The 57,671-nt window shown below is 56.3% G+C and carries 52 protein-coding genes (2 of these 52 cut by a window edge); 27 read left to right on the forward strand and 25 right to left on the reverse strand.

Annotated elements, in window-relative coordinates; genetic code table 11:
- From lnt to Q0778_RS10750, 3 genes are all read left to right on the forward strand, one after another.
- On the forward strand, positions 1–398 hold the 3' portion of the coding sequence (lnt, locus tag Q0778_RS10740; RefSeq protein WP_298335946.1) for an apolipoprotein N-acyltransferase. The gene continues 1,297 nt to the left of window position 1, outside the view; only the last 398 of its 1,695 coding nucleotides appear in the window; its start codon lies beyond the left edge, outside the window; it ends in the stop codon at positions 396–398.
- Positions 399–490: 92 nt separating this feature from the next.
- The gene (gene metK, locus Q0778_RS10745; RefSeq protein ID WP_298305837.1) at positions 491–1,738 is read left to right on the forward strand and encodes a methionine adenosyltransferase; all 1,248 of its coding nucleotides are present in this window, start codon (positions 491–493) and stop codon (positions 1,736–1,738) included.
- An 18-nt stretch (positions 1,739–1,756) separates the two neighbouring features.
- Positions 1,757–2,962: a DUF418 domain-containing protein gene (locus tag Q0778_RS10750; RefSeq protein WP_298305834.1), complete on the forward strand. Its 1,206-nt coding sequence runs from the start codon at positions 1,757–1,759 to the stop codon at positions 2,960–2,962.
- On the opposite strand, the gene Q0778_RS10755 is transcribed toward Q0778_RS10750, so the two are convergent.
- From Q0778_RS10755 to Q0778_RS10770, 4 genes are read right to left on the reverse strand one after another with little or no spacing between them, the layout of a single operon-like run.
- A complete protein-coding gene (locus Q0778_RS10755; RefSeq protein ID WP_298335948.1) occupies positions 2,959–4,110 on the reverse strand; it encodes a CoA transferase in 1,152 nt (383 codons plus the stop codon). The two genes, Q0778_RS10750 and Q0778_RS10755, sit on opposite strands and share 4 nt — an antisense overlap.
- A gap of 4 nt (positions 4,111–4,114) precedes the next feature.
- A complete protein-coding gene (locus Q0778_RS10760) occupies positions 4,115–4,780 on the reverse strand; it encodes a CoA transferase subunit B (RefSeq protein WP_298305828.1) in 666 nt (221 codons plus the stop codon).
- A 30-nt stretch (positions 4,781–4,810) separates the two neighbouring features.
- The gene (locus Q0778_RS10765; protein WP_298335950.1) at positions 4,811–5,587 is read right to left on the reverse strand and encodes a hypothetical protein; all 777 of its coding nucleotides are present in this window, start codon (positions 5,585–5,587) and stop codon (positions 4,811–4,813) included.
- The gene (locus Q0778_RS10770; RefSeq protein ID WP_298335952.1) at positions 5,588–6,310 is read right to left on the reverse strand and encodes a CoA transferase subunit A; all 723 of its coding nucleotides are present in this window, start codon (positions 6,308–6,310) and stop codon (positions 5,588–5,590) included. It abuts the gene before it with no gap.
- 567 nt (positions 6,311–6,877) lie between these two features.
- Between Q0778_RS10770 and Q0778_RS10775 the strand changes: the two genes are divergently transcribed.
- A complete protein-coding gene (locus Q0778_RS10775; protein WP_298305819.1) occupies positions 6,878–9,190 on the forward strand; it encodes a CDC48 family AAA ATPase in 2,313 nt (770 codons plus the stop codon).
- 5 nt (positions 9,191–9,195) lie between these two features.
- Here Q0778_RS10775 and Q0778_RS10780 read toward each other — a convergent pair whose 3' ends face one another.
- Together Q0778_RS10780 and polA are read right to left on the reverse strand one after the other, a co-directional pair.
- On the reverse strand, positions 9,196–9,426 hold the full coding sequence (locus Q0778_RS10780) for a hypothetical protein (RefSeq protein ID WP_298305814.1): 231 nt from the start codon (positions 9,424–9,426) through the stop codon (positions 9,196–9,198).
- Positions 9,426–12,263, reverse strand: coding sequence for a DNA polymerase I (gene polA, locus Q0778_RS10785; RefSeq protein WP_298336170.1), 2,838 nt, complete (start codon positions 12,261–12,263; stop codon positions 9,426–9,428). The genes Q0778_RS10780 and polA overlap by 1 nt, the downstream gene beginning before the upstream one ends.
- Before the next feature lie 269 nt (positions 12,264–12,532).
- On the opposite strand from polA, the gene Q0778_RS10790 reads away from it, so the two are divergent.
- A complete protein-coding gene (locus tag Q0778_RS10790) occupies positions 12,533–12,844 on the forward strand; it encodes a hypothetical protein (RefSeq protein ID WP_298305811.1) in 312 nt (103 codons plus the stop codon).
- A gap of 91 nt (positions 12,845–12,935) precedes the next feature.
- On the opposite strand, the gene Q0778_RS10795 is transcribed toward Q0778_RS10790, so the two are convergent.
- Positions 12,936–13,985 (reverse strand): serine hydrolase, encoded by a 1,050-nt coding sequence (locus Q0778_RS10795; RefSeq protein WP_298335954.1) that lies wholly within the window; start codon positions 13,983–13,985, stop codon positions 12,936–12,938.
- A gap of 283 nt (positions 13,986–14,268) precedes the next feature.
- Between Q0778_RS10795 and Q0778_RS10800 the strand changes: the two genes are divergently transcribed.
- Positions 14,269–16,638 carry a DUF305 domain-containing protein gene (locus Q0778_RS10800; RefSeq protein WP_366519541.1) on the forward strand — a complete coding sequence of 790 codons (2,370 nt, stop codon included), beginning with the start codon at positions 14,269–14,271 and terminating at the stop codon, positions 16,636–16,638.
- Positions 16,639–16,766: 128 nt separating this feature from the next.
- Here the strand turns inward: Q0778_RS10800 and Q0778_RS10805 are convergent, their stop codons facing one another.
- The 5 genes from Q0778_RS10805 to Q0778_RS10825 all read right to left on the reverse strand — a co-directional run bounded on the left by Q0778_RS10805 (position 16,767) and on the right by Q0778_RS10825 (position 23,712).
- Entirely contained in the window at positions 16,767–17,942 is a 1,176-nt protein-coding gene (locus Q0778_RS10805; protein WP_298335958.1) for an RNA ligase, read from the reverse strand.
- Between the two features lie 312 nt (positions 17,943–18,254).
- A complete protein-coding gene (locus Q0778_RS10810) occupies positions 18,255–20,093 on the reverse strand; it encodes a DUF885 family protein (RefSeq protein WP_298335960.1) in 1,839 nt (612 codons plus the stop codon).
- A gap of 109 nt (positions 20,094–20,202) precedes the next feature.
- Positions 20,203–21,261, reverse strand: a complete 1,059-nt coding sequence (locus Q0778_RS10815; protein ID WP_298305796.1) for a BLUF domain-containing protein — start codon at positions 21,259–21,261, stop codon at positions 20,203–20,205.
- Positions 21,262–21,718: 457 nt separating this feature from the next.
- Entirely contained in the window at positions 21,719–23,374 is a 1,656-nt protein-coding gene (groL, locus tag Q0778_RS10820; protein WP_298305791.1) for a chaperonin GroEL, read from the reverse strand.
- Between the two features lie 53 nt (positions 23,375–23,427).
- Positions 23,428–23,712, reverse strand: a complete 285-nt coding sequence (locus tag Q0778_RS10825; RefSeq protein ID WP_298305787.1) for a co-chaperone GroES — start codon at positions 23,710–23,712, stop codon at positions 23,428–23,430.
- Positions 23,713–23,953: 241 nt separating this feature from the next.
- Between Q0778_RS10825 and Q0778_RS10830 the strand changes: the two genes are divergently transcribed.
- Positions 23,954–24,787: a mechanosensitive ion channel domain-containing protein gene (locus Q0778_RS10830; protein ID WP_298305785.1), complete on the forward strand. Its 834-nt coding sequence runs from the start codon at positions 23,954–23,956 to the stop codon at positions 24,785–24,787.
- On the opposite strand, the gene Q0778_RS10835 is transcribed toward Q0778_RS10830, so the two are convergent.
- Entirely contained in the window at positions 24,784–26,205 is a 1,422-nt protein-coding gene (locus Q0778_RS10835) for an MATE family efflux transporter (protein ID WP_298335962.1), read from the reverse strand. The genes Q0778_RS10830 and Q0778_RS10835 overlap by 4 nt on opposite strands.
- A 214-nt stretch (positions 26,206–26,419) precedes the next feature.
- On the opposite strand from Q0778_RS10835, the gene Q0778_RS10840 reads away from it, so the two are divergent.
- Positions 26,420–27,679: a hypothetical protein gene (locus tag Q0778_RS10840; RefSeq protein WP_298335965.1), complete on the forward strand. Its 1,260-nt coding sequence runs from the start codon at positions 26,420–26,422 to the stop codon at positions 27,677–27,679.
- Positions 27,680–28,004: 325 nt separating this feature from the next.
- Here Q0778_RS10840 and rplL read toward each other — a convergent pair whose 3' ends face one another.
- The gene (gene rplL / locus Q0778_RS10845) at positions 28,005–28,379 is read right to left on the reverse strand and encodes a 50S ribosomal protein L7/L12 (RefSeq protein ID WP_298305776.1); all 375 of its coding nucleotides are present in this window, start codon (positions 28,377–28,379) and stop codon (positions 28,005–28,007) included.
- A 71-nt stretch (positions 28,380–28,450) separates the two neighbouring features.
- Positions 28,451–28,966 (reverse strand): 50S ribosomal protein L10, encoded by a 516-nt coding sequence (gene rplJ / locus Q0778_RS10850; RefSeq protein WP_298305772.1) that lies wholly within the window; start codon positions 28,964–28,966, stop codon positions 28,451–28,453.
- A 643-nt stretch (positions 28,967–29,609) separates the two neighbouring features.
- Here rplJ and Q0778_RS10855 point away from each other — a divergent pair.
- The 8 genes from Q0778_RS10855 (at position 29,610) to Q0778_RS10890 (ending at position 42,791) form a co-directional block, all read left to right on the forward strand.
- Entirely contained in the window at positions 29,610–30,005 is a 396-nt protein-coding gene (locus tag Q0778_RS10855; RefSeq protein WP_298335967.1) for a hypothetical protein, read from the forward strand.
- Between the two features lie 36 nt (positions 30,006–30,041).
- Positions 30,042–30,611: a hypothetical protein gene (locus Q0778_RS10860; RefSeq protein WP_298335969.1), complete on the forward strand. Its 570-nt coding sequence runs from the start codon at positions 30,042–30,044 to the stop codon at positions 30,609–30,611.
- A 363-nt stretch (positions 30,612–30,974) separates the two neighbouring features.
- Positions 30,975–35,165, forward strand: coding sequence for a DNA-directed RNA polymerase subunit beta (gene rpoB, locus Q0778_RS10865; protein ID WP_298336172.1), 4,191 nt, complete (start codon positions 30,975–30,977; stop codon positions 35,163–35,165).
- A 72-nt stretch (positions 35,166–35,237) separates the two neighbouring features.
- Positions 35,238–39,542 carry a DNA-directed RNA polymerase subunit beta' gene (gene rpoC, locus Q0778_RS10870; RefSeq protein WP_298305758.1) on the forward strand — a complete coding sequence of 1,435 codons (4,305 nt, stop codon included), beginning with the start codon at positions 35,238–35,240 and terminating at the stop codon, positions 39,540–39,542.
- A 124-nt stretch (positions 39,543–39,666) separates the two neighbouring features.
- Positions 39,667–40,392 carry a hypothetical protein gene (locus tag Q0778_RS10875; protein ID WP_298305755.1) on the forward strand — a complete coding sequence of 242 codons (726 nt, stop codon included), beginning with the start codon at positions 39,667–39,669 and terminating at the stop codon, positions 40,390–40,392.
- A gap of 85 nt (positions 40,393–40,477) precedes the next feature.
- Entirely contained in the window at positions 40,478–40,918 is a 441-nt protein-coding gene (locus tag Q0778_RS10880; protein WP_298305752.1) for a DNA-directed RNA polymerase subunit beta', read from the forward strand.
- Between the two features lie 42 nt (positions 40,919–40,960).
- Entirely contained in the window at positions 40,961–42,286 is a 1,326-nt protein-coding gene (gene gltX / locus Q0778_RS10885; protein WP_298335971.1) for a glutamate--tRNA ligase, read from the forward strand.
- Positions 42,287–42,323: 37 nt separating this feature from the next.
- The gene (locus Q0778_RS10890) at positions 42,324–42,791 is read left to right on the forward strand and encodes a hypothetical protein (RefSeq protein ID WP_298335973.1); all 468 of its coding nucleotides are present in this window, start codon (positions 42,324–42,326) and stop codon (positions 42,789–42,791) included.
- 36 nt (positions 42,792–42,827) lie between these two features.
- Here the strand turns inward: Q0778_RS10890 and Q0778_RS10895 are convergent, their stop codons facing one another.
- The 5 genes from Q0778_RS10895 to pyk form a co-directional block, all read right to left on the reverse strand.
- Positions 42,828–43,487: a sensor histidine kinase gene (locus Q0778_RS10895; RefSeq protein WP_298335975.1), complete on the reverse strand. Its 660-nt coding sequence runs from the start codon at positions 43,485–43,487 to the stop codon at positions 42,828–42,830.
- A complete protein-coding gene (locus Q0778_RS10900; RefSeq protein ID WP_298335977.1) occupies positions 43,472–43,804 on the reverse strand; it encodes a hypothetical protein in 333 nt (110 codons plus the stop codon). Before Q0778_RS10900 ends, Q0778_RS10895 begins: the two co-directional genes overlap by 16 nt.
- On the reverse strand, positions 43,788–44,603 hold the full coding sequence (locus Q0778_RS10905) for a tetratricopeptide repeat protein (RefSeq protein WP_298335979.1): 816 nt from the start codon (positions 44,601–44,603) through the stop codon (positions 43,788–43,790). Before Q0778_RS10905 ends, Q0778_RS10900 begins: the two co-directional genes overlap by 17 nt.
- Positions 44,600–44,980: a hypothetical protein gene (locus Q0778_RS10910; RefSeq protein ID WP_298335981.1), complete on the reverse strand. Its 381-nt coding sequence runs from the start codon at positions 44,978–44,980 to the stop codon at positions 44,600–44,602. Before Q0778_RS10910 ends, Q0778_RS10905 begins: the two co-directional genes overlap by 4 nt.
- A gap of 63 nt (positions 44,981–45,043) precedes the next feature.
- The gene (gene pyk, locus Q0778_RS10915) at positions 45,044–46,546 is read right to left on the reverse strand and encodes a pyruvate kinase (protein WP_298305736.1); all 1,503 of its coding nucleotides are present in this window, start codon (positions 46,544–46,546) and stop codon (positions 45,044–45,046) included.
- 78 nt (positions 46,547–46,624) lie between these two features.
- Between pyk and Q0778_RS10920 the strand changes: the two genes are divergently transcribed.
- A complete protein-coding gene (locus tag Q0778_RS10920; protein ID WP_298305731.1) occupies positions 46,625–46,942 on the forward strand; it encodes a DUF1244 domain-containing protein in 318 nt (105 codons plus the stop codon).
- Here the strand turns inward: Q0778_RS10920 and Q0778_RS10925 are convergent.
- Entirely contained in the window at positions 46,939–48,111 is a 1,173-nt protein-coding gene (locus tag Q0778_RS10925) for an adenylate/guanylate cyclase domain-containing protein (RefSeq protein WP_298305726.1), read from the reverse strand. The genes Q0778_RS10920 and Q0778_RS10925 overlap by 4 nt on opposite strands.
- Before the next feature lie 254 nt (positions 48,112–48,365).
- Here Q0778_RS10925 and Q0778_RS10930 point away from each other — a divergent pair, with 254 nt between their 5' ends.
- Complete coding sequence (locus Q0778_RS10930; protein WP_298305724.1) at positions 48,366–48,602, forward strand: DUF2312 domain-containing protein; 237 nt, start codon at positions 48,366–48,368, stop codon at positions 48,600–48,602.
- Here the strand turns inward: Q0778_RS10930 and Q0778_RS10935 are convergent.
- Entirely contained in the window at positions 48,599–49,048 is a 450-nt protein-coding gene (locus Q0778_RS10935) for a hypothetical protein (protein WP_298335983.1), read from the reverse strand. The two genes, Q0778_RS10930 and Q0778_RS10935, sit on opposite strands and share 4 nt — an antisense overlap.
- A 266-nt stretch (positions 49,049–49,314) precedes the next feature.
- Between Q0778_RS10935 and Q0778_RS10940 the strand changes: the two genes are divergently transcribed.
- Positions 49,315–49,662, forward strand: a complete 348-nt coding sequence (locus Q0778_RS10940) for a heavy metal-binding domain-containing protein (protein ID WP_298335986.1) — start codon at positions 49,315–49,317, stop codon at positions 49,660–49,662.
- Here the strand turns inward: Q0778_RS10940 and Q0778_RS16365 are convergent.
- Positions 49,659–49,898, reverse strand: a complete 240-nt coding sequence (locus Q0778_RS16365) for an HNH endonuclease (protein WP_366519542.1) — start codon at positions 49,896–49,898, stop codon at positions 49,659–49,661. The two genes, Q0778_RS10940 and Q0778_RS16365, sit on opposite strands and share 4 nt — an antisense overlap.
- Before the next feature lie 55 nt (positions 49,899–49,953).
- Entirely contained in the window at positions 49,954–50,766 is an 813-nt protein-coding gene (locus Q0778_RS10945; protein ID WP_298335988.1) for a CPBP family intramembrane glutamic endopeptidase, read from the reverse strand.
- Positions 50,767–50,835: 69 nt separating this feature from the next.
- On the opposite strand from Q0778_RS10945, the gene Q0778_RS10950 reads away from it, so the two are divergent.
- The 5 genes from Q0778_RS10950 (at position 50,836) to Q0778_RS10970 (ending at position 53,991) form a co-directional block, all read left to right on the forward strand.
- Positions 50,836–51,582: a YebC/PmpR family DNA-binding transcriptional regulator gene (locus Q0778_RS10950; RefSeq protein WP_298305709.1), complete on the forward strand. Its 747-nt coding sequence runs from the start codon at positions 50,836–50,838 to the stop codon at positions 51,580–51,582.
- Between the two features lie 88 nt (positions 51,583–51,670).
- Positions 51,671–52,141, forward strand: coding sequence for a crossover junction endodeoxyribonuclease RuvC (gene ruvC, locus Q0778_RS10955; protein WP_298335990.1), 471 nt, complete (start codon positions 51,671–51,673; stop codon positions 52,139–52,141).
- A gap of 8 nt (positions 52,142–52,149) precedes the next feature.
- Complete coding sequence (locus Q0778_RS10960) at positions 52,150–52,500, forward strand: ArsC family reductase (protein WP_298335992.1); 351 nt, start codon at positions 52,150–52,152, stop codon at positions 52,498–52,500.
- Positions 52,479–53,543: a glycerophosphodiester phosphodiesterase family protein gene (locus tag Q0778_RS10965; RefSeq protein ID WP_298335994.1), complete on the forward strand. Its 1,065-nt coding sequence runs from the start codon at positions 52,479–52,481 to the stop codon at positions 53,541–53,543. Before Q0778_RS10960 ends, Q0778_RS10965 begins: the two co-directional genes overlap by 22 nt.
- The gene (locus Q0778_RS10970; protein WP_298305698.1) at positions 53,533–53,991 is read left to right on the forward strand and encodes a DCC1-like thiol-disulfide oxidoreductase family protein; all 459 of its coding nucleotides are present in this window, start codon (positions 53,533–53,535) and stop codon (positions 53,989–53,991) included. The genes Q0778_RS10965 and Q0778_RS10970 overlap by 11 nt, the downstream gene beginning before the upstream one ends.
- Here Q0778_RS10970 and ubiG read toward each other — a convergent pair whose 3' ends face one another.
- Complete coding sequence (ubiG, locus tag Q0778_RS10975; RefSeq protein ID WP_298335995.1) at positions 53,992–54,756, reverse strand: bifunctional 2-polyprenyl-6-hydroxyphenol methylase/3-demethylubiquinol 3-O-methyltransferase UbiG; 765 nt, start codon at positions 54,754–54,756, stop codon at positions 53,992–53,994.
- 79 nt (positions 54,757–54,835) lie between these two features.
- Here ubiG and Q0778_RS10980 point away from each other — a divergent pair, with 79 nt between their 5' ends.
- The 3 genes from Q0778_RS10980 to Q0778_RS10990 all read left to right on the forward strand — a co-directional run.
- Entirely contained in the window at positions 54,836–56,092 is a 1,257-nt protein-coding gene (locus Q0778_RS10980) for an aspartate kinase (RefSeq protein ID WP_298305693.1), read from the forward strand.
- A 129-nt stretch (positions 56,093–56,221) separates the two neighbouring features.
- A complete protein-coding gene (locus Q0778_RS10985) occupies positions 56,222–56,911 on the forward strand; it encodes a helix-turn-helix domain-containing protein (protein ID WP_298305690.1) in 690 nt (229 codons plus the stop codon).
- A gap of 243 nt (positions 56,912–57,154) precedes the next feature.
- On the forward strand, positions 57,155–57,671 hold the 5' portion of the coding sequence (locus Q0778_RS10990; RefSeq protein ID WP_298335997.1) for a GGDEF domain-containing protein. Its footprint extends 500 nt past the window's final position; the window shows 517 of its 1,017 coding nt (coding positions 1–517); it begins with the start codon at positions 57,155–57,157; its stop codon lies off the right edge, out of view.

The following is a 57,671-nucleotide window of genomic DNA, read 5'->3' on the forward strand; positions in this document are numbered from 1 at the left end:
GCATTCAGATCTGTTATGAGATCGTGTTCTCCGGCCAGGTCGTCGACCAGGAAAATAGGCCTGACTACCTCTTCAATCCTTCCAACGACGGTTGGTTTGGCACCTGGGGGCCGCCGCAGCACCTTGCGCAAGCGAGGATGAGGGCAATCGAAGAGGGGCTGCCGGTTTTGCGCTCTACTACGACCGGAATCAGCGCGGTTATAGATGCGGATGGGATTGTACGGGATACTGTCGCCAGCGGAGAGGCAGATGCGCTCGAAGGCCTTATTCCTTCAGCGAAAACCCCGACACTGTTCTCACAGTTGGGAAATACACTCCCGCTGATGTGGGCCGGATTGCTCGCGCTTTTGGGTCTTGGGATGCCAAGATTGCTTGCGCTGCGCAACTCTCGCGGCTAGGGCCTCATCCAACAGACATAAAGATTTCCTTATATCTGCATATAGCGCCCTGGGCGCGTAAGAATCACTGGCTCTGGAGGCCCCAAAATACCATGCGCAGCGATTATCTTTTTACCTCTGAAAGCGTTTCCGAAGGCCACCCTGACAAGGTTTCAGACCAAATTTCGGATGCGGTCGTCGACCTTATGCTGGCCAAAGACCCAGAAGCACGGGTGGCTTGCGAGACGATGACGACGACCCAACGCGTGATCCTGTCTGGCGAAATCCGCTGCGCGCCGATGTACGACGAAGCCAATGAGGATTGGGCCGTCAATGGTGGATGGGCTCCGGGCGCCAAGGAAGAGATCGAACAGGCGGTGCGTTCTACAGTTCGTGACATCGGCTACGAGCAAGATGGTTTCCACTGGAAGACGCTGTCCTTCGAAAATCATCTCCACGGTCAGTCCGCCCACATCGCACAAGGTGTCGATGCCGGTGCAGACGGTTCGAACAAGGACGAAGGCGCCGGCGACCAAGGCATAATGTTTGGCTTTGCTTGTGATGAGACTCCGGACTTGATGCCGGCAACGCTCGACTACAGCCACAAAATCCTCGAGCGGCTCGCCAAAGATCGTCACTCGGGCGAGGCACCTTTTCTCGAGCCCGATGCCAAGAGCCAGGTGACCTTGCGCTATGAGAATGGTCGTCCGGTCGAATGCACGGCACTTGTTGTCAGCACTCAGCACACGGAAGGCTATGACTCAGGAGCGCAAGAAGCCGAACTAAAAACTTACGTCAAAGGCGTTGTGGCCGACATCCTTCCAGAAGGCTTCGTCTCGGACGCGACCCAATGGCACATCAACCCAACAGGCAGCTTCGTAATCGGTGGTCCGGATGGCGACGCAGGCCTGACCGGGCGCAAGATCATTGTCGACACATACGGTGGTGCAGCTCCGCACGGAGGCGGCGCGTTTAGCGGTAAGGACCCAACCAAGGTTGACCGCAGCGCGGCATACATCACGCGCTATCTCGCCAAGAATGTGGTGGCAGCTGGCCTTGCGACTCGCTGCACGATCCAGATCGCCTATGCAATTGGCGTGTCAGAGCCGCTTTCGCTCTATGTCGACACGCATGGGACAGCTGCCAATGGCGTGACCGACGCGAGCCTTGAGGAGGCGATCCACTCAATCGGCAAGCTTGGCGGGCTGACCCCACGCTCCATCCGCACGCATTTAGGCCTCAACAAGCCAATCTATCGTGTCAGCGCAGCTTACGGCCACTTTGGCCGCACAGCTGATGGTGACCGGTTCCCCTGGGAGCGTACAGATTTGGTCGAAGACTTGAAGGCAGCGCTTGGCTGATAGCGTAAGGCGTCTGTTATGACGACGCCCCACGCTTCATCCAGACGTGTTGCAGAGCTCGACGCTCTGCGCGGACTTGCCGCCATCGGTATTGTCTGGATGAACGTCTATGTCTTCGCGTTGCCAGCGCAAAGCTATTACAATCCGGTGGTCTGGGGACCTGGTCTTGGCGAAGGATCGAGCCTTGATCGCTTAATCTGGGTCGTCAGCTTCGTCTTTATCGAGGATAAGTTCCGCACGCTTTTCGCGATGCTCTTTGGCGCGGGTTGCCTCATCCTTCTTGAGCGGGGCGGAGAACGGCCCTGGCGCGCGCATTTTTCCCGGATGGCGGTGCTGCTGGTGATTGGCCTGGCGCATGCGATCCTGCTTGCCAGCAATGACATATTGCGCGCCTATGCAATTGCGGGCTGTGCCCTGCCGCTTTTGAGCGCACTCAATGCAAGGGCGCTGTTTGCAATCTGTGTGGGGCTTGTTGCGGTGCATGTGGGCGGCGGAATTGTGGCCTTGGGTTCGAGTGTGCTGGATTTATACAACGGGCGCACTGGCAGCGATGCGTATCTCTATGCTGACCGCACCTTTGGGTCGAACCCTGCTGCAGTACAATACATGATCGACCAAGGTCGGGAGGAGTTTGGGACTCGCATCGCGCGTGGTATTGAGAGTGTCTCGTCGCAGATATCTTATGTCGGGAGCACTTTGCCGATCAACCTTGCAGCGATGGCGCTGGGCATGGGTCTTTGGAAGACGCGTATGTTAGCGGGGGAGTGGCGGGTATTCCTTCTGCAGCGCTGTGCGGCAATCGCCGCCATTATTGCTATACCTGCACTTTTCGCGCTTGCCTGGTGGGTGTCCGACAACGGCTTTTCCGGCCCCATTGTGGGCGCCGCTGGCTTTGTGCTTTCTGCACCTTTCGACACGCTTCTCGGCCTTGCCTATGCAGCCATGGCGATGGCCTTCTTTGGGCAAGGCGGTGTGGTGACCGAGCGGTTGGCAGCAGTCGGCCGCCTTGCGCTGACCAACTATCTGCTGACGTCTGTGATCCTGACTGCGATTTTTGCCCCTTGGGGCTTGGCGCTTTTTGGTGAAGTCTCAAGGAGTGAGGCACTTTTGCTTAGCTTTGCGCCCGTCACAGCGATGCTTCTATGGTCGCCAGTGTGGCTGCGCTGGCTCGGAATGGGACCGTTCGAACGGCTTTGGCGTGGAGCTGCGCGCTTATTATCCTAACCGTCTTCGCCTAGCATCGGAGATGGGCGATCAAGCGCCAGTTCCGCATCTGAGAAGGTGAAGGGACTTCGCACACCGGGCATTCCGCCAAGGTCTACACGAAGGCCTCTTGCGAGCACTTGAGGGTCGGCAAAGACTTCATCGAGTTCATTGATTGGACCCGCAGGAATCCCTTTCGTAGCGCAAGCTTCAAGCAAATCGGCCTTGGTCCACTTGGCGGTGGCCTTGGCGATTTCGGCATCGAGGGCATCCGCATTGTCCACTCGACCTCCATTGCTGGCAAAGCGAGGGTCTTGGGCAAGTTCGTGGCGATCAAGCAGCTCAACCAATCGCGCAAATAGCCGATCATTGGCGGGGGCAAGGATCACATGCCCATCACTCACAGGAAAGACGCCGTAAGGTGCGACTTGCGCGTGGGCATTGCCCATACGCGGTGGGTTGCTGCCGGTGGTGAGCTGATAGGTCGCTTGGTTGGCGAGGAGCGCGACCGAGCAATCCAGCAGGCTCATATCGATCTGCTGCCCCTTGCCCGTGCGCCCTCGCTGAATAAGGGCTGCTTGAATGGCATTGGCTGCGTAAATGCCGGTAGTGAGGTCGCTGATTGAAACGCCCATCTTGACCGGAACACCTTCGGGTTCGCCAGTCACAGACATAAAGCCACTCATGCCTTGAATCACGAAGTCGTATCCGGCCTCATGAGCGCGAGGCCCGGTGTGACCAAAGCCGGTGATCGAGCAATAGACAAGCGCGGGGTTGAGCTGTGTCAACGATCCAAAGTCCAGGCCGAATTTGGCAAGCCCCCCCGTCTTGAAATTCTGGATCAGGACATCGGCATCCCCAACAAGACTGCGCACGCGCTCAAGGTCGTTGGCCTTGCTGAAGTCTGCGACCACGCTGCGCTTGCCACGATTGCAGGCGTGATAATAAGCCGCCTCGCGCCTGACTTCGCCGTCTGGTCCCTCTCGTTCCACCCAAGGCGGACCCCATTGGCGAGTACCATCACCTTCAGGGCTTTCTATCTTGATCACATCCGCGCCAAGGTCGGCCAGAATTTGACCTGCCCAAGGCCCAGCAAGTACGCGCGCGAGTTCAAGGACCTTGAACCCAGCAAGCGGCGCATTCGGATTGCGCGGTTCTTCGAGCCACATAGCGTTACGCTCTTTCCAGAGCCACTTCGTAAGCTGCTGTCGTGCTGGCGGCGATATCTTCTTCGCTCACGCCTGGTGCCAGTTCGATGAGGCGGAATTGCGCGTCTTTGGAGGGTCGGTGAAAGACCCCGAAGTTTGTGATGATCATGTCCACCACATTGGCACCGGTCAGGGGCAAAGTGCATCCAGGTATGAACTTGGGGCTGCCATCTTTGGCGGTGTGATCCATCACCACAATGATCTTTTTGACGCCGGCAACCAGATCCATCGCACCGCCCATTCCTTTGATCATTTTGCCTGGGATCATCCAATTGGCAATGTCACCATTCTGCGCAACTTCCATCGCTCCCAGCACCGTCAAATCGATATGGCCGCCCCGGATCATTGAAAAGCTGGTGGCGCTGTCGAAATAGGCACTGTGCGGCAGTTCGCTGATCGTCTGTTTGCCCGCATTGATGAGGTCTGGATCGACTTCATCCTCGAAAGGGAAGGGGCCGATACCGAGCATCCCGTTCTCGCTTTGCAGTGTCACCAACATACCCTCAGGAATATGGTTCGCGACAAGCGTGGGGATACCAATGCCAAGATTGACGTAATAGCCATCTTGTAGCTCTTGCGCTGCGCGCGCCGCCATTTGGTCGCGGGTCCAGCCTTTAGTTTGTTCACTCATGAAACGGGTCTTTCGCTAAAGCAGTGAAATTCAAAGAAGCGGCTGCGGGATGAGGAACCAGCCATCACCGATGAGAGGTTCAAGGGCATCCGCATCTGCAGGTTGCTTCAAAAAGTCGTAAAGTTCATCAAAATCGGAGCGGGTGTCGCCAGCAATCGCAACCAAACAGCTAATCTGGGCCAGCTCTTCGCGCAAAATCTGTTTGCGGTCATTTGGACTGCGGAGCAGCAAGATGCGGTCTTCATTACCAATGTCGAGGCCGCTCAAAGCAAGGCTGCGATTGATGATCTCAATCTCGCCTATTCCGTGACCGGAAATCCATGCCACCGAAACACCATTCTGGCGCAGCCGGGAAAGACCCTGCGCGAGCCCTGATGGAGGGCGAGATGCGATGGATGGATCGAAGAGCTCACCTTGCGGGTCAAGATCGATGAGAATGGTGGGCGAGACGGCGCTGCATTTGGCCTTTGTAGGCTGAAGCGACACACGGTCGCTCAATACGGCGGCGTCTGGAGCTTCTTCCGGATCATTTTGCCATTGGTTGGCATAGGACAGAAATTGATTGATCCCGTTGGGGGCAATCGGCTCACGCACCGAGGGGACCGGCTTTGGCAAAGGGCGAACAACTTCAGATGTAGGTACGTCGGCAGCGCGAGGAGCAGAGCCAGTGTGGCCGGATATCTCCCGCTCCCCCGGTAAGTCGCTAGCCGTGACGGGAGTTGCCGTGGCCACACAACCTTGCAGGGTCAAAGCCGCTCCCGAGGCGAGCACCATTTTGAATGTATAGTTAAGTGAATTGCCGATCAATTACGCTTCCTCGCGGGTGCGAACGGTGCGGAATTCAATCTTCTTATCGTAGGGCGCGCCAAGGATCATTCGATTGACGAAAACTCCGGGCAAATGGATTTCATCGGCTTCCAAAGCGCCAGCTGGCACGATTTCTTCAACCTCAGCCACACAGACTTTGCCGCAAGTGGCGGCGGGTTGATTGAAATTGCGGGCGGTCTTGCGGAAGATGAGGTTACCGGTTTCATCCGCTTTCCACGCCTTAACAATCGAAAGATCGGCAAAGATGCCGCGCTCAAGAATGTAGGTCGACATCACTCCGTCGTGATCTGCGAAGTCCTTGTGTTCTTTGCCCTCAGCAACCTGCGTGCCGACCCCTGTTTTGGTGTAGAAGCCCGGAATGCCAGCACCGCCAGCTCGCATTCTCTCGGCCAAGGTGCCCTGGGGACAGAATTCAACTTCAAGCTCGCCAGAGAGAAATTGCCGCTCAAACTCTTTGTTTTCACCAACATAGGATGAAATCATCTTTTTGACCTGACGGGTTCGCAAAAGCTTGCCGATACCTTCATTGTCGATCCCGGCGTTGTTGCTTGCAAAAGTAAGCCCAGTCACACCGCTCGCTTTGACCGCATCGAGCAATCGCTCTGGGATACCACAGAGGCCAAACCCGCCCGCTGCGACCAAAAGGTCATTGGCGATGACGCCTTCAAGCGCTGCTTCTGCATTTGGGAAAATTTTTGACATAAAGGAAAGCCGGTCCGTTTGATTTCTGTCTGGCCCAATTCCGTCTCTATTGAGGGCGGTCGTGTTAGATCGCTCGACAAAGGTCGGGTCTGATGTGGTCTCAGCCCCTGATTAGTCGTAAGCAACCGCCATGTCACGGGGTTGCGAATGGTGACAACTGAAACTTCGACACTCTGATCCCGAATTCACAAATTGCCGATATTTTAGGCAACTGATCAAAGTTTAGACGGCATAATGTGCATGGTGTGCCCGGAAAGTGATACTTCACAACCTCAAGATGAAGTTTTTGCAACTAAAAGTGCGGCTTTCGCACTTGCACAAAAAATGGTGCACTGCCACAAAGAGGGCATGCCTTACAGGCATCCTCTCCCAAACTGCTAAGCCCGGCCATTGTGCCGGGCTTTTTTTGTTTGGCATGCGAGCGATATCAAAAGGTCGAGCCTACGGATATGCGCATTCGCTCACTGCCAAAGAGTGGTTTGCAATCGCGCCTAGCGCGTCCTAGCTAATCGAAAGCACTCTCCAAGATCGCACTGGCGATTCCCTCTCAGCCAAAGGACAACACGCATGGCAGATGCCGATGTAGCCGAATCCACTTCCAGCCGTTCGCTTCGCCTTCAAGTCGCGTCGGCGCGGACAGAGGAATCGGGACAAGGCATTGCCCGAATGCCCCGAACCGCTTTCCAGAAGCTTGGCATTACGGAAGGTGATGTGGTTGAGATCACGGGTAAACGGTCAACGGCTGCGATTGCTCTTCCTGCTTACGAAGAAGATGAATCGCTCGATGTGATCCGCCTGGATGGTCTGCAACGCGGCAACGCTGAAGCCGGATCAGGCGAACATGTCGATATCAAAGTTGCCGAATCCCGCCCGGCGACGCGGGTCGTATTCGCACCGGCGCAGCGCGATTTGCGACTGCAAGGGCCAACGCAGGCGTTGAAGCGAAATTTCTTCAGAAAACCGCTTGTTGCTGGCGACCTTGTGGCAACCACCGGTCAGCAGCCGGTTCAGAACATGCCCTCAGATGTGCGCCAGATGCTGCGAGCGCCGGCATATGCGCTGACGCAGATTAGGCTTTCGGTTCACTCGACGAGCCCGAAAGGCATCGTCCATATTGACGAGAGCACAGAGGTTGAGCTTCGCACCGAATACGAAGAGCCGCGCGATGCCAGGGGTGCGGTCAATTATGACGATGTTGGCGGGATGGAAGACACCATTCAGGCCCTTCGCGAAATGGTTGAGCTGCCGCTTCGTTACCCAGAACTCTTCACGCGGCTCGGTGTCGATCCGCCCAAAGGGGTTTTGCTCCATGGCCCTCCCGGCACCGGCAAAACGCGTTTGGCCCAAGCGGTTGCCAATGAAAGCGACGCTGAGTTCTTCATCATCAACGGGCCTGAGATCATGGGCTCAGGGTATGGCGAGAGCGAAAAGCGCCTTCGCGAGGTTTTTGAGGAAGCTGCACGAGCATCGCCTGCAATCGTGTTTATCGATGAGATCGATTCCATCGCGCCTAAAAGGACGCAGGTGCATGGTGAGGCAGAGAAGCGTCTCGTTGCCCAAATGCTCACTCTCATGGACGGACTGGAAGCGCGCGCTAATATTGTCGTGATCGCGGCGACCAATCGTCCCGATGCTATCGATGAAGCGCTTCGCCGTCCTGGCCGTTTTGACCGAGAGATCGTTGTCGGTGTGCCCGACCAAGGCGGTCGGCGTGAAATTCTGGCGATCCACACCCGTGGTATGCCGCTTGAGGAGGGTGTTGACCTCAACGAGCTTGCGCGCATGACGCACGGCTTCGTCGGTGCAGACATTGCCGCACTCGCCCGTGAGGCCGCCATCGATGCGGTGAGACGGATCATGCCGAAGCTTGACCTTGATGCGCGGGAGATCCCCCCGGAAGTTCTTGAGGAGCTGTGCGTAACGCGCCGCGACTTTCTGAGTGCGCTCAAACGCATCCAGCCCTCCGCCATGCGCGAGGTCATGGTGCAGATGCCGAACGTGCGGTGGGATGATATCGGCGGGGTCGGCGATGCAATCGACAAGCTGAAAGAGGGTATTGAGCTCCCGCTGAAGAATGCGGAAGGGTTCCGTCGTCTCGGCATTCGCGCGGCCAAAGGGTTCCTGCTTTATGGTCCGCCCGGAACCGGGAAGACCCTACTGGCAAAAGCCGTGGCGAAAGAGGCCGAGGCCAATTTCATCTCGATGAAAAGCTCAGACCTCCTCAGCAAATGGTACGGCGAAAGCGAACAGCAAATCGCCAAGCTGTTCGCCCGCGCAAGAGCGGTCGCGCCCTGCGTTGTCTTTATCGATGAAATCGACAGTTTGGTTCCGGCACGCGGCAGCGGTCAGGGTGAGCCACAAGTCACGGGCCGGGTCGTGAACACGATCCTTGCTGAAATGGACGGACTTGAGGAACTGCAATCGGTCATCGTGATCGGAGCGACCAACCGCCCGACGTTGATGGACCCTGCATTGCTACGACCGGGTCGATTTGATGAATTGGTCTATGTCGGTACGCCTGATCTTGAGGGGCGCAGGCATATCCTCGGCATCCATACCGACAACATGCCGCTTTCAAGCAATGTCGATCTGGATGAGGTCGCGGCCAAGACGGACCGCTTCACCGGTGCTGACTTGGAAGATGTGGTGCGCAGAGCTGGTCTTGGTGCGTTGAAGCGCCTTGGTGGTGATGTGCCAGCGGTTGAGATGCAGGATTTCGACGACGCACTTGAGGACAGCCGTGCGACGGTGACCCCGCGGATGGAAGCCGAATATCGGGCCATGCGCGGCGAGCTGAAAAAGCGCGCTGTTGAGGCAAACCCAATCGGCTTTTTTGCACCCGAACATTTAGAGACGACGCGGGCGGAAAAGCACGAATAGGGCTTTCAGATCCTCTTCGATGCCAGCCACAACATTATGGCAAGCAGAGCCAGCAGAAGTGCAAGTGCGCCGTAAATGACGACGCTTTGCTGGTGCAGGACGACTGTGGTCTCCGCGTCGAAATAGCGGCCTTGATCATTGTAAATGAGCGTCCTGCGGCTGGTCCATAAGGCAGCGCATAGGCCCGCACCAGCCAGCGATGTGGCAGCTGCTAATCGTATGGCGATACGTAGCATCAGTGCGCCGCGTCCCAACTCACCCCCGTGCCAATATCAATGGCCAAGGGCACGTCGAGAATTACCGCAGGAAGTGCCGCTTCTGCCATAACCCGCTCGATGATTGGCGAGGCAGCGGCGACATCGCCTTCTGGCAGTTCGAACACCAACTCATCGTGCACCTGCAAAAGCATCCGCACGTCATTAAGACCTGCGTCGCGCAGCGCTGGAAGCATTCGTGCCATGGCCCGTTTGATAATATCGGCGCTGGTGCCCTGGATCGGTGCGTTAATCGCCGCCCGCTCAGAGCCTTGCCGCTCAGCTTGGTTCTTGGATTTGATCCGAGGGAACCATGTCTTGCGGCCAAACAGAGTCTCGGAATAGCCTTGTTCGCCAACGTTGGTGAGCGTTTCTGTGATGTAACGCTGGATGCCGGGGAAACGCTGGAAATAGGTGTCGATCATAGCCTGTGCCTCGTCAGGTTCGACTTCCAAGCGACCGGCAAGTCCCCAGCGGGAGATACCGTAGAGGATTGCGAAGTTAATCGTCTTTGCGCGGGCGCGAGTGTCGCGCGTCACCTCTCCAAACATCTCCGTCGCGGTGCGCGCGTGGATGTCTTCGCCTGCTTCAAAGGCTTCTTTAAGCGTGCCGACATCGGCCATGTGCGCGGCGAGGCGCAGCTCGATCTGTGAGTAGTCGGCGGCGAGCAGCACATTGCCATCCTCAGGCACGAAAGCCTCGCGGATTTGTCGCCCGATGGGTGTGCGGATCGGGATGTTCTGCAGGTTCGGATCGGTTGAAGACAATCGCCCAGTTTGGGCTCCGACTAGCGAATAGCTCGTGTGGACACGGCCTGTGTTGGGATTGATCTGAGCTTGTAGCGCATCGGTATAAGTCGATTTCAGTTTCGACAAATGCCTCCACTCAAGCACCTTCTTGGTGATCCCGGCGGCCTCTGGATCGCTGCTCAGCTTTTCGAGCGTTGCATGATCCGTCGAGTATGCTCCGCTCTTGCCTTTCCTCCCGCCCTTGAACCCCATCTTATCGAAAAGGATTTCGCCCAGCTGTTTAGGTGAGCCGACGGAAAACTCTTCGCCCGCTGCCTCATGGATTTCCTTTTCGAGTGAGGCAGTCTCAGTAGCGAATTCTTCGGAAAGCTTGGCCAGGCGTGCGCGGTCCACCTTGATCCCTTCGCGCTCCATTCCCGCAACCACCGGGATAAGAGGGCGGTCCACGCGTTCGTAGATTGAGGTACCGCCTTCTTCGGCAAGGCGTGGTTTCAGGTGTCGATATAGGCGCAGGGTCACATCTGCGTCCTCGGCGGCGTATTCAGTGGCGCGGTCCAAAGGCACCTCACCAAAGGGAATGGCCTTCTTTCCGGTGCCGCATATCTCCTTGAACGAAAGCGGAGTATGGCCAAGATGACGTTCGGACAGCTCGTCCATGCCGTGTCCGCCACCCATGCCCTCACCGCGCCCCGCATCGAGATCAAAGCTCATCACCATCGTATCTTCGATTGGCGAAACGCTGATGCCCGAACGCTGAAGGACGTTCAGATCATATTTGCCGTTCTGAAAGACTTTCAGGACAGCATCATTCTCAAGCATCGGCTTGAGCGCTTTGAGCGCGTCTGCCATCGCCACCTGCTTTGGAGTCTCAGCGAGCAAATCGGTTCCGCCGTGCGCAAGGGGAATGTAGCACGCATCATTCGGGCCAAGTGCGAGGCTAACGCCTACAAGATCGGCCTGCATCGCATCCAAAGATGATGTCTCAGTATCCACCGCCACCAAGCGTGCGGCAGTGGCGCGCGCTACCCATTCTTCCAAGCGCTCCAAAGTCTGCACGGATTCATAAGCACTGCGGTCGAGTGTGGGCATTTCGGGCAGCGGTTGCCGATTGCCTTGCGCGGTTCCCTTATCGCTGGCTTTATCTGCTTTGGCCGGATTCAAATTGTTCGCCCGTTCGGGTGAACCCGTGCCCGCTCCAAGGCGCTTCAAAAGCGAGCTGAAGCCATGGATCTGAAGGAACTCAACAAGTGGCTCTTCAGGAATCTTCGAAAGCGCCATATCTTCGATCGCCACAGGAAGGTCGCAGTCCTCCTTGAGTGTCACGAGAACGCGCGACAATTCGGCTGCCTCGCGACCTTCAATGAGACGCTCTTTCAACTTGGACTTTTTCATATCCGGCGCTTGATCAAGCGCGGCGGTGAGCGAACCATGTTCGGCAATCAGCTTTGAGGCGGTCTTTGGCCCCACGCCGTAGATTCCCGGCACGTTGTCCACGCTGTCTCCCATCAGGGCGAGAACGTCACCGACGAGATCAGGCGTGACCCCGAACTTTTCGTGGACTTCATCGAGGTAGATGCGCTGCGACTTCATCGTGTCGAGCATGTCAACGCGTGCGCCGTTCTCTTCACCCACCAATTGCATTAGGTCTTTGTCGGAAGAAACTATGGTGACATCCCACCCTTTGCGCTGCGCTTCGCGTGCGTAAGAGGCGATCAGATCGTCAGCTTCCAGGCCCTGTTCCTCTATACACGGCAGGCTAAACGCGCGCGTGGCATCTCGAATTAGCGGAAACTGCGGGCGCAGATCCTCAGGTGGCGGCGGGCGATTGGCTTTGTATTCGGGATAGATGTCGTTCCGGAAACTCTTAGAATCCTTGTCGAGGATCACCGCTAGGTGCGTTGGTCCGTCGGCTGCGTCCAGATCGTCCGCCAGTTTCCACAGCATGGTCGTATAGCCATAGACCGCGCCAACCGGCGTCCCTTCCGGATTGGTGAGTGGGGGAAGGCGGTGATAGGCGCGGAAGATATAGGCCGAGCCATCAACGAGGTAGAGGTGCTGTTTCTTATCCAACATGCTCAATCTGCTAGCACCGCAGACGTGTGCGCGTAAGGCAAATTGATGCTTTAGCCCCGCCTCAGACCACTCTGGTGCCCCCATTCGCCGAACGTCGAATTGTGGCAGGAATGAGGCGAAAAAGAGGCGTTTTGCCACATTTTACTTGTCTGGCCACATTCTGGCCACTATTTAGGAGGTCGAGCTGGTCGGGTTTTGTCTGGCTTTGGCGCGTTCCCTGAAGGAGGGGGGTGCGTGTTCTATTCGCTGAATAAGGGATTTTTATTATGCGTAAGATCGTTCTTGCCGCTGCCGTTGCAACTTCGGCTCTTGGCCTTGCTGCTTGCGGCGAAACCGCTGACGCTGTTGGTGAAACCGGCGATGCCATGGCTGCTGATGCTGCTTCGATCGCAGACGATGCAACTGCTGCTGTTGAAGAAGGCGCGGAAGCTGCCGGCGACGCTGTAGACGCAACTGCTGATGCCGCTGGCGACGCTGCTGACGCTGGTGCAGAAGCTGCTGGCGACGCGGCTGACGCTGTCACCGACGCTGCTGAAGAAGCGGCTGCTGCTGCAGAAGCTATGGTGGAAGGCGAGTAATTCGCTAACCGCTGGCTTTCAGCTAAAAAAAGAAAAGGCGGTGCCCTGCTCGGGCGCCGCCTTTTTCTTTGGTGGGTTTTGGGCCTGAGGTTCAGCCGCCCCCCATACGCGGCGCGCTTACCCAATTGCGGTTTTGGCGGGCGCGCACATTGAATCCGTCATACAAAGCGCGAGCAATCGCAGCGATGCGCGCTTCGCGTGCACGGCGGGCGCCTTGACCCGTTACATAGATCGCAACCGCAACAGCGCGGCCATCGGGGCTTTCGATTATGCCCACGTCGCTTGACGTATTGTTGAGCGATCCAGTTTTGTGGCTCACCCGCGCCTCCCCTGGCATATTGGCAACGATGCGCCGTTTGCCGGTGACCGTGCGGCTCATAGCGCCTAAGAGCACTCGGCGGCTTTCGTCAGATAGAAACTCTCCGCGATAGAGACCGGCAAGAAGGCGCACCATCGCCTTGGGGGTGGCGGAATCACGCGGATCAATCCAGTTGGCAGGATCATACTCCCCATCATCGCGAACAAGGGTGGCGATGTCGCGATCAATCGAGAAGTCGCCAATGCCCTGACGGCGCATCCAGTCGTTAACCGCTTGCGGACCGCCTACAGCGGCCAAAAGTGCGTCGGTTGCAGGGTTACTCGAACGGGTGATCATGATCTCAATCAGATCGATCGCCGCCATGGTATTGCCTTTGCGAACAGGCGCGGCGGCGGACGAGAATTTCCTTGAGCGCACAGGGATGAGCAAAGGAAACTCACTGGTGAGCGAATATCGACCTTGCTCAACCATCTCCAGATATTTGGCGGCGACAGCGATCTTGCTGGTCGAGGCCATCGGGAAACGCTGATCGCCAAGCACAGTGATTTGCTCGCCAGTTGCCAAGTCCCAAGCGGCAACGCCAATGCGCCCCTGCCCACCATCAGCCAGTTCAGCAATGCGTCGTTCAAACGAATTCGAATAGATCGCTTCGAATGTCGAAGGTTCACGTGGTTCCGTGCCAAACGCATTGTCAAAGCTCGACTGCAGCTCATTCCCTTGCGCTGAGGCGGGAGCAAATGCAGGTACAAAACTCGCCGCGATCAAGGCCGCCACTGGAGCTGATTTGCGGACGAAAGACGATAATAGATTTTGGATTGCCATTTAGAAAAGCTACTCCAGACAAGGTTAGCGCTGGCTTAAGCACTGACCATAGGGTCTTACGATTCGCCGCGACAAGCGCACGGCCCAGCGCTTGCGCTGACTTGTGCAGCATGCGGGACCGATTCGAGGTCAGAGCATTAGTCACTGCACTAATTATAATGCGAGGAACCCTTCGATTGTTCCCTTGTTGCGTAAGTGACGGTCGTTATAGAGGCGGCCTTGACTGGCGCATTCAATCGGGCAGGTATGCCGTCAACCAATGATCACAAGGAATGATATGACCATGCAACGCACATTCGCTTTGGGCTCACGGAGCCTTCTTACGGGGCTTCTTCTAACCGGATCGAGTCTGGCGATGGCTCAAACCGCTCCCATCCTTTTGCCGGGTGCACCGGGCGAGGCGAGCAAGATGCTCAGTGCTGATGAAGCAAGCGAAATTGCTAAGGCGAGCTACACTGTTGCGGATGTAGACTTCATGCAGGGCATGAGCGTCCACCACCAGCAAGCTGTCGACATGTCTGAGTTGGTCGCGGACCGCACCAATAATGAAGAAGTCGTCACTCTGGCTGGCAAGATCTTGAGCAGCCAGGCCGACGAAATCGAATTCATGAACAATTGGCTGACCGAGCGCGGCGAGAAAACCGCGTTCTTGGGCAGTCATGAAGGCCACGCGGGCCACGGCGGACATGAAGGGCATGCCGGTCACGCAGGCCATGGTCCCATGGAAATCGACGGTAAAGTTGTGGTCGACCACTCGCAAATGGCAGGCATGGCGAGCCCGGAGCAATTGGCGCTGCTTGCCACACTCGAAGGCGCAGATTTCGACCGCCTCTTCCTTACTTTAATGATCGCCCACCACGATGGTGCCATCAAAATGGTCGATCATCTGCTCGAACAACCTGGCAGCGCGGCTGACCCAGTGTTGTTCCGTTTCATCACCGATATTGAGAACGATCAGACCGCTGAAATTGACGCTATGGATGTTATCCTGGCCGGTCTTTCACCCGATCCTCGCGCTGGATTGGCCGCTGGCTTTGACAATGCTGGTGAAGCGATCATGAACCTTCGTCACGTCACCTTCCTGCCCAAGCCTGCTGGTTTCTTCGACCCTGATAACCCAGCCGATCTTCGCCCTGCCAAGGCCGAAGCGAAGGAAGAGGAGGCTGAGGAAGAGGGCGAAATCACCCCTGCGCAGCGGGCGGTCAAAGACGCGCAAAAGGCGCTTGCCGATGCTGAAGCGGCCGCTGCGGCTGAGCGCGGTGACGAGGAAGAGGAAAGCCTTACCGATTTCGCTGAGCGTTCACCGCTTCTCGACTTTGCCAACACGGACATGGCCTTCTTCGACGACATTATGGTTGCCGGAAACTATCACGGATTTAACATCTATAAGCTGGGCGATGATGGGGTGCCGAACCTCATGAGTTCGGTCGTATGCCCTGGCGGTCAAGGCGACGTCTCTGTTGTCGGCGATCTGCTTGTGATGAGCGTTGAGCAAACGCGCGGCCGTGTCGATTGCGGCCTTCAAGGCGTTGAAGGCGACGTGTCAGAAGAGCGTTTCCGCGGCCTTCGCATCTTTGATATTTCCGATCTCACAGCGGTGCGTCAGGTCGGACAGGTCCAGACCTGTCGTGGTAGCCACACTCACTCAATCGTGAGTGCGGATGATGAAAAGGTCATCGTCTATAACTCAGGCACTTCGCGGGTTCGCGAAACCGAAGAGCTTGCTCGTTGTATCGACAATCCGTCCGATACGCGCACTGCGCTCTTCAGCATCGACGTGATTGAAATTCCGGTGGCTGACCCATCACAAGCGCGCATAATCAGCAGCCCTCGCGTCTTTGCCGACAATGAAACCGGCGAAATTGCCGGCCTGTGGAAGGGCGGCGACAGCGGCGAGGGGACTCAAACCACTCGCCAGACCAACCAGTGCCATGACATCACGGTCTTCCCCGCGCTGAAAATTGCGGCGGGCGCATGTTCTGGCAATGGGATCATCATGGATATCTCCGATCCCCACAACCCTGTCCGCACCGACAGCGTGTTCGATAAAGGCTTCGCCTATTGGCACTCGGCCACGTTCAACAACGACGGCACCAAAGTAATCTTCACCGACGAATGGGGCGGTGGTGGCCGCCCGCGCTGTAAGGCGAAGGACCCAATGACCTGGGGTGCCAATGCGATCTACGATATCGTGGATGGCAAGCTTGAATTCCGCAGCCACTACAAAATGCCTGGACCTCAGAGCGACACCGAAAACTGTGTCGCTCACAACGGCTCGATCATCCCTGTCCCGGGCCGCGATCTTTTCGTTCAGAGCTGGTATCAGGGCGGCATCAGCGTGATGGACTTCACTGACAGCGCAAACCCGCAAGAGATTGCCTTCTTTGACCGTGGCCCAATCAACAAAGATCAGCTTGTCGTAGGCGGCTTCTGGTCGAGCTATTGGTACAATGGCCGGATCTACGGCACCGAGATCACCCGCGGCATTGACGTATTTGCGCTTCAAGCGAGTGACCACTTGACTGCCGAAGAGATCGCAGCAGCTGAGGCGGCCTCCTACGCCAACACCCGCTTTAACCCTCAGACCCAGACACAGGTGACCTGGGATGAGGATGTTATTGAAGCGGCGGCGGCTAGTCGTAAGGGCGGTTGAGGGCGACCAACCCATCGTTAAACGGTAAAAAGGGGCTGCACAGTAATACGCTGCGCGGCCCCTTTTTTTGTATTGGCCGTTGAACTGAACCGCTTGGCCGGTCAGCCCAGCGGCTTCGCATCGCAGGCTCAATCCCCGCTCTGGATTGTGCGAGCAAGCGCATAGCCCGGAGTGTACCCTTCCAACTCGTTCAATGTTGGTCGTGCATCCCGAAAAAGGATCGCACGCGCCTTGCGGTCGTTCATCAAAGACCCCTCAATTTTGCGAGCGAGGAAGATCATGCTGCGAACGTCTTCAGGTAAGCTGTTGAGGTTCAGACCAACTTCCTTGTCGGTCTTATCCTGCAACCGCTCCTTCCACTCGATCACATGTGCGACCCTCTTGTCGATCCGAGCTTGGATCAAACGCTCGATCAGATCGAAGTCGTTCCAGAACTCTTCAGGGATCTGTTGACGCACCTTCTCCAGATCATCGTCTGCCTGCATCAACTCCCAGATCGCGAGCGGTGTGATCCGAGAGATCAATGCGTGAACCCGGCAATAGGCACTTCCCTTGAGCTTGAGACGGTGCCCATCGTCAAATCGAAGGACGTACCCTTCTTCGGTTTCAGGCAGCGTTTCAGCAGACGCAAACAGCGCGTCGACGCTCTCGAAACGATAACGCTTCGCCGCCTTCCATCCAAGCCGTTCAGCAGTCTCGAAGGTGGTCTCAGCGTCGAACTCGAACCCTTGCTCGTCGTAAGCCGATAGCAGGACAAGACCGCTTTCGGCATAGTCGATCACGATGCGGTTCTCCGGATAGATTGCCTCGCACAGATAGGTCGTACCCGGTGTGAGCGCAGACAAATCCTTGTTAGCAATCCAGTTCTGCGCCCAAATCGCCTGATCCGTGCCCAGCGCTCCACGTGTCGCCGCATGCCATTGGCCCTCATGGTGGAACAATATGATAAGGCTTCCATCCAGCTTCTCGAAAACTTCAAAAGACTTGTCCGGCAGCTTCATCCCTTCACCGGCCTCAGACACGTTGAAGAATTTGGGAAATGGTGTTGCAATCACCGCCCGGCGTTCCGTGTCTAGGATCAGACCACGCGCATGCATGCTGATCGGTGTCCACATTTTGTCGTAGACACATTTATTGGTGTAGTTCCAAATCAACAGGCCCGGCATGTTTTCATGACCACGGCAATAGATTGCCTTCTCTGCACGAGCCTCTTCGAGCCGCGTTAGCAGCGTCTCAAAGTCAAGCTCGCGCGCGAGGTGGCGCTTTCTTTTCGGCGTGTTTGGTGGTTTTTCAATTGTCGTCATCTTGGTTCTTCCCTGTTCGAGAAGACCACTGAGCCAGAAAATGACGAAGGGAGCTTATGCCAAGATCAATTCCGCCATGTTCTGACGAAGTGATCTTACTGGTGTTTGCTACATGCGCACGCAGATCACTTCACCGGAGGACAAGCGCTCCGACACATTGCCGACTGTACCGGCGTAGAAGTTGATCTGTTTGCACATGGCGGCGCGGACTAGTCGTGCTCGCGGAAACCGTCAAGAAAATAGATGGTTAACAAGAAAAGGCCCCTCCAGAGAACGCTAGCGAGGCCTTTTGTCTTGTCCGGCAAGGCGCGCTTACCTCGCCTTCACACTCTCAATCCATTGATCGATCCGCGTCTCGAGGATCGAAAGCGGTACTGAACCGCCGCCCAGAATGGTATCGTGGAAGCCGCGGATGTCGAAGTCTTCGCCAAGTTCCGCTTCTGCCTTGGCACGCAATTCCTGAATGCGGATCATGCCGATCTTGTAAGACGTTGCCTGACCGGGCAGCACGTAATAGCGCTGTACTTCGCTTCGTACCGCGGTCTCTGGGTTGGGCGAATTCTCAAGCGCATATTGCACCGCCTCCTCCTCGCTCCATCCTTTGGCATGGATGCCTGTGTCGACAACCAAGCGGATGGCACGCCAAATCTCGCTCGAAAGGCGGCCAAAGTCAGAGTAGGGATCCTGATATCCGCCCATCTCCTTGGCCAGCAGCTCGGTGTAGAGCGCCCAACCTTCGCCATAGGCAGAGATAAAGCCGCCTTGCGACTGGAACTTGGGCACGCCTTCCAGCTCCTGAGCGATGGACAGCTGCATATGGTGACCCGGATTGCCTTCGTGATAGGCGATCGATTCCAATTCGGGGATCGGCATGGAGGTCATGTCCGACAAGTGCGCGTAATAGATGCCGGGCCGTGATCCGTCAGGTGTACCGGGCTGATAATGCTGCGCGGCGCCATCCTGTTCGCGGAAAGGTTCCACCCGGCGTACTTCCAGCGGTGCTTTAGGTAGAGTGCCAAAGAACTCAGGCAGACGCGCGGTAAGCGTATCGATATGCGCCTTGGCTTGGTCGATATACTCTTGGGCGCCTGCGTCATTGTCCTGATAGAAGAACTGTGCATCGGTCCGCGTGAACTCGAAGAAGTCTTGCAGATCTCCTTCGAAACCAACCTGCTTCATGATCGCGCGCATTTCAGTCTTGATACGAGCAACTTCATCGAGTCCGATCTGGTGGATGTCATCTGCCGAAAGATCGGTGGTGGTCATCTCCTTGAGCGATGCGGCGTAGAATGCTTCGCCATTGGGGAGGGCCGTGACCCCGATCGTATCCTCGCTCGTATTAGGCCGATCCTCTTCGTACCAAGCGACCACCCGGCCATAAGCAGGAGCAAATTGCTCAGTCAAAGCGGCGCGAGCTTCTTCGCGAAGCTCGTTCGCGCGCTCTTCGGTGATGGCTTGGCTCTCAAACAGGCTGGTCAAATGGCGCTCAACGCCATCCCACATGGCCGAAGGCTCGCCCTCATCAAAAGGTGCGCCGGTAGTGAGATTAGTCGATTCCAAAATCACTGCATCATAGGCAAATCGCGGGGCACGCGTACCCGCCTCAGCATTGGATTGTGCCGCAGCAAGAAGCTGATCCATAGCTGTCCCAATTCCACCAATACGCGCGATGAAAGCCTGCATATCGCTTTCGTCTTCGACCGCGTGTTGCGTCAGCAGGAAGGTGGGCAGGCTCGATTGTGCAGAGCCCATTTGATGCAGAACATAGGCTTGTTCGCGGAACTCCCACGCGCGCTCAGCCTGTTCCAGACGGAACTTCCACATATCGTAGGACAGTTTGGAAGCGTCAGGCAGCTCGTCATAATCGAAGCTGGCTTCCATTTGCGCGGTGGCTGCGCGCATCCATTCGAGCTGTTGAAGCTGGGCTTCTTCGCTGAAATCGTCGATCTTATCATAGTCGGTTTTCCGGCCCAGCGCAGTCTGCGTTATGGGTGAGAAAGCAAGTTGCTCCTCAAACTTCTCGTCGAACCAGGCGTTGAGGCATTCGGCCTGAGCGGTCGCGCCGCATTCGATCGTTTCGATTGGGGCCAGAGCGTCACAACCGGCAAGCGAGACGGATGAAAGCAGCAGCGCTGCAAATTTGGTTTTCACGGAAGCTTTCCTCATAGGTTGTTTTGAACAACCATGGAGCAGGGCGGAGTCAAAGGGAAGGGCTTCGCTCCTAAACTATGAGCGAAGCCTTCGTCCTTCTTGAGAGAGGTTATTCCGTCCCGCGAACCTTACGCGCATGGGCGACCAACTCCGCCATACGCAGCCGTGTTCCTGATAGGGACTGGCGCGAATGATCTGCGCCAACATGCTCTGCCGTTGCAGAGGCTTCGGCAAACAAGCGTCCGCCGACCGAGATCACCAGCGATTGATCAGCCAGGATTGTGCGGCTGTGCTTTATTGTCTCACGAAGAGCGGCGATCCGACCCTGACGCGAAAGCGCCTCGGACATGCCAATATCAAGAGCATCGGGGCGTTGATGCTCAATCTGATTGGCCAGCGCTTGATCGCTGCCGGGAAATGCCATTTCCACCGACCAGCCAGCATCGGTGAATTGATCGGCCAGCAGACTCGGCCCCAGCATGTGTGGTTCACCCGGCGCGGAAACCAGTAGAATGGAGTAGGTCTTGGAGCGCAGATTCTCCGCGTCCTCACTATAGCGCACCGCATGGCCTGCCATTTGCAGAATACCAAGCCCAAGGGTCAACTCAAACTCACTGCATTCATCGGACAGCCAGGCATCGCCCATCGCGCGGGCGGCGGGTTCGAGCAGCTGGCTCGCCACTTCATCGCCGTGCCACCCCGATTCGGCAAGACGCGCAAACAGGTCGCCTAACCCTGCTTCATTCGCCTCGAAAGCGTCGCGCACAACCCGCTGAACATGTTGGCTTAGCGGGTGTTTGCGACGCAGTCTGTCCCATAGGCTGGGCGGCGCTTGCTCGCGTTTGCGATAGAGGAGAAGGTCCCAGTCTGAGAATAAGCGCGCTTCAACAAAATGCTCGGTTAGGACTTCTATGTCCTGGTGGCGTTCGTCCTGCTGGATCGATCTCCACACCTGACCAAGGCCCTCTGGGGGGCCTTCAAGGGTTTGTAGGAAGCGGCCCTTTTCATAGAGCAGCATGCCCGTGACACCCACGCTCTGATTGCGAAGGCGTGCTCGTGCGACAAGGTCGTTGAGTTCAGAATCGGACGGCGGGGCAGAGGCGCGACTCTGATACGTCAGGCAACCGATCAGGCTCGCTTGGCCGTTACCACTATCAGGCGCATGCATAGCTCTACCCTCCATTTGCGGACTGGCAAAGACAAGCAGACGTAAGCATTAAGGAGGCCGACCACCCGACCCTTCTTATCCTTAAATGTTCCGCAGCGTTCCCATCCGCAGATCCCATTCATCCGGAAGGCCAGGAGCCTCTTTTTGACGCGATCCCCAAAAGTCAAACAAGCCAGATCCAGAAGCTGAGTTTGACCTAAAAATGAGCGTCCAGCGCCATCGAGCCCACAAGCCATGCGACTCCGCGAGACCGGAATAAGTGTAGTTTTCACAATACACCTAAATACGTCAAGTTTGATTCACGCATTCGGCCGTTTGATTTGCGTCAAAACGCGATTTTTTCGCGCAGTTGCACATAATCGAACATTTTCAGCGAGTTGAGTTGCATCAAAAGCAAGGGCCCCGCCAGATATGATCTGACGGGGCCCGCTGATAAGCTCGGGTGTTTGGCGTCGACTTAGAAGCCCATGCCGCCGCCCATGCCACCCATGCCGCCCATGTCAGGCATTGCAGGAGCGCCAGCTGCTTTGTCCTCTGGAGCATCGGTGATCGCTGCTTCGGTGGTGATCAGAAGGCCAGCAACGGAAGCTGCGTCTTGCAGAGCGGTGCGAACAACCTTGGTTGGGTCGATCACGCCTGCTTCCACGAGGTTTTCATAAACATCGGTCGCAGCGTTGAAACCTTGGGTCTCATCGCCTTCACGCAGAAGGTTGCCAGAGACAACCGCGCCGTCATGGCCAGCGTTTTCGGCAATCTGACGAACCGGCGCCATGATCGCGCGGCGAACGATGTCGATGCCGCGGGTCTGATCGTCGTTTTCGCCCTTAATGCCTTCAAGCGCCTTGGTTGCGTAAAGAAGCGCAGTACCGCCACCAGGGACGATGCCTTCTTCAACAGCTGCGCGGGTAGCGTGAAGCGCGTCATCAACGCGGTCCTTGCGTTCCTTCACTTCGACTTCCGAAGCGCCGCCAACTTTGATCACTGCAACGCCGCCTGCAAGTTTCGCAAGACGCTCTTGCAGCTTCTCACGGTCGTAATCGCTGGTGGTGTTGTCGATCTGCGTGCGGATTTCGCCCACGCGTGCTTTGATGTCGTCTTCCGAGCCAGCGCCGTCGACGATGGTTGTGTTGTCTTTGTCGATGGTGACGCGCTTGGCTTCGCCGAGCATGCCGAGTGTGACGTTCTCAAGCTTGATGCCGAGGTCTTCGCTGATCATTTCACCTTTGGTGAGGATCGCGATGTCTTGCAGCATGGCTTTACGACGGTCACCAAAGCCGGGTGCTTTAACAGCAGCAACTTTGAGGCCACCACGCAGCTTGTTCACAACGAGCGTCGCGAGCGCTTCGCCTTCAATGTCTTCAGCAATGATCAGAAGCGGACGGCCCGATTGCATTGCAGCTTCGAGCACTGGCAGCATGGCTTGCAGGCTGGAGAGCTTCTTCTCGTGGATCAGGATGTATGGGTTGTCGAGTTCGACAAGCATCTTGTCCGGGTTGGTGATGAAGTATGGCGAGAGATAACCGCGGTCGAACTGCATGCCTTCGACGACGTCGAGTTCAAATTCGAGGCCTTTGGCTTCTTCGACGGTGATGACGCCTTCTTTGCCGACCTTGTCCATGGCTTCAGCGATCTTCTCGCCGACTTCGCGGTCGCCGTTCGCTGAGATTACGCCGACTTGAGAAACTTCTTCGCTGCCAGCGACTTCTTTCGAACGACCCTGAAGGTTTGCAACAACAGCAGCTGTAGCCGTGTCGATGCCGCGCTTGAGGTCCATCGGGTTCATGCCAGCAGCAACAGCGGTCATGCCTTCGCGAGCAATCGCTTGACCCAGAACGGTAGCCGTCGTGGTGCCGTCGCCAGCAAGGTCGTTCGTTTTAGAAGCGACCTCTTTGAGCATTTGTGCGCCCATGTTTTCAAACTTGTCCTGAAGTTCGATTTCCTTGGCGACGGTTACGCCGTCCTTGGTGATGCGCGGTGCGCCAAAGCTCTTGTCGATGACGACATTGCGGCCTTTCGGGCCGAGGGTGACTTTAACTGCGTTTGCAAGCGTATCGACACCTTTGAGGATGCCTTCGCGTGCGTCGCGGCTGAACTTTACGTCCTTTGCAGCCATTGTTGTTTCTCCGTAAGAATGTGTGTGAGTTAGAAAGCGTTGGGTTGGTCAGCTCAGCTGACGATGCCCATGATGTCGCTTTCTTTCATGATAAGCAGGTCTTCACCGTCGATCTTGATCTCGGTGCCGCCCCATTTGCCGAACAGAACGCGGTCGCCAGGCTTTACGTCGAGCTCGACGAAAGCACCGTCTTCGCGGGTGCCCGGGCCAACAGCGACGACTTCGCCTTCGGATGGCTTTTCTTGAGCGCTGTCAGGAATGATAATGCCGCCTGCGGTCTTTGTGTCGGCTTCGATGCGACGGACCAGAACGCGGTCGTGAAGTGGACGAAATGCCATTTTTATGACCTTTCCTACTTGGGTTGATAATAAGCCTTGGCACTCTCCTCTTTAGAGTGCCAGCAAGCGCGCAGATGGTTGCGCAAGGTTCAAGAGTCAACAGGTCGCCCTCAAAAAAATCGCACGCTTTTGATGGAATCCATCAAAGGGTTGAATTGTCATAGGATGAAAGCCATCTGCTCCCCAGTTGGCGCGCATCTTGACGATGCGCGCTTTTGTTTTGCCGATCGAGAGCACCCTCATGAAATTCAATCCTGAGATCACCACGCTGACCTATGCCGAGCAAGGCCTCATTTGGCTGCGGCTCAACATTATGGATATCGCGGGCGGAATCGCGGTGCTGGTGATTGGCCTGTTTATCGGCAGCCTCATTTCGCGCTGGGTTTTGCGCGGTCTCCTGCGTTCCTCGAGCATGGATGTCTCCATTGCCCGCGTGATTGCCAAAGCGGTCAAATATGGCATCTGGTCTGTCGTTCTTCTAACGGTCCTAACCCAATTCGGGGTTGAGACCACCAGTATTATCGCAGCGCTTGGTGGACTTGCCCTCGCGGTCGGCCTTGCGCTTCAGGGGACGCTCTCAAACGTGGCCTCAGGCGTCATGATCATGTCGCAGCGCCCGTTCCGTGTGGGCGAAGTGATCAACATTGGGCCCATTATCGCAACGGTCGAAGAAATCGGCCTTTTCACCACTCAGCTAAAGCAGCCCGATGGCTTGTTTGTGATGATGCCCAACAACGAACTTTGGAACCAGCCGATCATCAACTTCACCCGCCACCCCACCCGCCGTTTCGAGCTGATTGTGGGGATTGGCTATAACGATTCGATGCAGGAAGCGCGCGAGGCTTTGCTCGCTTTGGCGGCAGGGGATAGCCGGGTGCTCAGCGATCCGGAGCCCGTCGCCTATGTCGCCTCGCTCGATGACAGTTCGGTCGGCATTGGCCTTCGCGTGTGGTGCAACACGCCCGATTACCTTGGCCTTTCCTGGGACCTTACCGAAGCGGCAAAGTCGAAGTTTGACGAGCGCGGCATCAGCATCCCATTCCCGCAGCGCGAAGTAACGACACGGGCGGCTTAAGGGGCCGGCTCTTTAAGGAGCCCCAGCCGCTCTCGCGCCATCCAGCGCCACAAGAGCAGCACGGCGGCAAATGCGAGACCCGTTGCAAGACCGATCCAAACGCCAGTGCCTTGCAGCGGCGTAAAGAAGCCGAGGCCGATGGAAAGGCCGATGCCGGGCACCCAGTAGCTGAAGATTGCTATCCACATAGGCGCGCGGGTGTCTTGCAGTCCTCGCAGTGCTCCTGCCGATACCGCTTGAATGCCATCGACCAATTGAAAGGCGGCGGCGAGCACCAGGTATTGAAGTGCAAAACCGACCAGGGCTGCATTCTTCGCAGCGTAAGGATCCACATAGATTGAAAGCAATGAGTAGGGCGCAACCACCATCGCGGTTGCCGTGCAGCTCATAAATGCAGTCGAAATTGCTAAAGCCACCCAGCCCGCGCGCATGACACCGACTGGATCGCGTGCGCCATAGAAATAGCCGACACGGATCGTCACGGCCTGACCCACGCCGAAGGGAACCTGAAAGGCAAGCGCGGCGAGTTGTAAGGCAACCGTGTGCCCGGCGAGCTCAGCGGCACCAAACCGACCCATAAGGAATGCCGCTGCACCGAAGATGCCGGCTTCTGCTGTTACCGTGAGCGCGATCGGCACACCGATGCGGATAATCTGACGGAAGCGCCCCCAATCGGGTGACCAGAACCTACCAAAGATATGGTAGCGGTGCAGGCGAGGATCGAGCCGGATCGCCAAAATATATGCGCCAAGGATCACAAAGGCGGTGATAATGGTCGCCACCGCTGCACCCTTAAGCCCGAGTTCTGGCGCGCCGAAATTCCCGAAGATAAGCGCGTAGTTCGCAAAGGCGTTCACGAAAATGCCGATGCCAGTGATGGCTGTCGCAAAAATCGGACGCCCCAATGCGGAGACAAAATTCCTGAGCACGCCTGCAAGCAGCATCGGGATGAGTGAGAATATGATAATGTAATTGTATTCGCGCGCCAATGCGATGATCTGTGGTTGTTGCCCGGTCACATGCATGATCGGCTCAAGAGCGAGGCAAATCCCCATGCCGATAACGCCAGTTATGACCGCTAACCACAAGGCCATGCGCACAGATCGCCTGACAGGGCGCAATGTCGGGCCGCCTGCACCAACAGCTTCGGCAATGAGAGGTGCAACCGCTCCTATGAGCGACGTCATCGCCCATAGGACCAGCCCGAAGAGAGACACTGCCAAGGCAGAGGCAGCAAGCGGTTCATCCCCCAGCCTTGCGATAAAGATCACATCGATCGCATAGGTGAGCATTTGCAGTAGATTCGCAGCCGCCAGCGGAGTCGCGAGCGAGAGCATCGCTCGAAACTCCTGACCCCAACTTGGGGTCGCCCTCAATTGTTGATTGGGGCGCTTCTGATCGATCGTATCCTGCGTCATATCGAATCCGCCCGCACTCAAGCGAGCCGATCCGGATAGGTGGGGCAGTCACGCTGGAAAAGCGAATTTCTACCGCGCAGGAGAATGCTTCGCATATGTGTTGTAATGGGGCACCGCAGGCTGCATTCGCATAAAGCACTTTATCTTAAATGCAGAAATCGGCATAAGAGAGCACGGAGTTTAGGGGTAAGCTCAATTGAGCGGGGGCGATTCCATGGCTAACATCGGTGGAGCATCGGGCTCCCAGAGCGAATGGCTTTTGCCTGCCCGCCTTATGCGGTCTCCGCCAACAGTCGTGGAACAAGCCGCGTTAGCGGCGGGTCGCCATATAACCCCAACTGACAATTCATTTAGCAAGGCGCGGATAGCTTTTGGGACTGCCGCAGTGGCTGTGGCCGTAGCCGCGCCCAGTATCTCACTTGAGGCCATGGTCGTGACGATTGGCGAGGCATCATTTGGTGCCTTTCCTGGAATCGGTACAACTGAAACCGATGCTGAAGAAGTGAAGCCATCACAACTTGCGTCTTCCACCCCGGTTTGGACACCCGCCCCCCAACCAGCAGGTCCCGTCTACGCGCGGGCACTCTTAGAAGAGGGCACAGATTCAACGGTTAGCAGCCAAACTCGATTTGGCGATTTTGACCGTGAATTGCCATTGGCGGTTCTTGATGGCGGCTCTGAGACTTTTGATCTTGCCTTTGCTGGGGTAGCCATGCCGACCCCGCTGACCGCCGTGGTTTCGGGCGGACTGCGCGACGGGCCAACGCCACTGACGCAGACGCGCCGGGCCGCTATCGCCACCGGTACTCTTGAGATTGAGCAAATCACCGACCTCGATTTGGTCGTCCGGGCCACACCAGAGAATGTGCGTGGCCCGGGCCAGATTCCAGCTTCTGGTTCATCTTCATCGCGAACCGATGCGATTGCCAGTCGATCGGTTGAGGCGGCATTTGCAGGCGCGATTGACGCGTCAAATGCGGTACGCAGCTCGCTTCCGATTGCCCCCAGCGCAGAATCTGGCTCCCCCCAACCAAGCGCTGATGAAATTCGTCGCGCTATCCCGGTTGGTGCAATTTCGCCTGAAGTGAGTGCGACTGCTGCTGCTGAGGCCGTTCTGGTGCCAAAGGCAAAGCTCGATGCGCGCGTGAATGGTGTGCACACGGGCAGTGTCGATTTCCGCCAGTTCGATGGGACGATTGCAATCCGCTTGCGATCTGTAGCGAATTTGATGCGCGAACAGTTCAGTAAGACGGAGTTTGCCCGATTAACCCAAGGGCAGTCCATCGATACCTATGTGCCGTTGGCGCAGTTGCAGGCAGCGGGCATACCGGTCAACTACAACCCCGCCTATGACGAGGTTGAGTTTGGTATCGACTATCAAGACGCGCCCAACGCGAAAAAGGTTCAGGTCGATCAGATTTCGGTTCCGTCTCTTAGCTCTGAGCTGGTCGCGATTGAGCAGATCCCGCGTTAACCTGTCTTTGCTTTCAAGGTTTTATTCAAACTTTTCGCTATACTCAAATGTGGCATGCTGAGGTGCACGGCAATGCCATTGGGTAGCGAACCATTGCTACGTTATCCTAAACTTGGCGCTCTGAGCGCGGTCTTTGCGGCGATGCTGCTTACCGGATGCGCCACATCTGGCGCGCCAAGCCTTGAAAAGCTCTGAGACTAAACAAAAAGGCAGCGCCATTGCTGGCACTGCCCTTTGATGTTCGACCTTGTTGATCGAGATCCCTGCCTTCGCAGGGATAAAGCTGCGACTAAAGGCGCGGGCGAGCCCGCACCCAAGTCTCGCTTTACTTGAGCTCGACGGTACCGCCGGCTGCTTCGATCTTGCCTTTGATCTCTTCGGCTTCTGCTTTCGCAACGCCTTCTTTGAGAGGCTTTGGTGCGCCTTCGACGAGACCTTTCGCTTCGGTAAGGCCCAGGCCGGTAATGGCACGGACTTCTTTGATGACCTGGATCTTTTTGCCACCGTCGCCGGTGAGGATGACGTCGAATTCGTCTTTTTCTTCAGCAGCAGCTTCGCCGCCGCCGCCAGCAGGTGCAGCAACAGCAACAGCAGCAGCTGCAGAAACGCCCCATGCTTCTTCAAGCGCGGTAGCAAGTTCAGCTGCCTCAAGGACGGTCAGCTTCGAAAGTTCTTCAACAAGCTTGGCGATATCAGCCATGATGTTAACTCCAAAATTATGCGGGGCTTAAAAGCGCCCCATGATGTTTCGTTTATCGTGCGAGTAGCGTCTTAAGCGGCATCTTTGGCGGCATATGCGCCAACGACACGGGCCAGCTTGTTGGCAGGTGCGGTTGCAACCTGGGCGATCTTCGTCGCAGGTGCATTGACCAGACCAACAATCGTGCCACGCAGCTCGTCAAGGCTTGGCATCGAGGCAAGCGCCTTGATCCCAGCTTCGTCGAGCACCTGACTGCCCATCGATCCACCGACGATTTCCAGCTTGTCGTTCGACTTTGCGAACTCGACAGCAGCCTTAGCTGCAGCCACCGGGTCTTCAGACCAGGCGAGAGCTGTTGGACCATTGAGGTATTCCTCGAGGCCCGTGTAATCGGTATCTTTCAGGGCGAGCTTTGCAAGACGGTTCTTCGCAACCTTATAAGTTGCACCAACTTCACGCATCTTCCCGCGCAGTTCAGTGGACTGGTCCACCGTCAGGCCAAGGTTGCGGGTGACAACCACCACGCCGACCTCGTTAAAGACATCTGTGAGCTGCGCAACCGCATCGGCTTTTTGCGAACGATCCATGCATTTGCTCCTTCACTATGGCCACAGGAGGGATAAGCCCCGAGCGACCGGCTCAAATCAACCCATGCCGTTCATCGACACGAGCCAAAGTCCATCAATGGGGAAGGAGAAGCCAAGGGCTTGGGCAGTGTAAGCGCGAACGCGGCACACCGAAGAAACTCATTTCCCCGTCTAGGCTGCAAATTAAGAACGGCCAATTCCGCTCAGCAACTGTCTCGGACGGATGACCTCCCAGAGGAGATCGAGGCGTGCAACTAGAGGAGTGGGCGCTGGAGTCAAGGGAAAGTGATCTTCAGGTAGTATCGCAGTTTGAAATTGGTGAGGCTTGACGCGGGCTGGAAGTAACTTCCAAGATTCCATTTTCCTACACTGGAAAATTGTGCTTTCGATACCATATAGGTCCGGAAGACACGTCCAGATACGAGGCGGTTCGTCGAACAAAGGTTGACATTTGGTGTCAAGCAATGCTTTCGAGAAGATAAGACGGTCAATGACCCTCTCCTTGTGCGCGATTCCCGCCTGCTGCCGTTAGGGGTTTTTATACCCTTAAGTGGTAATTCATGTGCGGAGCAATATTAGGACATTTATGCCTAGAGGTCCAAACGGTCAAAAACGCCCAGCTGATGCTATCGGTGGGGCTGTTATGGTTGGAAAGATTGCAACAGGTGAGGTTGGTGAGGAGGTTGACTATGGTACCTCTAAGTCAGCGACGGGGAGTGCAGGCGGCAAGGCTCGTGCCCAGCACTTATCAGAAGGCGAGCGTCAAAACATTGCCAAGGCGGGTACCTCGGCAAGATGGAATAAGGAAAGGAGAGTAAACATGACCAATAAAGAGCGTCTAATGACAGCTCTCTTTGACAATCCTCAAAGAGAGCACGTCGATATTAAATTTTGGCTTGGCGGCGGCGTTGAGATCAACGAAGATGCCCTATGCGGCGAAGCGGTAAAAATGCTGGATCAAATGGACGCAGGTCAGGGCGACACTGAGTTCGTTGAAGATTTCGAGCAACGTGAAGCCACAGAGTTTGTCGCTAAGTAATTGAAAAATTCGAGAGGTGCCGTTACCGCCTCTCGAATGTCAATAACGATTTATGAATCCTTCGCGGCACACACTAAGCTGCCAGTAAAATTGCGAGATGTTCGCGATTTTATTCTTGGGCGCGGCGCTGCTGCGCGGATTGAGCGTTATCCAACTGAGCTAGACCCAAGTCTCCTTCGGGGTGGTATGCACAGTTACTATGACCTTGCCCCACCCTATGCCGAGCGCCCTTTAATCGTTCGCATTGGTTACCCAAAGGAAGCCAGTGAGGGGGTTCAACGACTCATTCAGGTGAAGGAAATGCTGCATGTACTCGACCCGGCAGATGCGACTTCACCAACAAAAGGTGATGTTGAGACACTGATTGGCGACCTGCTTGTGAGAGAAGCGGAGCGAGAAATTGGCCTTGCGGCTCACGAAGACCACACGAAGCTCTTGAATGCGCTCTGCATCTTGATGCCACGCGATGCGCTGGACATAATCAGGCCAGCCTACAAGCGCGGTGATTTGACCGTAGATGAGATCGCAGCGGAAGCAAAAATCCCAAAGGCATATGTTACCGCGACACTTACGGACCACTGGCGAGACCTAGCGGAGCGCATCTGATATGCTTTAGGCATCTAGCGAGAACATCCCTTCTCATGCTCAACCTGAGTTTGGGGATCGATAAAAGAGAATTGCGCCCCCTTTACAAATCCAACATTCCGCCTAAATACGCCTCCACACACCGACTTCGAGACGGATTTGTCCATGCGCGACGGACAGGGCCAAGGATAGAAGCGGTGCTTTGCCATATTCGCGAGTAGTTAAGCTGCATCCATTTTGGACCCGGTGAAGGGCCCATGCTGGAGTGCGGCTTGTTTGCGTCTCGATATATATGGCATCGCAGTCCTGCGCGTGATGACTGAAACCAACTTGGCTCTGGGTGGTTCAAACCCAGAGCATCAAGCAAAGAGGCACAATTCCTCCATGGCAACCAAGGCGAAAGCAACCCGCAGCCGCGAGGCAAAGGGTACCGCAAAGCGGCGCATCCGTAAGATTTTCGGCGACATTCACGAAGTCGTCGACATGCCCAACCTCATTGAAGTGCAGCGGGAGAGCTATGAGTTCTTCCTGCGCTCTGACAAGGAGACGGGCTATGTTTCAGGTCTGGAAAAGACCCTGCGCAGCGTCTTCCCGATCCGCGACTTCGCGGGCACCGCTGAGCTCGACTTTGTTCACTACGAACTCGAAGAGCCAAAGTACGACACCACTGAATGTCGTCAGCGCGGGATCACTTATGCCGCTCCCATGAAGGTAACGCTTCGCCTGATCGTGTTTGAAGTCGATCAGGAAACCGAAACGCGGTCTGTTCTCGATATTAAAGAGCAAGACGTTTACATGGGCGACATGCCGCTCATGACTGAGAACGGCACGTTTATCGTGAACGGCACCGAGCGTGTGATCGTTTCGCAAATGCACCGTTCGCCTGGTGTCCTCTTCGATCACGACCGTGGCAAGACGCACTCTTCGGGCAAGCTCCTGTTCGCTGCGCGCGTTATCCCTTACCGCGGTTCGTGGCTCGACTTTGAGTACGACGCCAAGGATATCGTGAACGTTCGTATCGACCGTAAGCGTAAGCTTCCTGTGACTGCGCTTTTGTATGCGTTGGGTCTCGATAGCGAAGGCATTCTTCATCACTTCTACGACACCATGACTTGGGCGCGCGCCAAAGATGGTTGGAAGATCCCTTACACGCCAGAGGCATGGCGCGGCGCGAAGCCGACTTTCCCATTGGTGGATGCAAAAACCGGCGAAGAGATCTTTGCTGCTAACCAGAAGATCAGCCCACGCGCTGCCAATAAGGCTGCGAAAGATGGTCTGACCGACCTCCTGCTTCCGACCGAGGAAGCTGTTGGTCGTTATGCCGCTTACGATATGATCAATGAGCAAACCGGCTCGATCTACATCGAAGCCGGCGATGAAGTGACGCTTGAGCACATTGAGGCGCTTGATGAAGCAGGCTTTGATGCTCTCGAACTCCTCGACATTGACGAGGTTAACACCGGCCCGTGGATCCGCAATACGCTCAAAGTCGACAAGGCTGAGAACCGTGATGAAGGTCTTGAGGCGATCTACAAGGTCATGCGTCCGGGCGAACCGCCCACCAAGGAAACCGCAGAAGCTTTGTTCGAAGGCCTGTTCTTCGATGGTGAGCGTTATGACCTTTCCGCTGTTGGCCGAGTGAAGCTCAACATGCGTCTTGGCCTTGATGCGGAAGACACTGTGACAACGCTGCGCAAGGAAGACATCCTCGCTGTGGTCAAGGAACTTGTTGATCTGAAAGACGGCAAGGGCGATGTTGATGACATCGATAACCTCGGCAACCGCCGTGTTCGTTCGGTTGGTGAGCTTCTCGAAAACCAATACCGCGTTGGTCTGCTTCGTATGGAGCGTGCAGTTAAAGAGCGTATGTCTTCGGTCGATGTATCGACTGTGATGCCAAACGATCTCATCAACGCAAAGCCAGCTGTGGCTGCTGTTCGCGAGTTCTTCGGTTCTTCGCAGCTTTCACAGTTCATGGACCAAACCAACCCGCTCTCCGAAGTCACTCACAAACGCCGCGTTTCGGCGCTTGGCCCGGGTGGTCTGACGCGTGAGCGCGCTGGCTTTGAGGTCCGCGACGTTCACCCGACCCACTATGGCCGTATCTGCCCGATTGAAACGCCGGAAGGCCCGAACATCGGCCTCATCAACTCGCTGGCATCGTTCAGCCGGGTCAACAAGTACGGCTTTATCGAGACGCCATATCGCCAAGTGGTCGACAACAAAGTCACCGGCGATGTGAAATATCTTTCAGCGATGGAAGAGCAGAAACACACCGTTGCGCAGGCGTCGGCTGAGCTCAACGATGATGGCACATTCGTCGAAGATCTGATCTCGGCACGTCAGGCTGGCGACAACCTGATGGCGCCAAACGATCAGATCACTTTGATGGACGTGTCACCAAAGCAGCTCGTCTCGGTTGCGGCATCGCTCATTCCGTTCCTGGAAAACGATGACGCGAACCGCGCGCTCATGGGCTCGAACATGCAACGCCAAGCTGTGCCGCTTGTGAAAGCAGAGGCACCGTGGGTCGGCACCGGTATGGAAGAGACCGTGGCGCGCGATTCAGGCGCTGCGATTGCTGCGAAACGCGGCGGTATCGTCGACCAAGTCGATGCAACGCGTATCGTGATTCGTGCAATTGGCGATGTTGAACCCGGCCAATCGGGCGTCGACATCTACACGCTGCAGAAATTCCAACGCTCCAACCAAAACACCTGCATCAACCAGCGTCCGCTGGTGAAAGTGGGTGAGACGATTGAGCCGGGCGATATTATCGCTGACGGTCCGTCGACTGACCTTGGTGAGCTGGCGCTAGGCAAAAACAGCCTCGTCGCCTTTATGCCTTGGAATGGCTACAACTATGAGGATTCGATCCTCATTTCAGAGCGCATCGTGAAAGACGACGTCTTCACCTCGATCCACATTGATGAGTTCGAAGTGATGGCCCGCGACACGAAGCTTGGCCCAGAGGACATCACTCGCGACATTCCAAACGTTGGTGAAGAAGCCTTACGCAACTTGGACGAAGCAGGCATTGTCTACATCGGCGCAGAAGTGCACCCAGGCGACATTCTCGTCGGCAAGATCACGCCAAAGGGTGAAAGCCCGATGACACCGGAGGAAAAACTCCTTCGTGCGATCTTCGGTGAGAAAGCTTCCGATGTTCGTGACACTTCGCTGCGTCTGCCACCGGGTGTGGCTGGCACGGTTGTGGAAGTACGCGTCTTCAACCGCCACGGTATCGAAATCGATGACCGTACCCGTGCGATCCAGAACGAAGAGATTGAACGTCTTCGTAAGGATGCTGCTGACGAGCGCGGCATTTTGAACCGTGCGACCTACAACCGTCTGCGTGACATGCTGATGGGCCAAGTGGTCGCAGCAGGTCCAAAAGGCGTGAAGAAGGGCATCGATATCACCGAGCAAGTGCTCGCCGATATCGAGAAGCACGAATGGTTCCAATTCGCGGTTGCCGATGATTCACGTCAGACGCAACTCGAAGCGATCAAGTCGCAATATGACGAATCGGCTGGCATGATCGATGCTAAGTTCGAAGACCGTAAAGAGAAGCTGGAGCGTGGCGATGAACTTGCCCCTGGCGTTCTCAAAATGGTCAAAGTCTTCGTCGCGGTGAAGCGTAAGCTTCAGCCGGGCGATAAGATGGCTGGTCGTCACGGTAACAAGGGTGTGATCTCTCGCATCCTTCCGGTGGAAGACATGCCGTTCCTCGAAGACGGTACGCCGGTTGACCTCGTGCTCAACCCACTGGGTGTGCCTTCGCGTATGAACGTCGGGCAGATATTCGAAACGCACCTTGGCTTCGCCGCTCGCGGTTTGGGCATGGATATCGCGGAGAAGCTCGAAGAGTGGAAACGCGACAATCCGAACGCTGCCGAAGACTATGCTAACGCGAAGCCTCCAGAGGCTGTGGTTGAGCGTCTGAAGGATGTTTACGGTGAGCAGTACTTCGATGACCTCGAGAAGCGTTCGACGTCAAACATCGTTGAGCTTGCGACCAATCTCTCGGCAGGTGTCCCAATGGGTACGCCGGTCTTTGACGGTGCGCGCGAACCGGACGTGACCGATTATCTGGTCAAAGCCGGTGTCGATAGCTCTGGCCAATCGACGCTGTTTGATGGGCGCACCGGTGAAGCGTTTGACCGTAAGGTGACCGTGGGCATCATCTACATGCTCAAACTGCACCACCTCGTCGACGACAAGATCCACGCCCGCTCGATCGGCCCATACTCGCTCGTCACGCAGCAGCCGCTGGGTGGTAAAGCGCAGTTCGGTGGTCAGCGCTTTGGTGAGATGGAGGTCTGGGCACTGCAGGCGTACGGCGCTGCTTACACCTTGCAGGAAATGCTCACCGTCAAGTCAGATGACGTGGTGGGGCGGACCAAGGTCTATGAAGCTATCGTCAAGGGCGATGACACCTTCGAGGCTGGCATTCCAGAGAGCTTCAACGTTCTCGTTAAGGAAATGCGCTCGCTGGGCATGAATGTTGAGCTGACTTCGCTGGGTGACGGCGAAGAAGACGACGACGATCACGGAGCGATTGCAGCGGAATAATGGGAGCGGGCCATCTCGGCCCCTCTCATATTTTCCGCGAACACGTTTTCATCCCAAAAGGGAAACACAGTTATGAATGAACTGACAAAATTCACCAACCAGCTCGCAAAGCCGGAAACCTTTGACCAGATCCAGATCGGCATCGCCTCGCCAGAGCGCATCCGTTCGTGGTCTTTTGGCGAGATCAAGAAGCCAGAGACGATCAACTATCGTACGTTCAAACCTGAACGTGACGGTCTGTTCTGTGCACGTATCTTTGGTCCGGTAAAGGACTACGAATGCCTTTGCGGCAAGTACAAGCGTATGAAGTACAAAGGCGTCGTTTGTGAAAAATGCGGCGTTGAAGTTACCGTTACCAAAGTGCGCCGTGAGCGTATGGGTCACATCGAGCTTGCCGCTCCTGTTGCGCATATCTGGTATCTGAAGTCGCTGCCATCGCGCATCGGCCTTCTGCTCGACATCCAGCTGAAGCAGCTTGAGCGCATCCTCTACTTCGAAAGCTACGTTGTGATTGAGCCGGGCCTTACCCCGCTTGAGAAATTCCAACTCCTCACCGAAGACGAGCTGCTCGAAGCGCAAGACGAGTATGGCGAAGACGCTTTCTCTGCCGATATCGGCGCAGAAGCGGTCAAGGTTATGCTGATGGACCTCGACCTTGAGCAAGAGCGCGAAGACCTTCTTGAAGAGCTTGCGACCACCAAGTCTGCTCTCAAGCCTAAGAAGATCATCAAGCGTCTCAAAGTGGTTGAGAGCTTCATCGATTCAGGCAACCGTCCTGAGTGGATGATCCTTGAAGTGATCCCTGTGATCCCGCCTGAGCTTCGCCCGCTTGTGCCGCTGGATGGTGGCCGTTTTGCGACGTCTGATCTGAACGACCTCTATCGCCGCGTGATCAACCGCAACAACCGTTTGAAGCGCCTGATTGAGCTTCGCGCACCAGACATCATCGTCCGTAACGAGAAGCGTATGCTTCAAGAAGCGGTTGACGCTCTGTTCGACAACGGCCGCCGTGGCCGCGTGATCACGGGTGCTAACAAGCGTCCGCTGAAATCTCTCTCTGACATGCTCAAGGGTAAGCAGGGCCGCTTCCGTCAGAACCTTCTTGGTAAGCGCGTCGACTACTCTGGCCGTTCGGTCATCGTGACCGGTCCTGAGCTCAAACTGCACCAATGTGGTTTGCCGAAGAAGATGGCGCTCGAGCTGTTCAAGCCGTTCATCTACGCCCGTTTGGACGCCAAGGGTCTTTCCATGACCCTGAAGCAAGCCAAGAAGTGGGTTGAGAAAGAGCGCAAGGAAGTCTGGGATATCCTCGACGAAGTGATCCGTGAGCACCCGGTTCTCCTGAACCGTGCGCCAACGCTTCACCGTCTTGGCATCCAAGCGTTCGAACCGGTCCTCATCGAAGGTAAAGCGATCCAGCTTCACCCGCTGGTGTGTTCGGCGTTTAACGCTGACTTTGACGGCGACCAAATGGCTGTCCACGTGCCGCTTAGCCTCGAAGCTCAGCTCGAAGCGCGCGTTTTGATGATGTCTACGAACAACATCCTCTCGCCTGCTAACGGTAAGCCAATCATCGTTCCATCACAGGATATGGTTCTGGGCCTCTACTACCTCTCGATGGAGCGTCAGGAGAAAACTCCTGAATTCCTTGAGAATGAAGATGGTACCAAGGTCGAAAAGCTGCCGCGCTTTGCCGATATGGCCGAAGTGCACCAGGCGCTTGAGACCAAAGCGGTCACGCTGCACACCAAAATCCTCGCCCGTGTTCCGCAGGCCGATGAGGATGGAAACATCGTCATGCGTCGGTTCGAAACCACGCCTGGCCGTATGCTTATTGGTGAGTGTCTGCCGAAGAACCACAAGGTGCCTTACGACATCATCAACCGCCTTCTGACGAAGAAGGACATAGGCGATGTGATCGACGAAGTGTACCGTCACACCGGCCAGAAGGACACGGTCCTTTTCGCTGACGCCATCATGGTGCTGGGCTTCCGCCACGCATTTAAGGCGGGTATCTCCTTTGGTAAGGATGACATGATCATTCCTGACGCCAAGGAAGGCATGGTCGAAGAAACCAAGTCACTGGTTGCTGACTACGAACAGCAGTATCAGGATGGTCTCATCACCCAGCAAGAGAAGTACAATAAGGTTATCGACGCTTGGTCCAAGTGTGGTGATCTGGTTGCTGATGCGATGATGGATGAGATTAAAGCTCAGCCCATCGACAAGGATGGCCGAGAGAAAGAGATCAACTCGATCTACATGATGAGCCACTCAGGTGCGCGTGGCTCGCCAGCGCAGATGAAGCAGCTTGCCGGTATGCGCGGTCTTATGGCCAAGCCTTCGGGCGAGATCATCGAGAATCCTATTATCTCGAACTTTAAAGAGGGACTGTCGGTTCTTGAGTACTTCAGCTCAACCCACGGCGCTCGTAAGGGTCTGGCTGATACTGCGCTTAAGACGGCGAACTCGGGTTACCTGACCCGTCGTCTGGTTGACGTATCGCAAGACTGCACCATCGTTGAGAAAGACTGTAAGACAACCAACGCCATGGAAATGCGCGCCATCGTCCAAGGCGGTAGTGTGATTGCGTCCATTGGTGAGCGTATCCTTGGCCGCACCGTTGCCGAAGACATCATGAATGCCGCAACCGGCGAAGTGATTGTGCCGGCGGGGACAATGGTTGACGAGCCTATGGTGAAGGAAATCGAGGCGGCTGAGGTTCAGTCTGTTCGCATTCGTTCGCCGCTGCTTTGTGAAAGCGATCAGGGCGTTTGTGCGACCTGCTATGGCCGTGATCTTGCTCGCGGTACGCCAGTGAACATCGGTGAGGCTGTGGGCGTTATCGCCGCGCAATCCATCGGCGAGCCTGGCACCCAGCTGACCATGCGTACCTTCCACATTGGCGGTGCGGCTCAGCTTAACGAAACATCGCACCTTGAGGCGATTTCGGACGGTAAAATCGAACTTCGCGACATGCCAACGATCACCGATAAGAAGGGCAACATTCTGTCGCTCGCTCGTAACGGTGAAATCGCGGTTATCGATGCCGAGGGCCGTGAACGTGAGATGCACAAGGTGCCTTACGGTACGGTCATCAAGTTCAAGAGCGGCGCGAAGGTCAAAGAAGGCGATCGTCTCGCTGAATGGGACCCGTTCACTCTGCCAATCATCACCGAGCAATCGGGCGTGGTGAAGTATCAAGATCTGGTCGAGGGCACGACGCTCGAAGAGCAGACCGATGATGCAACCGGTATCGCGCAGCGCGTGGTCACCGAAAACCGTGCGACTGGCCGCAAGAAGAAGGAAGAGCTGCGTCCGCGCATGATCCTTCAAGGCGAAGGTCAGACGATTGAGGATGAAACCGATGCACAGCGCTATATGCTGGCACCGGGCACCACTCTCTCGGTTGAAGACGGTCAAACGGTTGAAGCTGGTGACATCCTTGCGCGTGCATCGCGTGAGGCGGCGAAAACCCGCGACATCACCGGTGGTCTGCCGCGTGTGGCTGAACTGTTTGAGGCACGTTTGCCCAAGGACATGTCAGTCATCGCCAAGATCTCTGGTAAGATCGAATTCGTTCGCGAATACAAAGCGAAGCGTAAGATCGCGATTGTGCCTGAGGAAGGTGATGCAGTTGAGTATCTGATCCCCAAAACCAAGGTGATCGACGTGCAAGAAGGCGACTTCGTGAAGAAGGGGGATACCCTGATTTCCGGCGCGCCGAACCCGCACGACATCCTTGAGGTGATGGGCGTTGAGGCGCTGTCTGAGTATCTCGTCAATGAGATTCAGGAAGTCTACCGACTGCAAGGTGTGAAGATCAACGATAAGCACATCGAGGTGATCGTTCGCCAGATGCTGCAGAAAGTTGAGATTACCGCTGGCGGCGACACCACGCTTTTGCCGGGTGAACAAGTTGACCTTGCTGAAATGCTTGAAGTGAACTCCAAGCTCGGAAAGGGCAAGCAGCCTGCTGAAGGCGTGCCAATCCTGCTTGGTATCACTAAGGCATCGCTGCAGACCCGCAGCTTCATCTCTGCTGCATCGTTCCAAGAGACGACCCGCGTGCTTACCCAGGCTTCGGTCGAAGGTAAGAAAGACACGCTGATCGGCCTTAAGGAAAACGTGATTGTGGGCCGTCTGATCCCAGCAGGGACCGGCGCGGGCATGAACCGTATGCGTGTGACCGCATCGAGCCGCGACGCAGCTCTCAAGGCTGCTTGGAAAAAGCAGCAAGAGAAGCTGGCGGCTGCTGGTGCCGTTGAAGAGGAGCCGGCCGCTGATCCAGTTTCTTCGGAAGATGCAATGAAGGCAGCAATGGGCGGCGGCGCCGCACCAGCTCCTGAAGCGGACGCAGGCGACGCGGCTGAATAAGCCTACGCTTTAGAGACAAAGAGGCCCCGGGGGAGCGATCCTTCGGGGCCTTTTTTGTGCCCGTTCAGATTGGAGCTTGACTTGAGCGCATAGATTTCCGCCTATTCAATTTGGGAGGAACTGTATGAAGAAACTGATTTTGCTCGCGTCTGCCATCGCTGTTGTCGCACCCGTATTGCCACTTTCGGCACAAGACACCGTGGTCGTGACCGGCGCCCGGCAAGACCGATCCTCACTCAACGCTTATCTATCACCGAGCCGAGGCGGCAGCGGTCCATCGGCAATCGGCGTTACTCGCAGGGCGGATTATTTCGTAACACCTCTGTTTGTGAGCTCAGATTCTCGCAATTTTGAGGAGCGCAAGGCGGAGCTCTTCAAGATGTTGGGCGAGACGCTAACCCGGGCGAGCAATGAAGGTATCGATATCGTTGCGGGACAGTATACGCTTGAACCGGTAACGCTGGAGAATATGCGCGAGCTGCCGCTTGTTGGTGGCAATCGCCCCGACACCAACCGGGTGCAGATTTATGCGCGCATCCCGCTGCGCGGTGAAGACCCTAAGGTTCGCACCACGGCCGAACGGATTAGAGCGTTCGTCAAAGCCATCCCGGCGACTGGTCGATCATTCATCGATGTGGGCACAACTGGCCTCGGCATTGATGATCCCGAGCAGTATCGTAGAGCCGTAGTGCGCGAGATTGCGCAAGAGGCGAACGCATACGCAAAGCTGTTCGGCAATGACTATGGGGTGTCGATCACGGGCCTCCACGGCGATCTCTACTTTCAGCAATCGAGCGAGACCGAGGTGTTCCTCTATATCGAACACACATTCGATATTGCGCCCAAATAGCCGGGATGAAGAAAATGCTCTTGCGAAGCATTCGCAATTGAGTCATGGTTCGCTCCAGTAGTCTCGCCGACTCACAAGGAACCCCATGTCGCAAAGTCGCACGCCCACCGCTGCCGCCAAAGCCACGATTGCCGGATTGGCTGAGCCACGCCTGATGCAATCGCTCAATCCGATTGCCGCACGTTTCGTCTATTCGCTCAGACTGATTGCTTTGCATCAGCGGATGAAACGCGATCCCGTGCCTGAACTCGCCATCCGGCTGAACAGTGTGGATGTGGCGGTGAAGACACTCGGGCTTTCCCAGACTGTGTCTGCAACTTGGCCCGAGAACCTCCATGTCTCACGCTTCTGTTGTTGCAAACTGACCCATGACGAAGCGACCGCAGCCTCGATGATTGAAGGCGCATTGGACCGTGACCGAACGGCATTCGAGCGCGCCACAGCAGGCTTGATCCGCCCAGATCGGGCCGAGCGGCTGTGGGACAGTGTGCTAGCACTGGTCGAAGCGGAGCTGCGCGCTGTGTGAAGCGGCTTGCAGCATGCGCCGCGGGGCTTTACCGGGGCGCGCATGGTTACAACGCGTTTCGCCCCTTCGCCTACAGGCCGGCTGCATGTCGGCAATATCCGTACCGCGCTCCATAACTGGATGCTGGCTCAGGAAGAGGGCGGCGAATTCATCTTGCGCATCGACGATACCGATGCCGAGCGCTCTCGGGAGGAATATGTCGAGGCTATTCGCGCGGACCTGAAATGGCTTGGCCTGAACTGGACCCGCGAGGAACGCCAGTCGACACGGCTTGAGACATATGAAGCGGCATTTGCGAAATTGCGCGAGGCGGGCCGGATCTATCCCGCCTATGAAACGCAGCAGGAGCTTGAGCTCAAGCGCAAGGTCCTTCTCGGACGCGGCCTGCCACCGATCTATGATCGCGGCGCGCTTGAGCTTACAGCAGCAGAGCGTGCGGCAAAAGAGGCCGAGGGTATCCAACCGCATTGGCGCTTTAAGCTCGACCATGAAGAAGCCATCGAGTGGGTCGACGGTGTACGCGGCAAGGCCAAGTTTGATCCTGCGCAGCTTTCCGACCCTGTGATCCGGCGGGCCAATGGTTCGTGGCTCTATATGCTTCCAAGCACGGTTGACGATGTCGATATGGGCGTGACTCAGGTTCTTCGTGGGGAAGACCACGTGTCAAACACCGCCGTGCAGATCCAGATGTTCACAACGATGGGGGTGACCCCGCCAGCGTTCGCGCATGAAGCGCTGCTGGTAGGCAAAGAGGGTAAGCTCTCAAAACGCCTCGGCTCGCTTGGATGCGACGCTTTCCGCGAAAAGGGCATTGAGCCCGAAGCGATTATCGCGCTGCTTTCACGCCTTGGCACATCGCTTCCCGTTGAGCCGATTGCGGATCGCGGTAAGTTGCTTGAGACCTTTGACCTTGGGACTTTCGGTCGTGCTCCGGCAAAGTTCGACGATGCGGAGCTGGAGCGGGTCAACACGGCCATTGTCCACGCCATGCCTTACGCAGCGGTCAAAGACCGTTTGCCTGAAGGTATAGATGAAGCAGGCTGGCACGCGGTGCAGCCCAATATTGCGACCGTGGATGAGGTGAGCGAATGGTGGCGTCTCGTAACCGGTCCGATTTATCAACCCGAATTCTCTGCCGAGGACCGGGCCTATCTTGCGCAGGCGGCCGAAACGCTCACATGGAGTGACGATCCTTGGGGAGCGCTAACCTCTGCTCTCAAGGAAGCAACAGGCCGCAAGGGCAAGCAGCTGTTCCTGCCGCTACGCCAAGCGCTCACTGGAATGAACCATGGTCCCGACATGGGCGAGCTTTTGCCGCTCATCGGAGAGGAAAAGGCAAGGTCGCGCCTGAGCCGAACGACTGACTGATGTTGACTCTGGCACCCATCGGCGCAAATCGTTGGACATGAGAACCAACTTTTATCTTCCCGCGTTCGTCGCCGCGCTTGTTCTTTCAAATGGCGCGCACGCGAAATCACCCGCTTGCCCAGATCCTGAAACTGCGCGAGCAGAGGTCGAGCAGACCATAAGCCAGTTTTTCGATGCGCTGCGTGGCGAAGGCGAGCTTTCATATGCGGACCTGACCACTGCAAACATGTATTCCTTCGACGTGGGCGAGCGGTTCGACGGACCCGCTCTGGCGAAGGTGATCGAGGACGCATTTGCCCAAGGGGTGGAGATCAACTGGTCATTGGGGCCAATGGACACCAAAGTGCGCTGCGATGTGGCCTGGTCCCAATGGGAGAACACCGGCAGCGCCGGAGTACCGCCTGAAGTCCGCCCGGTTCGGTGGCTCGAGTCCGCGGTTTTGGTTCACGAAGGCGGCCGTTGGAAGATTGACTTCTTTCACTCACAGCGCGCTCGCGAACAATAGCGACCGGTTTGTCGGTAACCGATACGCCGCAAGTTATTATCCCAAGCGAGTGAAGTGCAATTCAATCGCATCGACATGCCAGCACGTCCCAGAAGAAGACTGTTCGAAGTGTGCTGCGGTGGCAATCTGATCGGCGAGATCGTGGATAAGGTTTGTTCCAACGCCGGGCAGAGCGGGATGTTCGCCGGTATCGCCAATTCCGTCGTCGCAAACTGAGATGCTGAGTCCGCGCTCGTCTTTCGAGAAACGCAGCGTAATCGTGCCGCCAGAATGCGGGAAGGCGTACTTGCAGCTGTTGATGACCATCTCGCAGATCATCAGGCCAAGCGGTGTAGCCACGCTTGGGGGAACGTCGAGCTGATCGCACTCGACAGAGATCGACACACCCTCAGGCGCCATCGCCTTCTCCAACTGGCCGCACAATTCCTCGAAGAATGAACACAGCTTCACCTGAATCTCGGTTTCGGAGGTGTGGAGGTGATCGTGCAGCAGTGCCATCGTGTGGAGCCGTTGCCGTATCTCACGCAGATCGTTGGAACCGCTGCGCTCGTGAAATCGCGTCAGGCTGGAAGCCAATTGGAGCGCGTTTTTTGTGCGATGATGCTCTTCACGCAAAACAATTTGCTGCAATCTGGAGACGCGTTGTTGAGACTGCCACGAGAACGCCAAAAGGCCTGCGATTATCGCCAGCGCCACAACCCCGCGAGCGCAGCTATAGTCCCTAGGCGTTGAGTGTAGAGTTCGCTTACGCTAAGCGCGTTTTGCAATTCGAGCTCTTCGATATTGCGATCCCGATTGCGCAGTTCCAGCAGTGTCTCGGCGTTGACGGTTGCCCTGACTTTCTCCGCTTCGAGCCAGTCAGAGTGCATATCGAGTGCGAAGTTGGCATAGCGCAATGCCTCGCCCTGCTGGCCGGTCCGTTCGAGCACGTCTGCCATTGTCTGCGCGTAGGACACCGCCCAATAGCGATGCTCGTTGCCCAACACTTTGGTAGGATCATCTCCGGGCTTCATTCCTAGCTAAATCGGCTCCTCGGCTCAGAGACAGCAGCGCAGCCTCTTGCTCGCCAGCATCAAGCTCGCGTGCGGCAAGCCAAACGAAAGAATTGGCCGCTTCCATAGCACTGCCATATTCAGCGCTTAGCGCTGCCCCTTCGCGTGCTAGACGGATTGCTTCGCGGTGCCGTCCCAAAAAATCGAGTGACTTTGCCTGCCAGAAAAAATTGTAGCCCAGCCCAGCGTTATTGTTGTTCCTGCGGTCGATAACGGTTGCTTGTTCGTAATAGGGAAGCGCCTTTTCGTGCTGCCCTAGGTCAGTGTAACTCGATCCGATGTTCTTGAGTATCACGCCATAATTGTGCGTTCTTGTACGTCCAGTTTCTTCGAGGGCAAGGCGTCCTTCCTCGTAGAAGCCTAAGGCCATTTCGTAATCGCCCAGGTCGTAAACGATATTACCAAGGCTGATACTGTTCAGCGCTGCGAGAGCTTTTGCGCCATTGCGGTTGTTGTAGTCTGCGAGCTGCCGAACAGTTTCAATCGCATCAATGGTATCGCCTTTGGCTTTGGCCAGCTGTGAAGAATAGTGAAGCCAATCGCGCTTTGTACGCGGCACTTTCAGTTGTTCTTTTAGCTTTCCCAAGCGATCGACAACCTCTTGCAACCCGTTCAGATTGTCGCGTCTCACGAAAATCCTACCAAGAAAATTCAAGGAATATGCTTCCGCCAAGAGATCGCCCTGCGCGACCGCCGCATCGCGCGCCGCGATTATCTCTGATTCGAATTTTCGACTGGTATCGGCGGCTCTCCCGGTCAATTTGAGCGCCAAGACCTGGCGGTATCACGGTTGGCGAACTGTAGTCCATCAAGTTCTGTGATGGGCCGTGTAGAGACCAGTATCAGCGCCTGCATTGCCGCATCAAGGTGATAGCCGCGTTCATCGATCGGGGCCGATGAGATCGCGGCAATACACAGGTCCTTGCGTAACGGTATTGAGTTTTTTGGGTTCAGTTCAACTTGATTCAGCTCAGACAAAGGGGGGTAGCACGGGGAATCATCATTGGTGATCAAGCCCTCATCGGGACCGCTCCCGGATTGGGAATAAACCGGCTGTGGCGATGAGGAGGAAGCAGCAATCAAAAGGGTGATTGCATAGCGGCCAAATTTGCCGATCATGTCGTTGAAATCACCCACCAGGACACTATGCATACCCCTCTTAAGCCTGCAAGATTCTAATAGTCTTTGGGCCAGTTTCGCTCAGTTTTGCGTTGCATGCTTTTCAAGTTCATCACCGGTCAGCGTCACCACATGCAGCACATTCGTCGAACCCGGCGTTCCGAAGGGGACCCCGGCGAGCACAATTTGTCTCGATCCCGGCTCACCAAAGCCATGGCGCAGGGCCATGCGTTTGCCTTTGGCGATCATCTCTTCAAAGCTGCCGATGTCCTTGGTCACGACCGCATGGGCTCCCCAAAGCAGGGCGACACGCCGTGCCGTTCTTACGCTCGGAGTGAGGACGAGGACTGGCGTATCGGGCCGCTCGCGGGAGACGCGGCGTGCGGTGGAGCCGGACGATGTGAAAACGGTGATCGCGCTGATCGGAACCGTGTCAGCGATGGTCATACAAGAGTGTGCAAGCGCATCGGATGTCGTTGGATCAGGCTGGGTTTCAAGGAGGCGCACGCGCTCTTTGTAGCCTTCATCGCTCTCGATCTGGAGTGCGATGGAGTTCATCATCGCCACCGATTCTTCTGGCCAGTCACCCGCTGCACTTTCGGCGGACAGCATCACCGCATCCGCGCCATCATATACCGCATTGGCGACGTCTGAGACCTCTGCGCGCGTTGGCATGGGGCTCTCGATCATGCTCTCAAGCATTTGTGTTGCCACGATCACTGGCTTGCCAGCGCGCCGTGTCGCGTTGACAATTTTCTTCTGAAGCGGGGGCACTTCGAAAGGTTCAAGCTCTACACCAAGGTCTCCACGCGCAACCATTATGCCATCGGCCTGATAGATGATCTCTGACAGGCGATTGACGGCCATGGGCTTCTCAATCTTGGCACATAGGGCTGTCTTTGAGCCCTTATGCGCCGCGATCAGCTTGCGTGCCTCCGCCAAATCTTCTGCCCGCTGCACAAATGAGAGCGCGATCCAGTCTGCGCCATGCTCGACAGCGAAGGCCAAATCCTTGCGGTCTTTGTCAGTAAGTGCAGGGATGGGAATCTCTGCATCGGGTACGTTTACCCCCTTACGGTCTGATATCACCCCGCCAACTTCTGCCGAGCAAAAGATACGGTCCTCATCCGCTTCTTTCACCACCAGCTTGATCTTGCCGTCATTGATTAGGAGGCGCTGACCGCGCTCCAATATGCCGAAGAGTTCAGGGTGGGGTAGGCACACACGAGTCTCATCGCCTGGCGTAGGGTCGCGGTCCAAAGTAAAATGGCCCGAGTGGCGGATGACCGCGCTGCCATCCTTGAATTCACCCACACGCAGCTTTGGCCCCTGAAGATCGGCAAGGATCGCGATCGGCCGGGCAAATTCTTTCTCAAGCGCCCGGATCGCCTTGATCGCCTCGGCATGATCCTTGTGGGTGCCATGGCTCATATTGACCCGGAATGCGTCGGCTCCCGCTTTGAAGAGCTTCCGCAGCATTTCCGGAGAGCGGCTGGCGGGGCCAATCGTCGCCAATATCTTGACCTTGCGCCCGCGCGGGTCGATTCGAGTATTGTCTCGCCCAGTTTTAGCAGAATTTGTCATGGCGGCGCTGATCCCTTGGGCTATCTCTCGCTATGCTTGCTATGACACAGCATTGTTGCAACTCAAGGAAAAGACCACATGAATACGAAATCAGCCCAGGATGATCTCTCTCAACTGGACGATGCTGTGGCAGCGGTAGCCTTTAGACGCTTGGTACGCCATCTTCAGCACCGCCATGATGCCCAGAATATCGAGTTGATGGGCCTTGCCGGATTTTGCCGCAATTGCCTGGCCGACTGGATCCGTGATGCCGGCTTTGAGGGTGACAAAGCTGCGGCGCGCGAGCTCATTCACGGCATGCCTCAGGATGAGTGGAAGGCGACGCGGCAAAAACCCGCGACACAGGAACAGCTCGCCGCGATGGAGGCGAGCATCGCCAAAAACGCAAAGGGCTAGGCTTCCTCGCCCAGGCTATCTAGCCGGTAGAGCTCTACCTCCCCGTACTTCTTAGGCAATAGGACACGGCCGACTGAGGTGAAGGTGCATTCCTGGCAATTGTCCATCAGAAGCGCTGCAGCAAAGCTTTCGGTGCAGTAAACGCCGCCCACTGGAGTGACGGGTTCGATCCGGGCGGTGCGGTTGACCTCGCCGCCGTACCACAAACGATTTCCTGTGATCCGGTCTGTACCAACCCAGATTGGGCCGTAATGCACACCAATCCGCATTCCCGCGACCGCGCCTGAAGGCACAAGACCGCGCGGAATATCATCAAGCGCTTCTTGCAGGGCCAGCGCAATCGCGGCGGCCTTTCTGGGTTCATCTACAATCGCGTAAACAGCATCGCCCCACGTATTGCGGAACTCGACATGGTCACCATGCTCGTGCAGCACGAGTGCGATCCGACCCATGATGAGGTGCATGAATTCCGGCAATTCGCGCTCTCCAAGTCGCGAGAAGCCCTTGTAGTCGGCAAAGATGATCGATCGGATTTCGCGTTTGGTCCCATCGCCAATCTTGGCCCGTTTGGGGAAGCGCAGATTTCGCGGCACCTTGCCTGCTGGTATGGTCACGGTGTGGCGGCCGAGGTCCTGCCACAACTTCATATCGGCTTTCGTGCCTGCTTTGCCGGTGGCCGAGAAACTCGCGAATTCATCGGAGACGACGGCGATTTGAAATGCCTCGCATTGGCGTTTCTGCGCTCGCAAGAGCGCTAATCCCATTGCATAAAGCGTGTTGTAAGCGAACTGATTGTCATCGCCGACATAGTCGCTGGGAGTTGCAAAGCTTATCGTTTTGGCGGCGTTCCGGCAGGCGTAATACCGCTCTGCCCAATCGTGGCCGCCCGAGGTTACGCTTTCGTCGATGAAATCCTCTTCGGCGAAGGGCAGTACCACGTTTAGCTCCGCTCCCCGCTTGAGCAGCTCTTCGGCAATGACGATATCCGCGCCGCAGGCGAGTGGACCGTAGCCAACTGTTATTTCGAGCTCTTCCAGGTGATTGCTCACCCTTTGGGCGAGAGATTGCTCCGCTTCGCTTCCGCTGTTGAACATGTGTCCGCAAAAGACCACGACATTGCCGCGTGTATCCGTTTCGCTTGGCACTGTTTCAAGTTGCTCTGCGGTCATGCACGCCTCCACACCAAAAGGGCGGGCAAACCAAGGGCCCATTGCGCGCGTTGAAGAACACCGCTGCGCTCTATCCGTCCATCCACTGGCTACTCCCCCTCGCGTGCCATGTGCAATCGATCCTACAATATCGAGCGACCTTAGCAAGTTGTGGGTAGACCGGTGGAGAAGAGAAAGGCAAAGCTGCACAGCCTGCATTCGCCTGATAAGCGTGCGCCGATATTTTCAACCGATTCTCTTGGAGTACCCAAACGATGGCCGAAGCCACCGACGACCGCCTACGCTTGCTGATCGAGCGAATTGAACGTCTCGAAGAAGAAAAGAAGGGCACAGCCGACGACATCCGCGATGTCTATGCCGAAGGCAAAGCGCATGGTTATGATACCAAGATAATGCGCCAACTTATCAAGCTGCGCAAAATGAAGCCAGATGAGCGTTCGGAGCAAGATATGTTGTTGGAAACATATAAAGCCGCATTGGGCATGGGCTAATCGCTATCGTCAAGTCGGCGTTTTGCTTGCTGATAGGCTTTGATCGCCTCCAAATTTCTCGTTTTGAAATCAGACAATTCGTGCTCGATGCTATCAATATAGGATCGAGCGGCCCTTGTGGCGGCTGCCAATGAATGTGTGGTCTCTTCGAGGAACCAATAAAATGCGTTGGTGCAAGTCACAGTTTGCTCTTCTGACAAGATAAGGTCACTCAAATCCTTCGGGTGCGTTAGCCGATTTCTGACCTCAATCGCCTCTTGAAAGAGGCTCCATTCGCCGCCGCCGAAGTTAATCTGGTGGTCTGGAGCGATACGGTGCGCGATTCTAGATACGAGCCTAACGCTCGCAGTCGTAGTCAGAAACCTTGGGTGGGAATGAAGTTTTCCGGCTTTGTCGACGGTTAATGTGACTTCTGACAAAGCAAGCACCTCATCCGCTTCGATCATGTCCGTGGTTTCCGCTAAAGCTTGAATGTGTTCCTTGTAAATCCAGGCAGATCCCTCGGTTGCGGCGAATAGAGTTCTAATTAGATTGTTGGTTTGAATGCGCCTCGTGACGCTCTTGTGAAGCCGCAACGTCTGACAATAGCATTCCAATAAAGCTCGATTTGTTTTCTTCAGCCATCTGGAAGCTTTAGCGCAACAGGCAAGCGTATTGAAACTCTCCGCTCCTGTCTTATTTTGATAACACACTGTGACAGGGAGGATTTGACATGGCCGGACCTTGGAAAGACGCACGCGGCATTCTGGTGACCACCACTCCATCCGTGGAGGGCCGTCCTATCCAGGAGTATTGCGGCATAGTGGTCGGCGAGGTGATCGTCGGAGCGAACCTGTTCCGCGATCTTTTCGCCAATATCCGGGATATCGTCGGCGGACGCTCGGGCAGCTATGAGCGGATCTTGAAAGAAGCCCGTGATGAAGCAATCGCCGAGTTACAAGCCGAAGCGGCGAGCAAGGGCGCGAATGCTGTGGTCGGGATTGACCTTGATTATGAGGTTGTCGGCGACACGGGTTCCATGCTGATGGTGTCGGCCAGCGGGACTGCTGTTCGGATCTAGAATCCCCGAAAGCGCGATGATTGCATTTGTCGCCCGCGGTGTTGGTTGCAATGGCGACATGCAGCGGCAAGGTTCTCCTGCCTGTTTGATCCACCATCGGCAAGTGGTTTCAAATGTTCGATTGTTGCTTCGAGTAATGAGCCTTTTGGTCCGAATACCCGCCCGCAATAGCAGCAGCGGTGCTTCTGTTCGACTACAAACCTCTGTCTGGTTATTCGACGTTTTTTTGAATCCATAGGCTCGAATTAATTTGAGCCCAGTTCTTTAAGAAAATGCGAACTTGATCTGCGTTTAGCTAAGGTCGCTCGCCAAGGCAGCTATTGAAATCGCTGTCGCATTGTGTGCTGCATGGAGCAGTATCGCCGCCCAGAGTGCAAACCGCACGCGCACGTAACCTAGCATCATTCCCAGAACAAACTGGGGTAGCACCAGCGGCAGCAGGATTGCGAGAGAGCCCTCGTCAAAATTTGCGAGATGGACGAGCGCGAATGCAGTGGTTGAAAACCAGAAGAAGAGCGGGAAGGCGCGAGAGAACCAGCTCATCGTAGGCCTGTTTCGCAGCAAAAACAGCGCTAAACCCGCACCCACAATTCCCGCAATCGCCAGTATCGAGCCGTAGGCCGGACTGCTTGCGTGAACGAGCGCAAAACCAAGGCCGCCAGCACCAAGCAGCAACAACGCGAGGATCGGGCCCGGTTTGCCCCCGAGCCAGCCGCGAAAAGCGATCTCTTCCATTACCGGCGCGCCGACAACCACCAGTAGAATGATCTCCCAAGTGAACTCCATCCCCGCTAGGGCAGTCTCCGGGATGTAAACGCCCATCGCGACCAGCGTGCTGGCAAGCCCGACCAACGCTGCCATGACAGCGATATCGAGTACATAAATGCGAGCCAATACTGTGAAAGCGTCCTCGCTCCGGAAGCGTAGATCGAGGTTTGGCCGCTTCAGAAATGCGCCAAAGCGACGCCATTCGCCGCCGATGCTTTTGGCCGGGGCGGCGTGCGTATCAGCGATGCGACCATCACCGAAGACCGCCTCGGCTTGGTCGCTCGAAAGCGGGCCAGATTGAGGGCCAGATAGAGGGGTTGTCGTCATGTCACTCATGGGGCTAATGCAATCCCCCTAATTCACGCTTAAATGACCTCATAAAGAGAGTTCGCATAAAAGGTTCCCATGGCAGGCCATTCCAAATTCAAGAACATCATGCACCGCAAGGGTGCGCAGGACAAGAAGCGCTCAAATCTGTTTTCCAAGTTGAGTCGCGAGATCACGGTTGCCGCCAAAATGGGCACGCCTGATCCGGACATGAACCCGCGCCTGCGTCTGGCGGTCAACACCGCCAAGGGGCAATCCATGCCCAAGGACAATATCCAGCGCGCGATCGACAAGGCCGCTGCCGCCGATGGCGAGAACTATGAAGAGGTTCGCTACGAAGGCTATGGCCCCGGCGGAAGCGCGATCATTGTCGAGACACTAACCGACAACCGCAATCGTACGGCGACAGCAGTGCGCACGGCGTTTTCCAAAAATGGCGGCAACCTTGGCACGGAAGGCTCGGTTGCGCATGGCTTTGAACGGGTTGGGCTAATCGAATACTCGGCAGAAGCTGGAGATGAGGACACCGTTCTCGAAGCCGCCATGGAAGCTGGCGCAGAAGATATCGAATCCTCCGAAGACGGCCACACAATCTGGACTGCAGCAGACGGCCTTCACGGCGTTTCCTCGGAGCTGGAGAAAGTTTTGGGTGAGGCCAAAGAAGTCAAGCTTGCATGGAAGCCTAACCTCACCGTCGACATGGATGAGAAGGGCGCGGGCACGCTCTTGAAGCTTATCGACACGCTCGAGGATGACGACGATGTGCAGACCGTTTGGGGCAACTATGCGATCAGCGATGACGTGATGGAGAAACTCGACGCTTGATTAAGTTCGAGTGGCTCTATCTGGCTGCGCTGCTCGCGGCCTTCGCGCTGGCGATTGCATGGCGACTGGGCTGGCTGGTGGGGCTCTCATGATCATTCTTGGCCTAGATCCGTCCTTATCTTGCACTGGGTGGGGCGTGATCCGCTCAGACGGCTCGCGCCTGACCCACATTGCCAATGGTCAGATCAAGACCAGCACCAAGGCGCCTATGACCGAGCGGCTAGCGCTGCTCCATTCCGAGATTGCTCGGGTAATTGACGAGCACTCACCCAATCGCGCCGCATGCGAAGAGGTGTTTGTCAATGAAAACCCTCAGTCGACGCTCAAACTTGCGCAAGCGCGTGGGAGCATTCTTGCAGCATGTGGAGGCGCTGAGCTATCCGTCAATGAACACGCAGCCCGGCTGGTCAAGAAAGCGGTTGTGGGTACAGGTGGGGCTGACAAAGCTCAGGTTGCAGCAATGATCAAAGTGTTGCTGCCGGGTGCAAAGGTGGCCGGTGCAGATGCAGCAGATGCACTTGCTGTTGCCATCGCCGACGCGCATCTGGGCAGTAAATAGGAAGCATAATGACTATAGAATTTTATGGCATTCCCAATTGCGACACGGTCAAGAAGGCGAAGAAGTGGCTTGAGGCCAATGGCATCGACTACGCCTTTCACGACTATAAGAAAGAGGGTGCTGACGAAGGCAAGCTGACCACGTGGATCGCGGATAAGGGCGTGGACACCGTGCTGAATAAGCGCGGCACGACATTCCGCAAATTGTCAGACGCTGAAAAAGTGGATGCGGCCGATAGTCACAAAGCTGTCCAATTGCTCGTTCAGCACCCCTCTATGATCAAACGTCCAGTGGTGGAGCATGCCAATGGTATTCTCGTCGGATTCAAGGAAGATGAATGGTCCGCAAACTTATTGTGAGCGCAGCCGCAGCGCTGCTTATGGTTCCCATTCCGGCACTGGCCACCTCTGAAATGGGTGTGGGCGATCCATTGATCATCGCGCACCGGGGTGCAAGCGGCGATCGGCCCGAGCACACGCTTGCGGCCTATGAGCTGGCGATCGATCAGGGTGCGGACTTTGTCGAGCCGGACCTTGTGGTGACAAAGGATCTGGAGCTCGTTTCGCGCCATGAGAATGAGCTGTCAGGCACGACCGATGTCGCCAATCGCGAAGAGTTTGAGCATCTGCGCCGCGAGAAGACTATCAACGGCACGCGCGTCGCCGGATGGTTCGCTGAGGACTTTACGCTTGCCGAACTTCGCACCTTGCGTGCCAAGGAACGCGTGCCGGGAAGTCGCCCTGCGAACGCGCGCTACAATGGGCTTTATCAGGTTCCGACCTTTGAAGAGATCGTGAAACTGGTCCGTGCTAAAGAGGCGGAGACCGGGCGCAGCATCGGGCTTTACCCGGAACTCAAGGCACCCAACTTCCTCTTGGAGGTTGAGGGCATCGACATGGTTGACCTGATCTTGCGCGAACTTCGCGATCTGGGGATTGAGCCGAGCGATCCGATCTTTATCCAATGCTTCGAAGTGGGCACGTTGCGTCGTCTCAATCAGCGCAGCGACTTCAAACTTATCCAACTGATTGCGCCCGAGGGCGGGCCTGTCGACGAGCCGGATATGCGCTATGCCGAAATGATAACGCCGACGGGGTTGGAAGAGCTTGCTGCCTATGCCGACGGGATCGGCCCGTGGCTGGGTCACGTTCTCGATCCGCAGAGCATGGTTCAGACCTCGCTGGTGGCCGATGCGCATGGATTTGATCTCAAAGTGCACCCATGGACGCTGCGCAAGGAAAACGGCTTTCTCCCTGAAAGCCTCCAAAACGAGGGTGGTCCTTCGGCAGACGGCAAATGGCGCTCGCTCTGGAAGGCAGCGATCGAGTCGGGTGCTGACGGTTTCTTTACCGATAATGTGAAAGAGTTTGTCTCCCTGGTGGAGAACGAGGATGCCCCTTGAAGACAGTGTGGTTGCCGATGAGGCCTTTGCCACTCTAGCGCGCGATAAGCCGATCATCGTTTTCGACGGCGTGTGCGTTTTGTGCACCGCCAATGCGCGCTTCATCCTGAAGAATGATCCCAAAGGGCGGTTCCGGATGGCTGCGATGCAGGACGCGGCAGGCGCAGCCATCATGCGTCACGGGGGTCTTGATCCGCTTGATCCCACCAGTTTCATCATTCTCGACCCACCAATTGAGGGCGGCCGCATCTGGATGAACAGCGATGCTGTGCTTCATATGTGGTCGCAGCTTGGCTGGCCCTGGCGTGCTGGAGTGGTCTTCCGGCTGGTTCCGCGCTTCATCCGCGATCCCATCTACAAGACGATCGCGCGCAATCGCTACAAATGGTTCGGCAGACGCGAGGAATGTTGGGTGCCAAGCCCTGAACAGGCCTCACGCATATTGTAGCTACGCGGCTCGGCGCGCACTCAAAATGTAATTGAGCGCCTCATCATTCGACAGATGCAGTCCTTTGCCTGGTCTCCAGGCGATGCCACGACGCTCGATCACCTCAAAACCAACCTCTACAAGCAATTCTTCCAGCTCTTCTGGCGTTACAAAGTCTTCCCAATGATGCGTGCCCTTGGGCACGTAGCCGACCGCTTCGGCGGCACCCACCAGCAGAAGTCGCGAGGCCGCTGTTCGATTGGGGGTCGAGAGCACCAGCAATCCACCAGGAGCCATCCGCGCTGCCACATCGGCCAGAAACACGCGTTTGTCCGCGACGTGTTCGACCACCTCAAGGCTGGTGACCAGATCGAATTTGCCAATATCCAGTGGAGCAACCTCACCCATCATATATCGGATGTCGAGACCGCCGGCCTCTGCATGCGCGCTCGCGGCTTGCACATTGTCGCTTGCTGCATCAACGCCGGTGACCTCTGCGCCAAGCCGCGACAGGGGCTCGCATACCAAGCCAGCGCCGCAGCCGATATCTAGCGCGGTCTTGCCCGTCAGCGGTTTGATGCTGCGTGCATCGGTCCCAAAATGCGCATCCACCGCCGAACGAATAAAGCCAAGCCGGACGGGGTTCACCTGATGCAGGCTCGCCATTTTGCCCCTGGGGTTCCACCAATCCTTGGCAAGGTTGGAGAAGAACTCAGCCTCTTCGGGGCGGATCGTTACACCGCTCCCACTGGAGCGATTGACTGAATCGACGTTTGCGTTTCCCATAGACCCTCGTTAGCAGCGCCAGCGACACGTAACCAGCAGGAGCTTTTCGGTCTTGTCCGACACAAAGCAGAGAGTTGTCATGAAATTTGGCGGTACCTCGATGGCGGGGACCGAGCGGATTCGCCGCGTCGCTAACATCGTGCGTGCGCAAGCCGCCGACAATGCCGAAGTCGCTGTCGTAGTCAGTGCGATGGCGGGTGAGACGGATCGCCTCATAAACTTTTGCCGCGAAGCGAATGCGCTTTACGATCCCGCAGAATATGACGTGGTCGTCTCCAGCGGAGAGCAGGTCACCAGCGGTCTTCTCGCCCTGACCCTGCAATCGCTTGGGTGCAAAGCGCGCAGCTGGCTTGGTTGGCAGATGCCGGTGAAGACGGCTGAGGCGCATGCCAAGGCCCGCATAACCACCATCGATGCGCCCGAGATGATTGCGAGTATCGAATCTGGGGAGATTGCGGTGTGTCCGGGCTTTCAAGGCATGTCAGATGAGGGGCGCATAACAACGCTTGGCCGCGGTGGCTCCGACACTTCAGCGGTGGCGGTGGCTGCGGCGGTGAACGCGGATCGCTGCGATATTTATACCGATGTCGACGGGGTCTACACCACTGACCCACGCATTGTGGCAAAAGCGCGCAAGCTCAAAGCCGTCACCTATGAAGAGATGCTTGAACTTGCGAGCGTCGGCGCGAAGGTTCTGCAAACCCGCTCTGTTGGCCTCGCGATGAAGGCAGGAGTGCGCATTCAGGTGCTTTCCAGCTTTGTGGGTGACGACGCAGTGCCCGCCGACGAACTGCCTGGCACATTGATCGTGTCGGATGAAGAAATGGAACAAATGGTCGAAAGGGGCGAAATGGAACGCCAACTTGTAACCGGGATCGCTCACGACAAAAACGAAGCCAAGGTGACGCTGACCCGCGTGCCGGATAAGCCGGGTGCGGTGGCGGACATCTTTGCGCCACTGGCTGAGGCCAGCATCAATGTCGACATGATCATTCAGAACGTCGGCCGCGACAAGGGTGAAACCGACGTGACCTTCACCGTGCCCGGTGCTGACCTGGCACGGACGCAGGCGCTTCTGGACGATCGGCGCGAAGGCATCGGCTTCAACCGCATCATCACCGACAGCAAGGTCGCCAAGATTTCTGTCGTAGGCGTCGGCATGAAGAGTCACGCAGGTGTCGCCAGCACGATGTTCAGTGCGCTGTCGGACCGCGGTATCAATATTCAGGCGATCTCGACTTCAGAGATCAAGGTCAGCGTCTTAATTGATGAGGATGAGACGGAGCTCGCGGTAAGAGTGCTTCACACCGCTTACGGGCTTGATGCAGAGGAATAAGCTTCAGACGACTTACTGCGGGCAACGGTTCACCGCGTGTTAGTGCATTTGGTCGCTATTAACCAAGCTTGCTAAGTCCGTCTTAACGTTTTTGGCCGGAATTGAGGGCTCTTACCAAGGAGCCCTGTCATGGCGCTGAAAGCTTACCTCGAGCAGACCGAACTCACTAACGGCATAACAGTCGATGGCAGGCGTCATCCGCGCCGGGCCCTGAAGCTCCAGACGAGCGGGGTATCGTCTGGGGGTATGCCGACTAATGTGACGATCCATAATCTGTCCGCCGTTGGTCTTTTGATTGAAACCGATCTGGAACTGGTACCCGGCGAGCGCTTGGCGATTGGTCTGCCTGATGTGGGGCCAGTTGGCGCTGAGATCGTCTGGGTGAGCGAGCGACTTTACGGCTGTGCCTTCGAGCAAGCTTTGGGCGAAGCAGAGCTCGCGGCGAGTGAACTTCGGTCGGTACCTTCGCGCGCGCTCCCGGAGAAAAAGGCGACACCATCATTCGGCAGTCCCTCATCAGGCGGTCAGCTTGGCACTCAGCTCAACCGATTGCGCCGAGAACGCTCCTTGACGCTTGAGCAGGTTGCCAATGCGCTTGGCGTTAGCAAACCCACGGTCTGGGCGTGGGAGAAAGGCAAGGCGCGTCCCTTGCCCGAACGCATTGGCCCCATCGCAGAGGTTCTTGGCGTCTCCGAGACCGAGCTCATGGGAGCACTGGATGAGCCAGCAAATGACGGCCTGATTGAGGAATGCCGCGTACGTATCGCTTCGGAATATGGAATCAGCCCAGAATATGTTCGTATCATGATCGAAGTTTAAGGCCCCTCCCGAGTCGCCGAGGCTTCCTGTCAAAGTCTACAAAAACCGATTTTATGGTAAACATGGCTAATGCTGATTCGTTATTTAGTTCAGTTACTTAACGAAGGCTAACAGGGGCAGGGCAAAAGTGGCGGGAGATAGGCAATTCTCCTGAAACTTCGCGATAAATAGTAAGTTTACGCGGGCCTTTCTCTTTGGCGGATCTGCAGTGGGTTGTTGCTGAATTGCCGGGGGCCAAAAGGAATGTTTACAAAAGTTGACAAAGCGGGCGCGAACCCGCTGCGCGATGTAAAGAATGGGTCGGCACGTGAGATTTTCGTGCAATTGGATCAAGCGGGTTTTGTCGTAAATGCATCGCAAAATGCGGAGCATTTGGGAGTTGATCTGCAATCATTATTGCTGATGCCACATATCGCTGATTTCGCCTTGGGCGATCACCAGCGGCAGGTGACGCAGTACTTCCAAAAAGTCATGGCTGGGGAGGCGTGCGAGTGCAAACTCGAGTTTCCGGTTAAAATGATTGGTCGTCCAAATGAGGTCGAGTTAGTTGATCCCGATAACGCGGAAAAACAGCAGGGTCATGATCAGCATTGGTATTCATTGACGCTCAGGCGTTTGGACTGCGATGCAGAGCATGCTGTTGGCGCCCTGGGTGCCTTGCAATCGGTTCAGCACAAATATGTGACACCCCAGCTGACGCACAAGGGTGCGATCAATGACCCCTTCACCGGGCTTGCAGACCGTCGCTCGTTCGTCGGCA

This window comes from uncultured Erythrobacter sp., from assembly GCF_947502395.1.
Lineage (GTDB): Bacteria > Pseudomonadota > Alphaproteobacteria > Sphingomonadales > Sphingomonadaceae > Erythrobacter.

Excerpts from the sequence above, each read along its gene's own strand:
- metK (WP_298305837.1), top strand. The coding sequence starts at position 491 with ATGCGCAGCGATTATCTTTTTACCTCTGAAAGCGTTTCCGAAGGCCAC.
- Q0778_RS10750 (WP_298305834.1), top strand. The coding sequence starts at position 1,757 with ATGACGACGCCCCACGCTTCATCCAGACGTGTTGCAGAGCTCGACGCT.
- Q0778_RS10755 (WP_298335948.1), bottom strand. The coding sequence starts at position 4,110 with ATGTGGCTCGAAGAACCGCGCAATCCGAATGCGCCGCTTGCTGGGTTC.
- Q0778_RS10760 (WP_298305828.1), bottom strand. The coding sequence starts at position 4,780 with ATGAGTGAACAAACTAAAGGCTGGACCCGCGACCAAATGGCGGCGCGC.
- Q0778_RS10770 (WP_298335952.1), bottom strand. The coding sequence starts at position 6,310 with ATGTCAAAAATTTTCCCAAATGCAGAAGCAGCGCTTGAAGGCGTCATC.
- Q0778_RS10775 (WP_298305819.1), top strand. The coding sequence starts at position 6,878 with ATGGCAGATGCCGATGTAGCCGAATCCACTTCCAGCCGTTCGCTTCGC.
- Q0778_RS10780 (WP_298305814.1), bottom strand. The coding sequence starts at position 9,426 with ATGCTACGTATCGCCATACGATTAGCAGCTGCCACATCGCTGGCTGGT.
- Q0778_RS10790 (WP_298305811.1), top strand. The coding sequence starts at position 12,533 with ATGCGTAAGATCGTTCTTGCCGCTGCCGTTGCAACTTCGGCTCTTGGC.
- Q0778_RS10795 (WP_298335954.1), bottom strand. The coding sequence starts at position 13,985 with ATGGCAATCCAAAATCTATTATCGTCTTTCGTCCGCAAATCAGCTCCA.
- Q0778_RS10800 (WP_366519541.1), top strand. The coding sequence starts at position 14,269 with ATGCAACGCACATTCGCTTTGGGCTCACGGAGCCTTCTTACGGGGCTT.
- Q0778_RS10805 (WP_298335958.1), bottom strand. The coding sequence starts at position 17,942 with ATGACGACAATTGAAAAACCACCAAACACGCCGAAAAGAAAGCGCCAC.
- Q0778_RS10815 (WP_298305796.1), bottom strand. The coding sequence starts at position 21,261 with ATGCATGCGCCTGATAGTGGTAACGGCCAAGCGAGCCTGATCGGTTGC.
- groL (WP_298305791.1), bottom strand. The coding sequence starts at position 23,374 with ATGGCTGCAAAGGACGTAAAGTTCAGCCGCGACGCACGCGAAGGCATC.
- Q0778_RS10825 (WP_298305787.1), bottom strand. The coding sequence starts at position 23,712 with ATGGCATTTCGTCCACTTCACGACCGCGTTCTGGTCCGTCGCATCGAA.
- Q0778_RS10830 (WP_298305785.1), top strand. The coding sequence starts at position 23,954 with ATGAAATTCAATCCTGAGATCACCACGCTGACCTATGCCGAGCAAGGC.
- Q0778_RS10835 (WP_298335962.1), bottom strand. The coding sequence starts at position 26,205 with ATGACGCAGGATACGATCGATCAGAAGCGCCCCAATCAACAATTGAGG.
- Q0778_RS10840 (WP_298335965.1), top strand. The coding sequence starts at position 26,420 with ATGGCTAACATCGGTGGAGCATCGGGCTCCCAGAGCGAATGGCTTTTG.
- rplL (WP_298305776.1), bottom strand. The coding sequence starts at position 28,379 with ATGGCTGATATCGCCAAGCTTGTTGAAGAACTTTCGAAGCTGACCGTC.
- rplJ (WP_298305772.1), bottom strand. The coding sequence starts at position 28,966 with ATGGATCGTTCGCAAAAAGCCGATGCGGTTGCGCAGCTCACAGATGTC.
- Q0778_RS10855 (WP_298335967.1), top strand. The coding sequence starts at position 29,610 with ATGGTTGGAAAGATTGCAACAGGTGAGGTTGGTGAGGAGGTTGACTAT.
- Q0778_RS10860 (WP_298335969.1), top strand. The coding sequence starts at position 30,042 with ATGTCAATAACGATTTATGAATCCTTCGCGGCACACACTAAGCTGCCA.
- rpoB (WP_298336172.1), top strand. The coding sequence starts at position 30,975 with ATGGCAACCAAGGCGAAAGCAACCCGCAGCCGCGAGGCAAAGGGTACC.
- rpoC (WP_298305758.1), top strand. The coding sequence starts at position 35,238 with ATGAATGAACTGACAAAATTCACCAACCAGCTCGCAAAGCCGGAAACC.
- Q0778_RS10875 (WP_298305755.1), top strand. The coding sequence starts at position 39,667 with ATGAAGAAACTGATTTTGCTCGCGTCTGCCATCGCTGTTGTCGCACCC.
- Q0778_RS10880 (WP_298305752.1), top strand. The coding sequence starts at position 40,478 with ATGTCGCAAAGTCGCACGCCCACCGCTGCCGCCAAAGCCACGATTGCC.
- gltX (WP_298335971.1), top strand. The coding sequence starts at position 40,961 with ATGGTTACAACGCGTTTCGCCCCTTCGCCTACAGGCCGGCTGCATGTC.
- Q0778_RS10890 (WP_298335973.1), top strand. The coding sequence starts at position 42,324 with ATGAGAACCAACTTTTATCTTCCCGCGTTCGTCGCCGCGCTTGTTCTT.
- Q0778_RS10900 (WP_298335977.1), bottom strand. The coding sequence starts at position 43,804 with ATGAAGCCCGGAGATGATCCTACCAAAGTGTTGGGCAACGAGCATCGC.
- pyk (WP_298305736.1), bottom strand. The coding sequence starts at position 46,546 with ATGACAAATTCTGCTAAAACTGGGCGAGACAATACTCGAATCGACCCG.
- Q0778_RS10920 (WP_298305731.1), top strand. The coding sequence starts at position 46,625 with ATGAATACGAAATCAGCCCAGGATGATCTCTCTCAACTGGACGATGCT.
- Q0778_RS10925 (WP_298305726.1), bottom strand. The coding sequence starts at position 48,111 with ATGACCGCAGAGCAACTTGAAACAGTGCCAAGCGAAACGGATACACGC.
- Q0778_RS10930 (WP_298305724.1), top strand. The coding sequence starts at position 48,366 with ATGGCCGAAGCCACCGACGACCGCCTACGCTTGCTGATCGAGCGAATT.
- Q0778_RS10935 (WP_298335983.1), bottom strand. The coding sequence starts at position 49,048 with ATGATCGAAGCGGATGAGGTGCTTGCTTTGTCAGAAGTCACATTAACC.
- Q0778_RS10940 (WP_298335986.1), top strand. The coding sequence starts at position 49,315 with ATGGCCGGACCTTGGAAAGACGCACGCGGCATTCTGGTGACCACCACT.
- Q0778_RS16365 (WP_366519542.1), bottom strand. The coding sequence starts at position 49,898 with ATGGATTCAAAAAAACGTCGAATAACCAGACAGAGGTTTGTAGTCGAA.
- Q0778_RS10945 (WP_298335988.1), bottom strand. The coding sequence starts at position 50,766 with ATGAGTGACATGACGACAACCCCTCTATCTGGCCCTCAATCTGGCCCG.
- Q0778_RS10950 (WP_298305709.1), top strand. The coding sequence starts at position 50,836 with ATGGCAGGCCATTCCAAATTCAAGAACATCATGCACCGCAAGGGTGCG.
- ruvC (WP_298335990.1), top strand. The coding sequence starts at position 51,671 with ATGATCATTCTTGGCCTAGATCCGTCCTTATCTTGCACTGGGTGGGGC.
- Q0778_RS10960 (WP_298335992.1), top strand. The coding sequence starts at position 52,150 with ATGACTATAGAATTTTATGGCATTCCCAATTGCGACACGGTCAAGAAG.
- Q0778_RS10965 (WP_298335994.1), top strand. The coding sequence starts at position 52,479 with ATGGTCCGCAAACTTATTGTGAGCGCAGCCGCAGCGCTGCTTATGGTT.
- Q0778_RS10970 (WP_298305698.1), top strand. The coding sequence starts at position 53,533 with ATGCCCCTTGAAGACAGTGTGGTTGCCGATGAGGCCTTTGCCACTCTA.
- ubiG (WP_298335995.1), bottom strand. The coding sequence starts at position 54,756 with ATGGGAAACGCAAACGTCGATTCAGTCAATCGCTCCAGTGGGAGCGGT.
- Q0778_RS10980 (WP_298305693.1), top strand. The coding sequence starts at position 54,836 with ATGAAATTTGGCGGTACCTCGATGGCGGGGACCGAGCGGATTCGCCGC.
- Q0778_RS10985 (WP_298305690.1), top strand. The coding sequence starts at position 56,222 with ATGGCGCTGAAAGCTTACCTCGAGCAGACCGAACTCACTAACGGCATA.